At 27.8% G+C, this 57,671-nt stretch carries 57 protein-coding genes and 2 pseudogenes (2 of these 59 running past the window's edge); 31 read left to right on the top strand and 28 right to left on the bottom strand.

The genetic code is table 11. From position 1 onward, the window contains the following. From pglF to pssA, 7 genes are all read left to right on the top strand, one after another. Positions 1–31: the end of a UDP-N-acetylglucosamine 4,6-dehydratase (configuration-retaining) gene (pglF, locus tag ACD570_RS03895; RefSeq protein ID WP_337207372.1), read on the top strand. It extends 1,739 nt beyond the left edge of the window; 31 of the gene's 1,770 nt are visible here — the last part of the coding sequence; its start codon lies off the left edge, out of view; the stop codon is at positions 29–31. 2 nt (positions 32–33) lie between these two features. Further along, positions 34–924, top strand: a complete 891-nt coding sequence (locus tag ACD570_RS03900) for a PDC sensor domain-containing protein (RefSeq protein ID WP_200280349.1) — start codon at positions 34–36, stop codon at positions 922–924. 86 nt (positions 925–1,010) lie between these two features. Next, complete coding sequence (locus ACD570_RS03905) at positions 1,011–1,403, top strand: chemotaxis response regulator CheY (RefSeq protein WP_137623456.1); 393 nt, start codon at positions 1,011–1,013, stop codon at positions 1,401–1,403. A gap of 27 nt (positions 1,404–1,430) precedes the next feature. Further along, positions 1,431–2,276 (top strand): 50S ribosomal protein L11 methyltransferase, encoded by an 846-nt coding sequence (locus ACD570_RS03910; RefSeq protein WP_239819834.1) that lies wholly within the window; start codon positions 1,431–1,433, stop codon positions 2,274–2,276. Next, a complete protein-coding gene (ftsH, locus tag ACD570_RS03915) occupies positions 2,273–4,201 on the top strand; it encodes an ATP-dependent zinc metalloprotease FtsH (RefSeq protein ID WP_337202980.1) in 1,929 nt (642 codons plus the stop codon). Before ACD570_RS03910 ends, ftsH begins: the two co-directional genes overlap by 4 nt. Beyond that, a complete protein-coding gene (locus ACD570_RS03920; RefSeq protein ID WP_337202443.1) occupies positions 4,198–4,812 on the top strand; it encodes a phosphatidylserine decarboxylase in 615 nt (204 codons plus the stop codon). The genes ftsH and ACD570_RS03920 overlap by 4 nt, the downstream gene beginning before the upstream one ends. A 10-nt stretch (positions 4,813–4,822) precedes the next feature. Continuing rightward, positions 4,823–5,545: a CDP-diacylglycerol--serine O-phosphatidyltransferase gene (pssA, locus tag ACD570_RS03925; RefSeq protein ID WP_200280355.1), complete on the top strand. Its 723-nt coding sequence runs from the start codon at positions 4,823–4,825 to the stop codon at positions 5,543–5,545. On the opposite strand, the gene ACD570_RS03930 is transcribed toward pssA, so the two are convergent. Further along, the gene (locus tag ACD570_RS03930) at positions 5,542–6,339 is read right to left on the bottom strand and encodes a ferritin-like domain-containing protein (protein ID WP_200280358.1); all 798 of its coding nucleotides are present in this window, start codon (positions 6,337–6,339) and stop codon (positions 5,542–5,544) included. The two genes, pssA and ACD570_RS03930, sit on opposite strands and share 4 nt — an antisense overlap. An 83-nt stretch (positions 6,340–6,422) precedes the next feature. Here ACD570_RS03930 and ACD570_RS03935 point away from each other — a divergent pair, with 83 nt between their 5' ends. Both ACD570_RS03935 and ACD570_RS03940 read left to right on the top strand, forming a co-directional pair. Then, positions 6,423–6,776, top strand: coding sequence for a methionine-R-sulfoxide reductase (locus ACD570_RS03935; protein ID WP_200280361.1), 354 nt, complete (start codon positions 6,423–6,425; stop codon positions 6,774–6,776). Positions 6,777–6,790: 14 nt separating this feature from the next. After that, entirely contained in the window at positions 6,791–7,417 is a 627-nt protein-coding gene (locus ACD570_RS03940) for a MarC family protein (protein WP_337196443.1), read from the top strand. Here the strand turns inward: ACD570_RS03940 and aat are convergent. Genes aat through ACD570_RS04000 form a run of 12 tightly spaced genes read right to left on the bottom strand, consistent with a single transcriptional unit; the run spans position 7,412 to position 18,391 of the window. After that, positions 7,412–8,068: a leucyl/phenylalanyl-tRNA--protein transferase gene (aat, locus tag ACD570_RS03945; protein WP_239819830.1), complete on the bottom strand. Its 657-nt coding sequence runs from the start codon at positions 8,066–8,068 to the stop codon at positions 7,412–7,414. The genes ACD570_RS03940 and aat overlap by 6 nt on opposite strands. Next, positions 8,043–10,163 (bottom strand): AAA family ATPase, encoded by a 2,121-nt coding sequence (locus ACD570_RS03950; protein ID WP_337207368.1) that lies wholly within the window; start codon positions 10,161–10,163, stop codon positions 8,043–8,045. Before ACD570_RS03950 ends, aat begins: the two co-directional genes overlap by 26 nt. After that, positions 10,160–10,450 (bottom strand): ATP-dependent Clp protease adaptor ClpS, encoded by a 291-nt coding sequence (locus tag ACD570_RS03955; RefSeq protein WP_337198833.1) that lies wholly within the window; start codon positions 10,448–10,450, stop codon positions 10,160–10,162. The genes ACD570_RS03950 and ACD570_RS03955 overlap by 4 nt, the downstream gene beginning before the upstream one ends. Next, on the bottom strand, positions 10,450–11,052 hold the full coding sequence (locus ACD570_RS03960) for a TlpA family protein disulfide reductase (protein WP_239819827.1): 603 nt from the start codon (positions 11,050–11,052) through the stop codon (positions 10,450–10,452). The genes ACD570_RS03955 and ACD570_RS03960 overlap by 1 nt, the downstream gene beginning before the upstream one ends. Position 11,053: 1 nt before the next feature. Beyond that, positions 11,054–11,518, bottom strand: coding sequence for an SsrA-binding protein SmpB (smpB, locus tag ACD570_RS03965; protein WP_417904139.1), 465 nt, complete (start codon positions 11,516–11,518; stop codon positions 11,054–11,056). Next, positions 11,515–12,279 (bottom strand): 4-(cytidine 5'-diphospho)-2-C-methyl-D-erythritol kinase, encoded by a 765-nt coding sequence (locus tag ACD570_RS03970; RefSeq protein WP_200280395.1) that lies wholly within the window; start codon positions 12,277–12,279, stop codon positions 11,515–11,517. The genes smpB and ACD570_RS03970 overlap by 4 nt, the downstream gene beginning before the upstream one ends. Beyond that, positions 12,276–12,503, bottom strand: a complete 228-nt coding sequence (csrA, locus tag ACD570_RS03975; RefSeq protein WP_337208697.1) for a carbon storage regulator CsrA — start codon at positions 12,501–12,503, stop codon at positions 12,276–12,278. The genes ACD570_RS03970 and csrA overlap by 4 nt, the downstream gene beginning before the upstream one ends. Beyond that, a complete protein-coding gene (truB, locus tag ACD570_RS03980) occupies positions 12,497–13,315 on the bottom strand; it encodes a tRNA pseudouridine(55) synthase TruB (RefSeq protein ID WP_417904140.1) in 819 nt (272 codons plus the stop codon). Before truB ends, csrA begins: the two co-directional genes overlap by 7 nt. Beyond that, positions 13,312–15,354, bottom strand: coding sequence for an ATP-dependent helicase (locus tag ACD570_RS03985; protein WP_417904141.1), 2,043 nt, complete (start codon positions 15,352–15,354; stop codon positions 13,312–13,314). Before ACD570_RS03985 ends, truB begins: the two co-directional genes overlap by 4 nt. Next, positions 15,351–15,788 (bottom strand): hypothetical protein, encoded by a 438-nt coding sequence (locus ACD570_RS03990; RefSeq protein WP_200280407.1) that lies wholly within the window; start codon positions 15,786–15,788, stop codon positions 15,351–15,353. Before ACD570_RS03990 ends, ACD570_RS03985 begins: the two co-directional genes overlap by 4 nt. Then, positions 15,788–17,500, bottom strand: coding sequence for a M3 family oligoendopeptidase (locus tag ACD570_RS03995; protein WP_337198829.1), 1,713 nt, complete (start codon positions 17,498–17,500; stop codon positions 15,788–15,790). Before ACD570_RS03995 ends, ACD570_RS03990 begins: the two co-directional genes overlap by 1 nt. Positions 17,501–17,509: 9 nt before the next feature. Further along, the gene (locus tag ACD570_RS04000) at positions 17,510–18,391 is read right to left on the bottom strand and encodes an aspartate carbamoyltransferase catalytic subunit (protein WP_337207362.1); all 882 of its coding nucleotides are present in this window, start codon (positions 18,389–18,391) and stop codon (positions 17,510–17,512) included. A 172-nt stretch (positions 18,392–18,563) separates the two neighbouring features. Between ACD570_RS04000 and metK the strand changes: the two genes are divergently transcribed. After that, entirely contained in the window at positions 18,564–19,763 is a 1,200-nt protein-coding gene (gene metK / locus ACD570_RS04005) for a methionine adenosyltransferase (RefSeq protein WP_337196352.1), read from the top strand. A 94-nt stretch (positions 19,764–19,857) separates the two neighbouring features. Further along, the gene (locus tag ACD570_RS04010) at positions 19,858–21,729 is read left to right on the top strand and encodes a DUF2972 domain-containing protein (protein WP_417904142.1); all 1,872 of its coding nucleotides are present in this window, start codon (positions 19,858–19,860) and stop codon (positions 21,727–21,729) included. Here ACD570_RS04010 and ACD570_RS04015 read toward each other — a convergent pair. After that, on the bottom strand, positions 21,726–23,045 hold the full coding sequence (locus tag ACD570_RS04015; protein ID WP_417904143.1) for an apolipoprotein N-acyltransferase: 1,320 nt from the start codon (positions 23,043–23,045) through the stop codon (positions 21,726–21,728). The two genes, ACD570_RS04010 and ACD570_RS04015, sit on opposite strands and share 4 nt — an antisense overlap. On the opposite strand from ACD570_RS04015, the gene yajC reads away from it, so the two are divergent. The 14 genes and pseudogenes from yajC to ACD570_RS04085 all read left to right on the top strand — a co-directional run bounded on the left by yajC (position 23,018) and on the right by ACD570_RS04085 (position 38,262). Beyond that, entirely contained in the window at positions 23,018–23,290 is a 273-nt protein-coding gene (gene yajC, locus ACD570_RS04020; RefSeq protein ID WP_137623435.1) for a preprotein translocase subunit YajC, read from the top strand. The two genes, ACD570_RS04015 and yajC, sit on opposite strands and share 28 nt — an antisense overlap. Next, a complete protein-coding gene (gene secD, locus ACD570_RS04025) occupies positions 23,283–24,863 on the top strand; it encodes a protein translocase subunit SecD (RefSeq protein WP_417904144.1) in 1,581 nt (526 codons plus the stop codon). The genes yajC and secD overlap by 8 nt, the downstream gene beginning before the upstream one ends. Then, on the top strand, positions 24,864–25,838 hold the full coding sequence (gene secF / locus ACD570_RS04030) for a protein translocase subunit SecF (RefSeq protein WP_337198714.1): 975 nt from the start codon (positions 24,864–24,866) through the stop codon (positions 25,836–25,838). A gap of 14 nt (positions 25,839–25,852) precedes the next feature. Then, entirely contained in the window at positions 25,853–28,282 is a 2,430-nt protein-coding gene (leuS, locus tag ACD570_RS04035) for a leucine--tRNA ligase (protein ID WP_417904438.1), read from the top strand. Beyond that, entirely contained in the window at positions 28,279–28,791 is a 513-nt protein-coding gene (gene lptE, locus ACD570_RS04040; RefSeq protein ID WP_200280422.1) for an LPS assembly lipoprotein LptE, read from the top strand. The genes leuS and lptE overlap by 4 nt, the downstream gene beginning before the upstream one ends. Beyond that, complete coding sequence (locus ACD570_RS04045) at positions 28,775–30,172, top strand: hypothetical protein (protein ID WP_239819817.1); 1,398 nt, start codon at positions 28,775–28,777, stop codon at positions 30,170–30,172. The genes lptE and ACD570_RS04045 overlap by 17 nt, the downstream gene beginning before the upstream one ends. Then, positions 30,159–31,331 carry a Mur ligase family protein gene (locus ACD570_RS04050; RefSeq protein ID WP_415858864.1) on the top strand — a complete coding sequence of 391 codons (1,173 nt, stop codon included), beginning with the start codon at positions 30,159–30,161 and terminating at the stop codon, positions 31,329–31,331. The genes ACD570_RS04045 and ACD570_RS04050 overlap by 14 nt, the downstream gene beginning before the upstream one ends. Then, positions 31,318–32,221 (top strand): annotated as a pseudogene (locus tag ACD570_RS04055) (peptidoglycan DD-metalloendopeptidase family protein). The gene ACD570_RS04050 and the pseudogene ACD570_RS04055 overlap by 14 nt, the downstream one beginning before the upstream one ends. Next, complete coding sequence (locus tag ACD570_RS04060) at positions 32,158–32,556, top strand: bactofilin family protein (RefSeq protein WP_200280430.1); 399 nt, start codon at positions 32,158–32,160, stop codon at positions 32,554–32,556. The pseudogene ACD570_RS04055 and the gene ACD570_RS04060 overlap by 64 nt, the downstream one beginning before the upstream one ends. Further along, positions 32,557–35,526, top strand: a complete 2,970-nt coding sequence (locus tag ACD570_RS04065) for a DEAD/DEAH box helicase (protein ID WP_417904145.1) — start codon at positions 32,557–32,559, stop codon at positions 35,524–35,526. Continuing rightward, positions 35,523–36,209 (top strand): 3-methyladenine DNA glycosylase, encoded by a 687-nt coding sequence (locus ACD570_RS04070; RefSeq protein ID WP_337198716.1) that lies wholly within the window; start codon positions 35,523–35,525, stop codon positions 36,207–36,209. Before ACD570_RS04065 ends, ACD570_RS04070 begins: the two co-directional genes overlap by 4 nt. Further along, positions 36,206–37,018, top strand: a complete 813-nt coding sequence (thiD, locus tag ACD570_RS04075) for a bifunctional hydroxymethylpyrimidine kinase/phosphomethylpyrimidine kinase (protein WP_337207400.1) — start codon at positions 36,206–36,208, stop codon at positions 37,016–37,018. Before ACD570_RS04070 ends, thiD begins: the two co-directional genes overlap by 4 nt. Further along, the gene (thiE, locus tag ACD570_RS04080) at positions 37,008–37,640 is read left to right on the top strand and encodes a thiamine phosphate synthase (protein WP_337207354.1); all 633 of its coding nucleotides are present in this window, start codon (positions 37,008–37,010) and stop codon (positions 37,638–37,640) included. Before thiD ends, thiE begins: the two co-directional genes overlap by 11 nt. Further along, positions 37,618–38,262, top strand: coding sequence for a uroporphyrinogen-III synthase (locus tag ACD570_RS04085; RefSeq protein WP_337204780.1), 645 nt, complete (start codon positions 37,618–37,620; stop codon positions 38,260–38,262). The genes thiE and ACD570_RS04085 overlap by 23 nt, the downstream gene beginning before the upstream one ends. Here the strand turns inward: ACD570_RS04085 and ACD570_RS04090 are convergent. From ACD570_RS04090 to fliW, 5 genes and pseudogenes are all read right to left on the bottom strand, one after another. Continuing rightward, on the bottom strand, positions 38,239–39,540 hold the full coding sequence (locus ACD570_RS04090; RefSeq protein WP_337204779.1) for an MATE family efflux transporter: 1,302 nt from the start codon (positions 39,538–39,540) through the stop codon (positions 38,239–38,241). The two genes, ACD570_RS04085 and ACD570_RS04090, sit on opposite strands and share 24 nt — an antisense overlap. A 178-nt stretch (positions 39,541–39,718) precedes the next feature. Then, positions 39,719–40,168 (bottom strand): hypothetical protein, encoded by a 450-nt coding sequence (locus tag ACD570_RS04095; protein ID WP_337204778.1) that lies wholly within the window; start codon positions 40,166–40,168, stop codon positions 39,719–39,721. After that, positions 40,165–40,837: pseudogene (locus tag ACD570_RS04100) on the bottom strand (prepilin-type N-terminal cleavage/methylation domain-containing protein). Before ACD570_RS04100 ends, ACD570_RS04095 begins: the two are co-directional and overlap by 4 nt. Next, on the bottom strand, positions 40,834–40,980 hold the full coding sequence (locus tag ACD570_RS04105; RefSeq protein WP_417904146.1) for a hypothetical protein: 147 nt from the start codon (positions 40,978–40,980) through the stop codon (positions 40,834–40,836). Before ACD570_RS04105 ends, ACD570_RS04100 begins: the two are co-directional and overlap by 4 nt. Before the next feature lie 254 nt (positions 40,981–41,234). Then, positions 41,235–41,636 (bottom strand): flagellar assembly protein FliW, encoded by a 402-nt coding sequence (fliW, locus tag ACD570_RS04110; protein WP_137623419.1) that lies wholly within the window; start codon positions 41,634–41,636, stop codon positions 41,235–41,237. 155 nt (positions 41,637–41,791) lie between these two features. On the opposite strand from fliW, the gene bamD reads away from it, so the two are divergent. Beyond that, positions 41,792–42,439: an outer membrane protein assembly factor BamD gene (bamD, locus tag ACD570_RS04115; protein ID WP_200280494.1), complete on the top strand. Its 648-nt coding sequence runs from the start codon at positions 41,792–41,794 to the stop codon at positions 42,437–42,439. A gap of 15 nt (positions 42,440–42,454) precedes the next feature. After that, a complete protein-coding gene (gene lon, locus ACD570_RS04120; protein WP_417904147.1) occupies positions 42,455–44,833 on the top strand; it encodes an endopeptidase La in 2,379 nt (792 codons plus the stop codon). 36 nt (positions 44,834–44,869) lie between these two features. Here lon and rpsR read toward each other — a convergent pair whose 3' ends face one another. Genes rpsR through rpsF form a run of 3 tightly spaced genes read right to left on the bottom strand, consistent with a single transcriptional unit; the run spans position 44,870 to position 46,044 of the window. After that, a complete protein-coding gene (rpsR, locus tag ACD570_RS04125) occupies positions 44,870–45,130 on the bottom strand; it encodes a 30S ribosomal protein S18 (RefSeq protein ID WP_059117862.1) in 261 nt (86 codons plus the stop codon). Positions 45,131–45,142: 12 nt separating this feature from the next. Continuing rightward, a complete protein-coding gene (locus tag ACD570_RS04130; protein ID WP_337207344.1) occupies positions 45,143–45,658 on the bottom strand; it encodes a single-stranded DNA-binding protein in 516 nt (171 codons plus the stop codon). 8 nt (positions 45,659–45,666) lie between these two features. Then, positions 45,667–46,044: a 30S ribosomal protein S6 gene (rpsF, locus tag ACD570_RS04135; RefSeq protein ID WP_137623415.1), complete on the bottom strand. Its 378-nt coding sequence runs from the start codon at positions 46,042–46,044 to the stop codon at positions 45,667–45,669. Between the two features lie 241 nt (positions 46,045–46,285). On the opposite strand from rpsF, the gene ACD570_RS04140 reads away from it, so the two are divergent. Both ACD570_RS04140 and ACD570_RS04145 read left to right on the top strand, forming a co-directional pair. Further along, the gene (locus ACD570_RS04140) at positions 46,286–47,545 is read left to right on the top strand and encodes an MFS transporter (RefSeq protein ID WP_337207342.1); all 1,260 of its coding nucleotides are present in this window, start codon (positions 46,286–46,288) and stop codon (positions 47,543–47,545) included. Between the two features lie 10 nt (positions 47,546–47,555). Beyond that, positions 47,556–48,557 carry a sugar phosphate isomerase/epimerase family protein gene (locus ACD570_RS04145; protein WP_337200044.1) on the top strand — a complete coding sequence of 334 codons (1,002 nt, stop codon included), beginning with the start codon at positions 47,556–47,558 and terminating at the stop codon, positions 48,555–48,557. On the opposite strand, the gene ACD570_RS04150 is transcribed toward ACD570_RS04145, so the two are convergent. The 6 genes from ACD570_RS04150 to ACD570_RS04175 form a co-directional block, all read right to left on the bottom strand. Then, positions 48,550–49,419, bottom strand: a complete 870-nt coding sequence (locus tag ACD570_RS04150; protein ID WP_337198723.1) for a VirK family antimicrobial peptide resistance protein — start codon at positions 49,417–49,419, stop codon at positions 48,550–48,552. The genes ACD570_RS04145 and ACD570_RS04150 overlap by 8 nt on opposite strands. Then, positions 49,416–50,519: an RIP metalloprotease RseP gene (rseP, locus tag ACD570_RS04155; protein ID WP_417904148.1), complete on the bottom strand. Its 1,104-nt coding sequence runs from the start codon at positions 50,517–50,519 to the stop codon at positions 49,416–49,418. Before rseP ends, ACD570_RS04150 begins: the two co-directional genes overlap by 4 nt. Further along, positions 50,516–51,052 carry a CDP-diacylglycerol--glycerol-3-phosphate 3-phosphatidyltransferase gene (gene pgsA / locus ACD570_RS04160; RefSeq protein ID WP_239819804.1) on the bottom strand — a complete coding sequence of 179 codons (537 nt, stop codon included), beginning with the start codon at positions 51,050–51,052 and terminating at the stop codon, positions 50,516–50,518. Before pgsA ends, rseP begins: the two co-directional genes overlap by 4 nt. Before the next feature lie 98 nt (positions 51,053–51,150). After that, the gene (locus ACD570_RS04165; RefSeq protein ID WP_337207337.1) at positions 51,151–51,753 is read right to left on the bottom strand and encodes an NAD(P)H-dependent oxidoreductase; all 603 of its coding nucleotides are present in this window, start codon (positions 51,751–51,753) and stop codon (positions 51,151–51,153) included. Between the two features lies 1 nt (position 51,754). Next, positions 51,755–52,375, bottom strand: a complete 621-nt coding sequence (locus ACD570_RS04170; protein WP_337207335.1) for an NAD(P)H-dependent oxidoreductase — start codon at positions 52,373–52,375, stop codon at positions 51,755–51,757. 67 nt (positions 52,376–52,442) lie between these two features. Next, complete coding sequence (locus tag ACD570_RS04175) at positions 52,443–53,531, bottom strand: CinA family protein (protein ID WP_337196335.1); 1,089 nt, start codon at positions 53,529–53,531, stop codon at positions 52,443–52,445. A gap of 87 nt (positions 53,532–53,618) precedes the next feature. Between ACD570_RS04175 and ileS the strand changes: the two genes are divergently transcribed. Next, positions 53,619–56,375, top strand: coding sequence for an isoleucine--tRNA ligase (ileS, locus tag ACD570_RS04180; RefSeq protein ID WP_337196334.1), 2,757 nt, complete (start codon positions 53,619–53,621; stop codon positions 56,373–56,375). A 111-nt stretch (positions 56,376–56,486) separates the two neighbouring features. After that, positions 56,487–57,671: the 5' portion of an Asp-tRNA(Asn)/Glu-tRNA(Gln) amidotransferase subunit GatA gene (gene gatA / locus ACD570_RS04185; RefSeq protein ID WP_337207332.1), read on the top strand. Its footprint extends 183 nt past the window's final position; 1,185 of the gene's 1,368 nt are visible here — the first part of the coding sequence; the start codon lies at positions 56,487–56,489; its stop codon lies beyond the right edge, outside the window.

Below are 57,671 nucleotides of genomic sequence, written 5' to 3' on the forward strand. Positions count from 1 at the left end.
CGAATTTAAACATAATGCTGGAGGTAATTAAACATGTTTATTAAAGACATGCAAAGATTTGAAGATAATCGATATAAGGCTAGAGCCTATATGACTTATATTTTAACAAGAAATTTACCCAATAAGCTTCCAGATATTCGTCTTGAAAGCATACGTGCTGCTTTGGATAAAATTGAGCACGATATTTCAGTTTTCGATGCTTTGTATATACTTGATACTTCAGGAAGGCAAATTGGAAATGCTATCGCATTAAAAAAAGAATATGAAACGGGAGATGGAGAGGATAAAAGTTCAAAAGCTTATTTTTATAGAGCTGTCAATCTTAAACGATGCACTCTTAGCGATCCTTATCCTTCGGTTTTAAATAGCGAATTATGTGTTACAGCTTCAATGCCTATTTATGATAATAAAGATAATTTATTATTTGTTGTTTGCATTGATATCAGTTTAGCAAATATTTTAAAAATGATTGAAACTGGTTATTCTGAAACTATTTTTACATATTTTAGTCGCATAGTTTATTTTTGCTTTGCTGTAGTTTTATTTATCATTACTTGTTTTTTATTTCAAAAAGGCTTATTTAGTTTATTTCATCCCAAGGGGGAGGTTGGAATACAGGTTATTTTTCAAAGCACCATCGCTATAACTTTGGCTTTGGCTATTTTTGATTTAACAAAAACAATTATAGAAGAAGAGGTTTTTGGAAAAACAAAAAAAGAGATTAATGGAATTCAAAAAACTATGGTGAGATTTTTAGGCTCCATTATCATTGCTTTGGCTATAGAAGCTTTAATGCTTGTTTTCAAGCTTGTCTCAAGTGATTTATCACAAATGCTTTATGTATTTTATCTTATTGGAAGTATTAATCTTCTTTTAATAGGACTTAGTATATATTTATTTGCAGTAAAATATAAGAATAATTAAGGAAAAAAATGTTATAATTATTTTTTATAAGTTTAATAAAATTTTGAGAAAAATAATAGCAAAATAAATTTTTGAAAGGACAAATTGTGAAATTGTTAGTTGTTGATGACAGTTCTACCATGAGAAGGATTATTAAAAATACCCTAACAAGACTTGGACATAATGATGTTCTTGAGGCTGAACATGGAGTTGAGGCTTGGGATTTACTTGTTAAGAATGAAGATGTTCAAGTTTTAATTACTGATTGGAATATGCCAGAAATGAATGGTTTAGAGCTTGTCAAAAAAGTTCGCGCTGAAAAAAAATATGAAGATATGCCAATTATTATGGTAACTACAGAAGGTGGTAAAGCAGAGGTAATTACTGCTTTAAAAGCTGGCGTTAATAATTACATCGTTAAGCCTTTTACTCCTCAAGTATTAAAAGAAAAACTTGAAGATGTTTTAGGAACAGGTTCTAATGAGGCTTCAGCTGAATAAAAATAAAGCCTTTTTTATGGCGTTATGATGCAAAAAATTTATTATGAATTATTTTTTAAAGTAGATAAACAATATAAAAATTTATTTCTTGATTTTGTTTTTGATTTAGGCATTGAAGCTATAGAAGAAAAAAATGAAGGTATTTATATACGTTCAAATGAGAGTTTAGAAGAAATCTCATGGGCTCTTGAGATTTTTTCTCAAAAATTGAAAGAAAAATTTAATACAAAAAAAGATATCCTCTACGATAAAACTATTAAAGAAAAAGAAAATAAAAATTGGATAGAAGAATATAAAAAAAATATCAAACCTATTTTAATTGATCAAATTTATATTCATACTACTTGGCAAGAAGAAAAGCAAAATTGCATTAATATAAAAATAAATCCCGCCTTAGCTTTTGGTTCGGGCCATCATGAGAGTACTTATGCTTGTATAAAATTTTTACAAAAATTTGCAAAAAAAGATGATCTAGTTTTGGATTTGGGCTGTGGTAGCGGGATTTTGGGCATTGTAATGTCTAAATTGGGATGCAAGGTTGAAATTTGCGATACTGATGAGTTGGCTATCCATAGTTCTTTAGAGAATGCAAAACTTAATCAAATTTGTTTTGAAAATTCATGGAAGGGCTCTATTGAACAAGCAAAACATAAATATAATTTAATTGTAGCCAATATTATTGCAGATGTTATTTTGATTTTAGAAAAAGATATTAAAAAACATTTAAAAGATAATGCTATACTTATATTGTCTGGAATTTTAGATAAATATCAGACAAGAGTTAAAGAAAAATTTCAAGATTTAGAGCTTATTGATGAAATTAAAATCAATGAATGGTGCTCTTTTGTATTTAAAAATAAAAAGGAAATATAATGAATAATTCTTCTAACAATAAAGGTAATCCGCAAAATAATGGTTTTTTTAATAAAAATCCTATTTTTATTTTTGCGGTTTTTGCTATTGCAATTATAGTAATTTTTAAAGGATTATTTGATGGAAATACTTCATTTAGCGGCATGTTAAATGGTAGGGAAACTCATAAAAATATTCCTTATTCTGAACTTAAGAAATTAATAGAGGGTGGCCAGATTAATCAAGTTAGCATAGGGCAAACTACCATAAAAGCTGTATCAAGTGCACAAAATACTGTCTATAGCGCAAAGAAGGTTAATGATCCAGAACTTGTAAATTTGCTTGATAGTAAAAATATTGCTTATGGAGCTTATTCTGAAACAAATTGGTTTACTGATATATTGTTTTCATGGGTATTGCCTGTGTTTATTTTTTTCGGTATTTGGATGTTTTTGGCTAGTCGTATGCAAAAAAACATGGGAGGATCTATTTTAGGCATAGGAAGTTCTAAAAAATTAGTCAATTCTGAAAAACCAAAAGTAAAGTTTAATGATGTTGCAGGTGTTGAAGAAGCTAAAGAAGAGGTTAAAGAAATCGTTGATTTTCTAAAGTATCCTGAAAGATATATTAAACTCGGGGCTAAAATTCCAAAAGGTTTATTGCTTGTTGGGCCTCCAGGCACAGGTAAAACTTTACTTGCAAAAGCAGTTGCTGGTGAGGCGGATGTTCCATTTTTTAGTGTTTCTGGTTCTTCTTTTATTGAAATGTTTGTAGGTGTTGGTGCATCTCGTGTAAGAGACTTGTTTGAAAATGCAAAGAAAGAAGCTCCTGCTATTGTCTTTATTGATGAAATTGATGCAATAGGAAAAAGCCGTGCAGCTAGCGGTATGATGGGTGGAAATGATGAAAGAGAGCAGACTTTAAATCAGCTTTTAGCTGAAATGGATGGCTTTGGAACAGAAAGCTCTCCTGTTATTGTCTTAGCTGCAACAAATCGTCCAGAAGTTTTAGATGCTGCACTTTTAAGACCAGGTAGATTCGATAGACAAGTTTTGGTAGATAAACCTGATTTTAAAGGTAGATGTGATATTTTAAAAGTACATATGAAAGATGTTAAAATTTCCCCTGAGGTAAAAGTTGAAGATATTGCAAGATTAACTGCAGGGCTTGCTGGTGCAGATTTGGCTAATATTATTAACGAAGCTGCATTATTAGCAGGAAGAGATTCTAAAAAGCATGTAGAACAAAATGATCTTGTAGAGGCAGTTGAGAGAGCTATAGCTGGGCTTGAAAAGAAATCACGTCGTATTAGCGATAAAGAGAAAAAAATTGTAACCTATCATGAATGTGGCCATGCTTTAATAGCAGAAACTACAAAAGGTGCAAAAAAAGTAAGTAAAGTATCTGTTATTCCAAGAGGTTTAGCAGCTTTAGGTTATACGCTTAACACTCCTGAAGAAAATAAATTTTTAATGCAAAAACATGAATTAATCGCAGAAGTTGATGTGCTTTTAGGTGGTAGAGCGGCTGAAGAAGTGTTTATTGGAGAAATTTCAACAGGAGCAAGTAATGATTTAGAAAGAGCCACAGATATTATAAAAGCTATGATTTCGATGTATGGTATGAGCGAAATTGCAGGTTTGATGGTTTTAGAGAAACAAAGAAATACTTTTTTAAGTGGTGGACAAACTATTAAGGATTATTCTGAAAAAACAGCAGAATCTTTAGATGAATATGTTAAAAAAACTTTAGATGAGCGTTATAAGGATGTTAAAAATACACTAAGCGCATATAAAGGTGCTATTGAAACTATGGTTGCAGCTCTTTATGAAGAAGAAACAATAGAAGGTGCAAAGGTGCGAGAAATTATTAAAAACTATGAAAAAGAAAACAATCTTTCAAGTCGTTTACAAGAGATTGAAGAAAATACTAAAGAAGAAAAATAATGAAATATATTACAAAAGAAGGTTATTTTAGTATAAGTTTGATTATATTTTTAATCATATTATTTTGGATTTTAAATAGCTTTTCTTTTGTACTTTTTTTGTTATTATTAATATTTTTATTTATTTTTAGAAATCCAAATCGTATTCTAATTTGTCATGATATAAAAGCAATTTTGTCCCCTATAGATGGACAAATTGTGCAAATAGAAAATACTGTTAGAAAAGATTTTGGAGAGTGTGTAGAAATAAGTATTGTCAATTCTTTTTATAATGCGGGTTCTTTTTATGCTCCTTTTGAAATGAATATTGAAGAAATTAAATACAGATATGGACTTTTTTTAGACAAAGAAAGTCAAAATTTGAATTTTTTAAAAGAAAAAATTACTATAAATGCTGTAAATAATTCATCTAAAATACTTTTGGAAATTTATGCTGGAAATTTAGGAAAAAAAATAAGACTCGATAATATTTCTCATAGTCTAAAAGTTGGAGATAGATTAGGTTTTTTGATTAATGGAAAGATAAAACTTATACTTCCAAAAAATATACGCATACAGGCAGGACTTGGTGATGAAATAAAATCTGGATCTTTATTGGGTTATTTGATTTAAGGAGATTGTTATGAATAGCAATAAACCGCAATTTGTTTATATTTTACCAAACCTTTTTACTGCTGCTTCTATTTTTTTAGGTGTTATCTCTATCATTAGTTCTATACAGGGAAATTATTATAAGGCTTTAATTTATATTATTTTTTCTTTAATTTGTGATGGGCTTGATGGAAGGGTAGCTAGATTAACAAAAACTACTTCAAAATTCGGAATTGAATTTGATTCTTTAGCTGATTTGGTTGCTTTTGGTGTTGCTCCTGCCATACTTTTTTATATGGCAATAGGTTCTGAGTATGGAAGATATGGCTCTTTAATTGCAGCTTTTTTTGTAGTTTTTGGTGCTATACGTTTAGCAAGATTTAATGTAACAACTGGGACTTATGAGCCTTCTGTTTTTATAGGACTCCCTATACCTACGGCAGCTGTTGTTAGCTCTATTTGGACTTATAGTTATTACCATTATGACTTTTTAAAAACTTATGGAGTTGCCTTTTTAATTTTACAAGCAATTTTAGGTTTATTAATGGTGAGCAATATACGTTATCCAAGTTTTAAAAAATTAGATTTTAATCGATCTAGCGTTTTGAAAGTATTAATTATATTAATAATTATATTTTCATTTTTATATCTTTATCCTCTTAGAAGTTTAATTACTTTAGCGAGCTTATATGTTCTTTATGGTATTATACGAGCTTTTTATACGATTATTTATTCTAAATTTAAAAGAAATTAAGTATAAAATTTAGCAATATCTATACATTCTTTATTGCTAAATCCAGCTTTTAGTCTTGCATTTATATTAAGTTTTTTTCCAGCAAGAGAAAATTGATGAAATAAATTACAAATATCTAAAAAATTATATTGTTCTTTATTTGAAAATTTCCACCAATAATCCCCTTTTTTTACATGTTTGATTTCATCATTTAAAATAATAGTTAGAATTTCCTTTAATAAATTTTTTATAGGATGATTTGAACTTTCAAGTTTGGCAACAACAAATGGATTTGCATCGAGTCCTTTTGCTTCTAAACCACGATGAACCACACCCATTCTAAAATTTAAAGAATTTTGAGTTGCTTTTAGTGCAGCTTCTAAATTATCATGTACACTAAAATCTCCGTATTTAAAGCCAAGTTCTTTTAATGTTGAATTTAATAAATTAAAATGTTTAATTTCTTCTTCGGCAACTTCTAGCCAATCTTTATAAAATTGTTCAGGTAAATTTTTAAAACGATAACTTGCATCTAAGGCTAAATTAATTGCACTAAATTCAATATGTGCTATGGAATGAATCATTTTGGCTAAGGAATGAGTAGAATTAAGAAATTTTGGACGTCTGATTTTTGTTGGATGGGTAAGTTTTAAATTGGAATTTATATTTTCTTTGAAAATACTATTTTGGTTGTGATTAAAAACAATTTTTTTGCTTTTAAAATTATCGTAAAAATCAGAGAATTGGTTAAATTTTTCTTCAATATTTTGTTCGTATAAAATTTTTTCTAAATTAAAAAAGAATTCTTGATGCATTTTTATCCTAAAATTTTATTTTTAATTATATTTAAAAAAAATAAATTTTGTTATAATGTTAATTTTTAGATTGGAAAATGAAAATGAAAGTATTAAGCGAAGAAGAAAAAAAAGTTATTTTATTAAAGGCGACTGAAGCTCCTTTTAGCGGAAAGTATAATGATTTTTATGAAAAAGGGATTTATCTTTGCAAACAATGTGGTTCTAAACTTTATAGATCAGAAGATAAATTTAAATCAGGATGTGGTTGGCCAAGTTTTGATGATGAAATTTTAGGAGCTATAAAAAGAATTCCAGATAAAGATGGTATGCGTACAGAAATAGTGTGTTCAAATTGTGATGCACATCTTGGTCATGTCTTTGAAGGGGAAGGTTTTACAAATAAAAATGTTAGACATTGCGTAAATTCGATTTCATTGGAATTTGTAAAAGGTTAATTGTGCTACTAAATTTGAGTTCTGAAATTTATTTAATATTTTTTTCTAGTATAACTTTACTTGCTATTTTAAATCCGTTTGGTAATTTAACTCAATTTTTATCTATGAGTGATGGTTTACCTTTAAACCTTAGAAAAAAATTATTTAGATATATACTTTATACAGCATTTGTTATTATGCTTGTATTTTTATTTTTAGGCCCTTTACTTATGAAATATATTTTTCGTATTTCATTGGACGAATTAAGAGTTTCTGGGGGTTTGGTTTTAATTATTATGTCGATTAAAAATTTACTTTTTTCTGCAAAAATGATTATGAAAGATTTTAGTTTTTATCAAGAAATGGATGATAGAGAAATCTTACGTCAAAGTTTAATTCCTATGGCTTTTCCTATGCTTGTTGGTCCAGGAGCTTTAGCGAGTGTTGTAGTAATTTCTGGAGATTGTGGTATTGACATAGCTCTTGGAGGTATTGTTATAGCTTTTATTTTTATGTTTGTTTTGTTTCATTTTGCAGCGACCATAGAAAAGATAGTTGGAAAACTTATTTTGCATATTTTTTCTCGAATTGCTCAAGTATTTATTGCTGCTATGGGATTTAAAATGATTGTAATTGGACTAAAGGATATTTTTCATTTATAAATTTTGATTTTTTAGATCTTTAAAATTTTTAAAGCCACTCTCTTGGCAACATTTTTCTTCTATAATCTTTAGAAATTCCTTCCTAGGAATATTTTTTGCTCCCATAAAATCTAGATGTTTGTTATAAATTTGACAATCTATTATAAAATTGTAAGGTGATAAAAGATTGCAAAGCTTTATCATTGCGATTTTTGAAACATTTTTTTTTAAACTAACCATACTTTCTCCAAAAAAAATTTTTCCTATAATTAGCCCGTAAATACCTCCTACAAATTCGTCATGATCATATAATTCTAAAGAATGAACGTATCCTAACTGAAAAAGAGTATTATATGCTTGGATAAAATCATCATTAATCCAACTTTGAGATCGTGCATTTTTACAAGAAGTGATTAGTTTTAAAAAATTATGATCAAGTCTTACTTCATAAAGATTTAAAAATTTTTTCATATTTTTTTGTATATGAATAGCTTTGGGTTCTAGTATGCATCTGGGATCAGGACACCACCAAGTAACCGGATTACTAGTCCATGGAAAAAGTCCAAAGCGATAAGCTTTTAAAATAAAATCTGCCTCTAATCTTGCACTTAAAAATACAGGTGCATCCTTAGGGGCTTTTAATAATTCAGAATATAAATTCAAGTTGTCCATTTTTCTTAAGTTTAATCTTAACTACCCCACCTTGTTTGAGTTTTCCAAAAAGAATTTCATCGCTAATTTTTTCTCCAATTTCTTCGCAGATAATACGCTTAAGCAATCTTACACCAAATTCTTTATTGTAAGCTTTTTTAGCTAAATGGATTTTGGTTTTTTCATCAGCGATAATTTTAATATTTTTTAAATTTGTAGAAATTTCATCTAATTCTTTTTGTACAATTTTTGACAATATCTCATCATTTAAATCATTAAAATGTAATATTTTATCAATTCTATTAATAAATTCAGGAGCAAAAAAGTCTTTTATAGCACGATCACTTTTTGATTCATTTTTGCTTAAAAATCCCAATTCATTACTTTCTTTTAGACCTAAATTAGATGTCATTATAATAATAGTATTTTTAAAATCTATTTTGAGTCCACTATTGTCTGTAAGTTCAGCATTATCAAATATTTGCAAAAAAGTATTACTTAAATCAGGGTGGGCTTTTTCTATTTCATCGAAAAGTACTAAGCTAAAAGGATTTTTTCGTATCGCATTGCTTAAAAGTCCTCCATCTTCATAGCCAATATAGCCAGCAGGAGAGCCTATAAGTTTGCTAAGAGAGTGTTTTTCTGCGTATTCACTCATATCAAAACGTTCTAAATTAAGTCCTAAAAATTCTGCTAAAGTTTTGCAAAGTTCTGTTTTTCCAACTCCGCTAGATCCGGTAAATAAAAAAATTCCTCTTGGTGAATTAGAGTTTTTAAATCCAGCAAAACTTTGTTTTAATGTAGATACTAATTGATCAATAATCTCATCTTGTCCAAAAATTTTTGTCTTTAAATTTGTTTTTAAATTAGCTAAAGCTTTATTATGGTCAAATTCAAACATTTTATGATGTCGAGTCATTTTAGCTAATACTAGTTCTAAATCTTTAAGAGTAATATTTTTTTTATTTCTAGAATTTAAGGCAAAAGATGCTCCAAGTTCATCAATAAGATCTATAGCGCTATCTGGTAAATATTTGTCATTGAAAAATTTCTTACCCCATATAACCGCTTGTCTAAGAATTTCATCACTTAATTTTATTTGATGAAATTTTTCATATTTTGTTTTTAGTCCTTGTAAAATTTGAAAAGCTTCTTCTTGATTTGGTTCATCTACATTGATTTTGGCAAAACGACGACTTAAAGGCTTGTTTTTGTCAAAAGTGTTTTTGTATTCCATATAGGTAGTGGCTCCTATACATTTTAGACTACCATTGCTGAGTGATGGTTTTAAAAGATTTGAAAAATCAGCATGCGATTCTCCTGTTGCTCCAGTTCCGACTATAGTGTGAATTTCATCAATAAACAAGATTGCATTAGGGATTTTATCGAGTTCATTTAGAATTTCTTTAATGCGTTTTTCAAAATCTCCACGATATTTTGTTCCAGAAAGTAATCCGGTCATATCTAAGCTGAAAATTTGAGCATTTTGTAATTTTTTAGGAACTTTTTTTTCTATAATAGCAAGAGCAAGTCCTTCAATAATAGCTGTTTTACCAACTCCAGCTTCGCCAACTAAAATAGGATTATTTTTTTTACGACGAGATAAAATTTGCAATATTCTTTCAAGTTCAAATTTTCTACCTATCAGAGGATCTATTTTTCCTTGTTTTGCTAAAAGTGTTAGATTATTTGTATAAGAATTTAAAATTTCTATTTGAGTGTGTTGTCTTAATTCTTGTATTTTTTCTAGACTAATATCATATTTTTTTAATAAATAATTCGATATTGTTCTTTCATCTTGTAAAATTTTTTCTAAAAAGTCAATGATTTTCATTTCGGCAAAATTATCTGCTAAAATTTCATCTAAAATAATGGAATTAGCAGGTGTGACTTCTTGATTTAATACTTCATTATTTTTTGCTATATAGTTTTTTAGTTCTTCTTCAAAAATTTCTAAATCTTTATCTGTACATTCTTTAAAAATTGTTTTAAAATCTGTACTTAATTTGACTAAGGCAAAAAGTAAATGTTCACAAGTTGTAAATTCGTGTCTATTGATAAAACTTAAATGTCTAGCGTGATCGAGATATTTTTGTAAATTTTCTTGATATTTCATTCTTCTTCTACTTTTACTTTTAAAGGAAAATTTGCCATTTGGGCAGCCTCAAAAACTTTTTTTTGTTTCGAAAGTGCTATTTCTTGTGTATAAATACCACATATTCCACTACCATTTAGATGAACTTCTAGCATAATTTTACTTGCATTTTCAAAATTATGATGAAAAATATTCATTAAAATTTCTATAACAAAATCCATAGTAGTTATATCGTCATTTAACAATATAACCTTAAACATTTTAGGTTCTTGGAGTTTGCTCTGTTCTAAAGTTTTAACTTTTGGCATTATTTTTCTTTATAAATTCTATTTAGATCATCTTGGATTAATTGGGTCGGAATCTTTCCAAGATAAAAATTTACAGGAGCATTGTTGTTCCAGTAATCACTAAGATTTTGATAAATTCCATTTTTTATAACAACTTTAAAAGGTAATTGTTCCATGCTTTGATAATTAATATCTTTTAAAATTTGAGCAATAATGCGATCATTTTGAGAACTATTACTTAAAAAATAATAAGCTCCATAATCATTAGCAAATTTTTTTACAACATCATCACTAACATCTTCAAAGTGTGTTAGACCGATAATAATGAGTTTATCTGAATTATTTCTCCAAAGATTACTAAGATTTAAAGCTTCTTCTTTGCAAGGGGTGCAAAAAGTGCCGAAAAAATCAATCATTAAAACCTTATTTTCTTCTCCTTTAACAACAAATCCTTTGTCTGTTCGAATAAGAGTTTTAGTACCTCCATTGATATTTTTTAGGACAATTTTATCTCCTTTTTTATATTCTTCAAACATATAATCATTTTTTATATTTTCTTCGTGAGAGCAAGCATTAAGAAAAAAAATAATACTCGCGCAAATTAGAGTTAAAATTTTTTTCATTTTATACTATCCCTTTATTGATATTTTTTAAAGCCATTTTAGCATCTAAATCAGCTTGTTTCTTTTTTAGGGTTTCGCGCTTGTCATGTAAATTTTTGCCTTTAACTAAAGCTAAAGTTGCTTTGATTTTATTTTTATCATTAAAATAAAGATCTAATATAACAAGTGTATAACCTTCAATACTAACTCGACCAAAAAGTTTATCAATTTGTTTTTTATGCATCAATAGCTTTCTGGCACCTCTTTCTTCATGTTTGTAAAAAGCATGAGTAGTGTTTAATAATGCAATATGAGCATTTAAAAGAAAAAGCTCCCCTTTAATAATGCGAACAAAAGAATCTTTCAAATTGGCTCTTCCAGTACGTAAGGCTACTACTTCGCTACCTTTAAGAACAATACCAGCTTCAAAACGTTCTATAATGTTATAATTAAACAAAGCTTTTTTATTTCTAGCAATAATTTTCACTTGCAAACCTTAAAAACACTACTTCCGCTTCCACTTAAAAAATATTGATTTTCTAAATAATTTAGCATTTTAGGATATAAAGATACACAAGGAGTAAATAAATCATTAAGCTCGAAGTTTTTATAGATTTGAAGAATTTCTTTAGTGCTTAAATTTTCATATATTTTGGCTTGTTTAAGATTAAGTTCAAAATCGTATTTTTTTTTATCAAATTCCTTATAAACTTCGTTTGTGTCGCAAAAAATTTGAGGAAAAGTCCAATTAATATGTGGAATTTCATCCTCAAAAGCATCAATGATTTCTCCACATCCCTTAACATTTGCAGAATGAAATCCGCTTAAAAAAAAGGCAATATCGCTTCCTAGTTTTATGCTTAAATTAATTAGTTCTTGTGTAGATAATTTTAAATTTAAAGTTTCATTGATTAAAATTAAAAAACTAGCACAATTACTACTTCCACCGCCAAGCCCAGCACCTGTTGGTATATTTTTTATAAGTTTTAGGCTTTTATTTTTAAATAATTCTTCAAGTTCTTTTTTATAACCATAGTTGCATAGTAAATGATAGGCTTTTTTGATAATATTATTTTCGCAATAAAAATCACTTATGATTTCAAAGCCTTCTTGGGTCTTCTCATTACTTAAATAAAGCTCATCGTAAAGATCTTTAAGTAAAATAAAACGAGAATTTAAAAGATGATATCCTCGGGTATCTAATCCTACGATTTTTAAAAAAATATTTGCTTTGGCGTATGCTTTCATTTAATTAATTTTTTACTAAGATCATCTAGGCTGATATCATTTTGAACCACAGAATGTAAATTTTCATCTTTAATTTGAGTCATTAGTTCTTTTCTTAAAATCATTAACGATTTTGGAGCATCAATACCTATTTTTGCATAGCCTTTTCCGGTTTGCACTACCTTGATTTCTATGCCATCACCAATAATAATACTTTCATTTTCTTTTCTTGATAATATTAACATTTTTCAACCTTATTTAAAAGATATTTTACCTTATTTTCATTAATATTAATAATGCTAAAATATTTTTCATTTTCTATATAGTAATTTCCACTATCTTGATATTTAAGATCGTTTAAATTCAACTTAGTCCCATTTTCAAGCTTATTTAAATCCCAAATAAAATTAGGTTTTAAATCAAGATATTCTAACACATTAATTTCTTTTTCATTATTATAAACAAATTTTCCTTCTTTTATGCGTTCTAATGAACTTAAGGTAGCATTAATGCCTAATTTTTGAGCAAAAATTTCACAATAAGATCTTATATAAGATCCTTCGCTAACACTAATTTCGATATTTAAAAAAGGATGATTATAATGTAAAATTTTACAAGAAAAAATTTCCATTGTGCAAGACTTTAATTTGACAATTTCTCCTTTTTTTGCAAATTCATAGGCTCTTTTTCCTTCAATTTTTTTAGCGCTAAATTGAGGAGGAAAATAATCAATTAAACCCAAAAGTTCTTTGCTGATTCTTTCAAGAGTTAAGAAATTAAAAGGTTTTAAAGTTTTTATCTCTTGTATGTTTTTATTATCAAGACTTAAAGATTTTACACCAAGCCATAGGGTTGCTCGATAAATTTTTGGAGTTTTTTTTAAAAATTGAAAAAGTTTAGTGTATTGTCCAAAAGCAACAATTAAAATACCTTTAGCAAAAGGATCTAAAGTTCCAGAATAGCCTGCTTTTTTATTATTATATTTTTTCTTTAATTGGTTTAAAAAATGATTGGAACTTATTTCTGCGGGTTTAAATGCAGCAAAAATTCTATTCATATTACACCTTCTACAAAACTTGATAAAATTGTACGCTCTATACCACCAAAATTGATTTTTAATCTTTCTTCTTTACCATTTTTAATAACACTTGTAATTCTTCCTATTCCAAAAATTTTATGTTTTACTAAATCACCTTTTTTATAATTTGATGTATTTTTTTGAGAGGTAAAATAAGAAGATTTGCTTTTGCTAAGTCTACTTTCTTCCAAAAATCTACTAGGAAAAAGTTTAGTTCTTGATCCACGATAAAATCTTGAGCTAGAGACACTTAAATGAAGTTGTTTTTTTGCTCTTGTTATTGCAACATAAGCAAGGCGTCTTTCTTCTTCTATATCTGAATTATCTACTGGAAAAAATCCTTCTTCAAGACCTATAATAAAGACGTGATCAAATTCTAAGCCCTTACTTGCATGAACGCTCATGATATAAATGCAATCACTATCTAGGCCATCTTGATCACTTAAAAGCGAAATTTCATTTAAAAAATCATTTAATTTGAGATTTTCATCTTGTTTAATTTTATCATTAAGATTGGCATAAAATTCGCTGATATTAGCAACTCTATCTTCTGCATCAATTTGTTCTTTGTAAAAATCTTTTAATTTAATTTTTTCTTCAAATTGCTCAATAAGTTGTTTTAAATTTTGACATTCTAATAATTCATGGATAATATTAATAAATTTTTGTATCTCACGATTTGTTTTTTTTGAACTAATAAGATTAGGATTACATAATGCTTCAAAAAGAGAAATTTTTTCTTTTTTAGCATATTCTTCAAATTTTTTTATACTGCTTTCTCCGATACCTCTTTTTGGACGATTAATAATGCGTTTTAATGAAAAATCATCTTCGGTATTAGCAAGAAAACGAAGATAGGCAATTAAATCTTTAATTTCCAATCTTTCATAAAAACGCATACCGCTAAGTAGTTTATAGGCAATTTTTTCACGCATAAAAGCTTCTTCGATGGCTCTAGAGAGTGCATTGACTCGAAATAATACAGCGATTTCATTTGAGGGGGTATTATTGTTAAGTAGTTCTTTAATTTTTTTACAGATAATATCACTTTCTTTTTTTTCATCATCGCTATAGAAAATGTTTATTTCTTCTCCATGATCTTTAGTGCAAACTAAAGTTTTACCTAGTCTTTTTTTATTATGCTCAATTAAAATATTTGCAGCATTTAAAATTGATCCTACAGAACGATAATTTTGTTCTAATTTTACAAGCTTAACATTATCAAATTGGTTTTGAAAATTTAAAATATTTTCTATTTTAGCACCTCTCCAGCCATAAATACTTTGATCATCATCTCCTACAACGCAGATATTTTCATGAGAGGTGCAAAGTTTTTTTAAAATTTTATACTGCAAAGTATTAGTATCTTGATATTCATCAACGGTTATATATTGATAAATATTACTTTGAGTTTTGGCAAATTCTAGATCATTCTCTAAAATTTGATAAGGTAAAAGCAACAAGTCGTCAAAATCAACAAAATTATACTTCAAAAGATAATCTTGATATTTTTGATAATATTTTGCATAAGTTTTATCTGAATTTTCTATAGTTTCTAAATCTTTTAAAATTTCATTAGAGTTTTTGGCAATATTTTTACAAGTAGAGATAAAATGTAAAATAGTAGAGATATTTTCTTTAGAATCATCAGCCATTTCTTTTAAGATTTTTTTTGCATCGTCGCTATCTATGACAATAAAATCATTTTTTCGATTAAGTTTTTCAATATGCATTCTTAAAAACATTAATCCAAATTTATGAAAAGTGCACAAAAGTGGATTAGAATTACTATTGATTAGGGCTAAGGCCCTTGTTCTCATTACACTTGCTGCTTTATTGGTAAAGGCTAGAGTTAAAGTATTTGAAGCTGGAATTCCAACTTCTTTGATAAGATAAGCTAGGCGAGTTGTGATAGTTTTTGTTTTGCCACTACCAGCACCTGCTAAAATAAGCATAGCACCATCAATATGAGAAGCTGCTTCTATTTGACTAGGATTTAAACCTTTAAATAAATTCATTTTTTTAAAAGATTTAAATTGTTTGGGTTTTGTAAAAAAATATTTTTAGAATTTTGTAAATTCTGTTTATTTTTACGCTTATAAAAACTAAAGTTAACAAAGATAACGCTATTTTCTACTTGAATTTGAGTGATAGCTCCAAGATCAACTTTAACAAAGCTATCAAAATCATCTGGGCCAAAACCGGCGTGAAATTGTATATATTCTTTTTCTAATTCTATAGAGCTAAAAGTATAACCACCTAAAACAAAAAGTGCATAAGGATTTTTTTTAACATCTAATTCTGGTGGCAAAATAGGATTAAAGTCTATAAATTGGGTATTGGCAACTATTGAGAATTCTATATTGTTTTGAATTAAATTTTGTATGACATGAAAACAATTTTCTTGCATTAAATTGATAAAATTTTCATTTTTTAAAATTGATTCTAGCATTACAACTCCATAAATTCATCAATAATTTGTTTGATTTCCATGATGCCAATTTCCCAAAAATTTTCATTTTCTATATCAAGGCCAAACATTGAAACAAGTTCTTTTGGACTAACACTTCCTCCTAAAGAAAGCATTTTTATATAAAGTTCTTTAAAATTTTTCTTTTCCTTTCTTTTGTAAAGTCCATAAAATGCTAGCACTAAAAGTTGTGCATAGGCATAAGCATAGCAGTAAAATGGGGTATGGATAAAATGTGGGATATAGCTCCACCAAAGTGCATAATTTTTTGTTAAATCTACACTTTCTTTAAACATTTTTTGAGATTCTTCCATCCAAATTTTAGAAATTTCTTCACTATTTAATTCATGTTTATAGCTATGAATACGTCTTTCAAAACAAGTAAAATTAATTTGTCTATAAAGTGTGGCAAAAATATCTTCAATTTTTGCAGCATAAAGAGCAATGAGCTCTTCTTTTTTTAATTTATTTTTAATATAATCAAAAACTAGCATTTCTGCAAAAACTGAAGCTGTTTCAGCTGTTGTTAGCGGTGTATCTTGATTTAAAAAAGATACATTATAAGATAATTTTTGATGGATAGTGTGTCCTAGCTCATGTGCTAGAGTAAAAAGGTCTCTTCTTTTATTAGTGTAATTAAGCAAAATAAAAGGATGAGAATCTGGTGTAGCAGAATGAGAGAAAGCTCCTCCTTGTTTTCTATCTTTAGGGTAAACATCGATCCATCCTTGTTCAAAGGCTTCTTTTGCAATATCTCCAAAAATAGGTGAAAAATCATAAAAAGCCTCTAGGACAATTTTTTTGCTTTCTTCAAAACTAAAATTCACTTCTTTTCCAATTGGAGCATAACGATCATAGTCTTTTAATGTATCAAATCCTAAAATTTGTTTTTTCTTTTTATAAAAACGCTCTACAAGTGAGAAATTTTTTTGAGTTATTTTTATAAGAGAATCAACGCTTTGTTTAGAAATTTGATTTTTTAAATGTCTTGGAGTTTCTGCGTCTTCATAGCCACGTAAAATGCAAATATTTTTAAGTTCTGTTTTTATCATATTAAGAATAAAGGTAAGTAAATTTATATTTTTATTTAAAACTTTGGTAAATTTTTTTGCCGCCTTTTTTCTAATTTTTCTATCATGATCATATAATTTGCTTAAAATTTCTTCTTCGCTTAATTTTTGATCTTCAAAAGATATTTTTAAAGAACTCATACTCTCATCAAAAAGACGGCTAAAAGCATTTGCTCCGGTATTAGACATATAAAGCATTACACGTTCTTCTTTTTGGCTTAAATTATATCTTTTATTTTTGATTAAATTTGTAAGATAAAAATGATAATCCTCGCAAAATGTTATAAATTCTTTAGCTTTATTCTCATTTATCATGCAAAATTCAAGTTCAAAAAATAATAAATTTTCTTCAGCTTTTTGACATTCTTGTTCATATTGAGCATAAAAAGAGCCTTTAGAAGTATCTTTTGCAAAGCATAAATAAGCATAAGTCATTATTTTATTAAGTTTTAAATTTAAATTTTCATATTCTTTAAGAGTGTTTAAAAATTGTTCTGGAGTAAGAGATTCTAGTTTATTTTCATATTTTTTTTTAAACAACTCTGTTTCATTAATACAACAAGATGTGTAATTTTCTAATTCTTTGTCATTTTGAAAAAGTATGCTAAGATCCCATTGAGTCATCTTTTTTCCTTAGTTTTCTAAAATTAATTTTTTTAAAACAGCCATTCTAATCGCAACACCATTTTTTACTTGTTTTAAAATTAAAGTTTTTTGATCCCTCATAACTTCATCGCTGATATCAATATTTCTATTAACAGGGCCAGGATGAAGTAAAATAAGTTTCTTATTTTTTATAAGTTTGGAATTAATACAAAAATCATTAGCATAATCTTTTAGTGATGCATAAACTATCTTTTCATGTCTTTCAACTTGAGTTCTTAAACTCATTATAATATCGGCCTCTTCAATTAATCCTTCATTTAAATGATAAGATTTAGGCAAGGATGAATTGGGCATAAAATGAGGTGGAGCAACTAAAGTAATTTTTATACCAAAACGACTTAGAAGTTCAATATTAGAAGAAGCAACGCGAGAATTTTTTATATCTCCAACTATTAGAATTTTTTTATTTTCAATGTCTCCTTGAAAATGTTCATAAATGGTAAATAAATCAAGCAAGGCTTGTGTAGGATGTGCATGCTTTCCATCTCCACCATTGATAACTGGGCAATGAACACATGAAGATAAGATATGGGGTGCTCCAGAATTCGCATGTCTTATAATGATAGCATGAGGATGCATTGCATCTAAATTTGCAGCAGTATCATAAAGCGTTTCACCTTTGCTCGAGCTTGATCTTGAAACGTCTAAGCGTAAAACTCTTGCTCCTAGTCTTCGAGCTGCGCTCTCAAAAGATGAAAGAGTTCGAGTTGAGTTTTCAAAAAAAATAGTCGTAATGCTTTTTTCTTTAAGAAAATCTCTAGGTTTTTCATCTAAAAACTCTTTAGCTTCCTTAAAAAGCTTTATAATCTCATTATTGCTAAAATCTCTTGTTGTAATAAGATGTTTCATGATTGCCTCGCCAAAAATCAAAACAAAAATTTTTAAAGCTAATAAAATATTTTTGAATTTTATCGAAATTTTTCTTAATATTTATAAATTTTTATTATATTGATTAATGCAGTGTAAATTTATTTTTAGTTATAATAATTAGGTTTTTATTTTAAAACTAAAAGGATTTTTTATGTATCTATTCACTTCAGAAGTCGTAAGCGCTGGTCATCCTGATAAATGCGCTGATATAATCGCTGATACAATAGTGGATATACTCTTGAAAAATGACAAAAATTCAAGGGTGGCGAGTGAGGTTTTTGTCGCAGGAAATAAGATTGTGATTGGAGGAGAAGTAAAATCAAATCACAAACTCAGTAAATCTGATTACGATAATTTAGTTAGAGATGTTTTAAGAAATATTGGTTATGATGGAGCAGGGCATTTTAGCAAAGAACAATGCTTGCATCCTGATGAAATTGATGTTATGGTATTTTTAAATGAACAAAGTCCTGATATCAATCAAGGTGTTGATCAAGAAGATGGAGAAACGGGAGCTGGAGATCAAGGTATAATGTTTGGTTTTGCAAGTTGTGAAGCTGATGAATATATGCCTGCGGCTATTTCTTATGCAAGAATGCTTTGTGATAAGGTTTATGCTTATGCAAAAGCTCATCCGCATGAACTTGGAGTAGATATTAAAACTCAAGTGACCATTGATTATGGTACAAAAGAGAATTTTGAAAATTGTATGCCGCAAAGCATTCATACTATAGTTGTTTCAGCTCCTTGCGTGGAAAGCATGAAGATTGAAGATTTAAGATCTTTAGTAATGAAACTTATTTTAGATACGAATTTACCAAAAGAACTTTTTAATCCAGAAAAAACTAGAATTCTAATCAATCCTACTGGAAAATATGTTAATCACTCTTCATTACATGATAGTGGTTTAACTGGAAGAAAGCTTATTGTGGATAGTTTTGGCGGATATTCTCCAATCGGTGGAGGTGCGCAATCAAGCAAAGATTATACTAAGGTTGATCGTAGCGGACTTTATGCAGGGAGGTGGCTTGCTAAAAATATTGTAGCAGCTAAACTTGCAAAAAAGTGTATTGTTCAATTAAGTTATGCCATAGGTGTTGCAAGACCAACTTCTGTAAGCGTGGATTGCATGGGAACCAATACTAGTGTGAGCGATGAGGTTTTGAGTGATTTTGTAATGGAAAATTTCTCTTTAACACCTAATTGGATACGTGATAAATTTGGACTTGATAAGCCGAGTAAAGAAACTTTTTTATATGCTGATGTTGCAGCTAGAGGACAAGTTGGTCAGAAAGATTATCCTTGGGAAAAGCTAGATGCATTAGAGCAATTTAAAAGCCTAAAAAAATAAAAGTCCTTAAAAAGGACTTTTGCTTATCTATTTTTAAACCAAATTCTTATACAATATTTCCCTTATAAATAAATTTATTATTTTAGGAACCACCATGCATAATCCCAACTCAGCCGTAGAAAGAATCAAAAATCATTTAGCTTATAAATTAGGTCAAGCTATGATTGAATATAATAAAAATGGGGGGGGGTATTTAACCTTATTTAAAAAGCTTTATAATATTAAAAAACAACACAAAAAAGAAAAACAAATCTATCAAGAAACCATCAAAGTCTTTCCTACTCTTAAATATCCTGAATTAAAACAATGTCCTGACTATAATGAAGCTTTAAAATGTTATTTTCATTTATCTTATATGTTGGGTGAAGTTCTAAACAAAACTTTTAAAACTTGGTATAAAGGAAGTATATTTACATTAGCTAAAAATATAAAAAAAGCCAATAAAGAATTTCAGATATTTAAAAAAGCATTTGATCAATTTAAAATATATAATGTAGAAATTCCTAAAGATCTTTTAAATAATAAATCTTTATTTTTAGAAAAAAATTTACAAATAAAAAACCTATTAAATATTCATAAAGATTATCAACCTATTATAGATAATATCTTTCATAACTTTGATTATGTTGCAAAGAATTTTAACCTTATAGAAGAATGGTTATTATCTAATGATTTTAATGAAAAATATAAAAAAGAAAATCATCCTTATCCATCTTTACTTGATCCTAAAAAACTTAATGATGAAAAAGAAGAAATAAACTATAAAACTATACCTGCTGAACTTGCATGGGAAATGAATTTACCTTTACCAGATAATTATGAGTTTGTTTATCCTTTATTTGGATTATCAGGAGGTGGAGCTTTGTCATCTTTTTTCCAAAAATGTAATTTAAATATGTGTTACGATTTTCATAGGAGTTTTTTTAAAAGCTATTGTTTAAATTATAATCTTTTTAAAAAAAATCATCAAATTAATATTTTATATTATACAGAATGGGGCTTAAATGTACCAAATAGGGAAAAATTTTTATCTTTATTTTTTAAAAAAGTTCCAATTCTTTTATTAGTAAGAGATCCTATATCGCGTTTGAAAACTGCTGTTAATCACCATACAAATAATCCAGAAAAAGATATTCGTTTAATTAATTTAACTTTAAATTTTAACAAAATTTTAAATTGTAAGAAATATGGCACTAATATAGCTGGACAATATTCTAATGCTCCAATGATTGAATATTTAAAATTTTGGTTTTTTTCAGACCGATGGTTTTTGTATAATTCTTTTTTATCTTCGGTTGGAAATTTTGAAGCTTATTATCTTGACATGGAAGAAATAAAACCAGCAAGAGCATTTGATACCATGTGTGATTTAGCGGATAAGTTTAATTTTGAAAAACCCACTGATAAACTTTTTTTTAAGGGAATTATGAATGGGAATTTTCTAGGAATATTACCATTTACTTTGTATGTACATCCTAAGGATATAAATAATATTTATTCTTTAACAAATTCTTATGAAAATTTGTTTTCATTAAAAAATGATGGTGGCATTTACCTTCAAATTACATCTTCAAATTTAATTGAATTTTATAAACAATCCAAAGAATATATTAATTTTACTAAAGAATTTTTTGATCATCCTCTAAAATATGAAAATTTAGGAATATTTTTAAAACAACAAGAATTTGAACGTCTAAAAAAAGATAATAGTTTATTTGACGCTACTAAAAAATATTTAAATAATTTCGTAAAAGCTTTAGAAGAGAGAATAGAATTAGAAAGGGCTAAATTATTTAAAGAAAAAGATGTTTTGAATTATTTTAAAGAGAATAAAGAGTTAAGGCTAAAATTGAAAAATATATTAGACAAAGAATTAGTCCATATTAAAAAGTATCGTCCCGATATAGTAGCTTCTTGGAAATACTATCAAGAATTTGAAAAAATGTGTGAAGAGTTGGATAGTTAAGATTTGTATATTTTTTTGAATAATTCCATCCAACTCTTACTTAACATTTTTTTAGGAGTTATTGTTGCATTTTCTTTGCCATTAACGGCATGATAAACACTTACTCCATATTTACTTGCATAAAATTTAATCAATAATTGTTGAAGTTTGTATTCGCTTGAGTAATTAAACCAAGCATTATTGCTTATAGCGATAATAATTTGAGAATTTTGATAGTTTTTTTCTTTAGTGACTTCATAACAAATTGCATTGGTAATAATTTTATGATCAAGCTTATACTTGCTTTGAATAGGACCTTTGGAAAATTCTTGAATATTCGGTAAAAAGTATTTTTGAACCAGATTTTTAAATATTGGAATTTCTTCTCCAAAAGGAACTAAATAGTGTTTATTAAGTATATAAACATTTCCTTCTTTAAAAATATAGGTGCTATTGTAAATACGATCATCTTCTTTGTTAAAAGCTCCAGTTATGATCGTAATTTGATAAGATAAATTTTTGAGTAAATTTTCATAAGAAGTGTTTTTTAAATCAAAAGGAAAAGCTGTTTCAGGTAAAATAACTAATTTTTTATTTTCCTTAATCGCTTTAATGATTTCTTTTAAAAGAAAATCCACATTAGATTCTATATTTTTTGATAAGAATTTTTGATCTTGAGATATATTTGTATTGATTAGCTTGTAAGATATGTCTAGTTTTTGAGCCTGTTTTTCATCGTATTGTAGTCCTATAAAAAATAAAATCAAAACTATGGCTATTTTATAATATCTTGAAATATAACCTTCATAGATAAAATAAGCAATTAAAAAAATACAAATAATACCTCTATAATTTGTATCAAAAAAACCATAAACGGTAAATATTCCCCAATTTAGCCAATCAAACCCAAAAGGATGGATAAAGCTAAGGCAAAAAATTCCACAAAGCTTTAAAAAATCAAATTTAAACCAATAACAAATTCTAAAAAGTAAGCCATAAAATAATCCTACAAAAAAGATAATAATTGGCACCAAATAGCTAAGATTAAAATAAATAGATGAAAGTCCTATCCACCAAAACCAAAGTATTCCTGTAAAAAAACCAATCCAAAAGTATTCTTTGGCTTTTTTATGTTTTAAAAGTAATATTAAGCCCCAAATTGCCAAAAATGGACTAATAGTTTGAGTAAAAATATTTTCAAAAAAGGATAAATAAATTGGATTTGAAAGTAAAATTGCAACAAAAAAGACTTTTATTATTTTAAAAATGGTAGAATTAGTATTTAATTTTTTTGGAATAAAGGAAAAATATGGAAGAAAAATCAATTTTAACTTCATTGTTACCTCTTGTTGTTTTATTTGCTATTTTTTATTTTTTGGTAATAAGACCGCAACAAAAACAAGCAAAAACACATAAAGATATGCTTAATTCTTTGCAAAAAGGCGATAAAATTATTACCACTGGTGGACTTATTTGTGAAGTTGTAAAACCAGAAGAGGATTTTATCAAAGTTAAGCTTAATGAAGACAATGTTACTGCGAAAATTTCGCGAGAATTTGTAGCAAAGAAAATTGATGCGTAATTCTAAATTAAGTTATAGGCTAATTATTTTTATAGTGGTTTTTATTTTTGGAGTGATTTTTTCACTTCCTTCTTTCTTGCAATCTCAAAAAGGTGCTAAAATCAATCTAGGTCTTGATTTACAAGGCGGACTTTATATGCTTTTAGGGGTGGATAATGAAGAAGCAGTAAAATCTAAAATCAAATCTATTGCCTCTTCTTTAAATTATTCTTTTAATAAAGAGAATATTTTAAATGATGGATTAAGTACTCATGGAGATAAATTAGATTTTACCTTGCTTGATAATGCGGATATATCTAAAGTGGATGAATTGCTCAAAGAAATCAAGGGCTTAAAAATTCAAAATGAAAATATGCATTATCAAATTTCTTTCACTCCTGAAGAAGTTAAAAATATTGAAAATTTTGCACTTTTACAAGCTGTTGAAACTATTAGAAATCGTTTGGATCAATTTGGACTTGCTGAGCCTACAGTTGCTAGACAAGGTGAAGATAAGATTTTAGTTGAGCTTGCTGGAATTAAAACCAAGGAAGATGAGCTAAGAGCTAAAGAGCGTATTACTAAAGCAGCACATTTGCAACTTATGGAAGTGGATGATTCTAAAATGAGAGAAGCTGCAACTATGAGTGATGCAGAAGCAGCTAGTTATGGACTTATTTTAGTGCCAGATTCTAGAAATCCAAATTTAAAATATCCATTAAAAAGTATTCCTATTTTGGATGGATCAATGCTAACAGATGCTAGAGTTGGTTTTAGTGATAAAAGTAATTATCCAGTGATTAATTTTACTTTAAATTCTGAAGGTGCTAAAAAATTTGCTGATTATACAGGAGCTAACATTGGTAAACGCTTAGCTATTGTACTTGATAATAAAGTTTATTCTGCTCCATCTATTAATGAAAGAATAGGTGGTGGAAGTGGACAAATTAGCGGTGCTTTTACTCAAGAGGAGGCACGTGATGTAGCCGTAGCTTTAAGAAGTGGAGCTTTATTAGCACCCGTTAAACTTTTGGAGCAAAGAAGTATAGGTCCTTCTTTGGGTGCAGATAGTATAAAAATGAGCATGATAGCTTTGATAGGTGCTTCTATTTTTATTGTAGTTTTTATGATGATTTATTATCGTATAGCTGGACTTTTTGCTAATATTGCCATGATAGTAAATATTTTAGTTGTTGTTGCTATTATGGCAATGTTTGGAGCCACTTTAACCTTACCAGGTATGGCCGGACTTGTTCTAACTGTAGGTATGGCTGTAGATGCCAATGTTATTATCAATGAGCGTATTCGAGAGCTTTTAAGAGATGGAGTAAAAATAAAAACAAGTATAGAGCAAGGTTATAAAAATGCTATGAGTGCGATTGTGGATTCAAATATTACTTCTTTAGTCACCTCGGTTGTGCTTTATATTTATGGAACAGGATCGGTTAAAGGTTTTGCTGTAACTTTAGGTATAGGTATAGTTGTTTCTATGATTACTGCTATTTTAGGAACTCATGGAATGTTTGATTTGTTTATGCATCGTATTGAAAAAAGCAATGATACAAAATTTTGGTTTGGATACAGGAGAAGATAAATGCAGTTTTTTAGCGAGAAAAAAATTTATGATTTTATGAGAATGCGATTTGCTGCAATTTCTCTTTCTTTTATTCTATTTTTTGGATCAATTTACTTGCTTTGGGATAGAGGATTGCAATATGGTATTGACTTTAGCGGAGGAACTTTAATCCAGCTTAAATATGATAATGAAGTTGCTCCTATACCTCAGATTCGTGAGCTTTTGGAAAAAAAGGGTGGTTTTCAAAGTTTATCTGTAACAGAATTTGGAAATAAAGATGAAGTAACAATACGTTTTTTAGGAAGTAATGATAATTTAAGTAATGATATTGGTGCTTATGTTAGTGAAATTTTAAAAGATACTGGAAAATTTGAGGTGCGTAGAGCTGATGTCGTAGGTCCAAAGGTTGGAGATGAGCTTAGAAATAAAGGAATTACAGCTGTTATTATCTCTTTAATTGCTATCTTGATTTATTTAGCGGTTCGCTTTGAATGGCGATTTGCTATGGCTGCAATTATTAGTGAAATACACGATGTTATTATCACTTTGGGTGCAATTTCTCTTTTTAAAATCGATGTTAATTTGGATACTTTGGCTGCAGTTTTAACGGTTCTTGGATATTCTTTAAATGATACAATTATTATTTTTGATAGAATAAGAGAGGGAATTAAAACAAGTAAAAGAACAGAGCTTTCGCCTATCATTAATGAAAGCGTATCGGCAACTTTATCAAGGACTATATTAACATCAGGCCTTACCTTAGCTACGGTAGTTATTTTATATTTTTTTGGTGGAGAAATGATACAAGGATTTTCCTTGGCTCTTATAGTAGGCATTATAGCAGGAACTTTAAGTTCTATTTTCGTAGCAAGTCCAACCTTACTTTGGTTTAAATTTAATGTGCTTGATTTTAGAAATAGAGAGCTTGAAAAACTCAAAAGAAAACAAGAAAAAGAACGTAATCGTTCAATGTATGAAAAAGGAATAGTTTAAGGAGAGAATAATTGATGGCTTATGAAGCAAGGAGTATAGAAAAAAAATGGCAAGAAATTTGGGATAAAAATAATTATTTTGAACCAAAAGATGATTTTTCTTTGCCTAAAAAATATATTTTATCAATGTTTCCTTATCCAAGTGGACGTATTCACATGGGACATGTAAGAAATTATAGTATAGGTGATGCTATATCAAGATATTATCGAAAAATAGGCTATAATGTTTTACACCCTATTGGTTTTGATAGTTTTGGTATGCCTGCTGAAAATGCTGCAATTAAGCATAAGGTACATCCAAAATCTTGGACTTATGAAAATATAGATTATATGAAAAATGAACTTTTTTCTTTAGGTTTTTCTTTTTCAAAAAAAAGAATTTTAGCAACCTCCGATCCACTTTATACAAAATTTGAACAAGAATTTTTTATCAAAATGTATGAAAAAGGTTTGATTTATACTAAAGAAGCTAATGTTAATTGGTGTGAGCAAGATCAAACAGTTTTAGCAAATGAACAAGTTGAAGATGGAAAGTGTTGGCGCTGTGGACATGAAGTTGTTCAAAAAAAGATGCCAGGGTATTATGTTAAAATTACGGCTTATGCAGATGAGCTTTTAAGAGAACTTAAAAATTTAAAAGATAAGTGGCCTAATCAAGTATTAACAATGCAAGAAAATTGGATAGGTAGAAGCGAAGGTCTTAAATTTAAGCTTATTTTAGATGAAAAAAGCCAAGAAAAAAGCCAAGCAAGTCATATTGATGTTTTTACTACGCGTGCTGATACAATATATGGAGTAAGCTATATTGCTTTATCAGTTGATCATAAAATAGTCCAAAATCTTATTAGTCATTCTCATTTAGAATCTACTGTAGTTGAGAAAATCAAACACATTCAAAATCAAACTCCAAGAGAAAGACAAAGTGCACAAAAAGAAGGTTACTTTTTAGATATCTATGTATTGCATCCTTTAACAAAAGAAAAAATTCCTGTATGGGCTGCTAATTTTGTTTTATCTGATTATGGTAGTGGTGCGGTTATGGCTGTTCCTGCACACGATGAAAGAGATTTTGAATTTGCAAGCAAATATAAACTTGAGATTAAAAAAGTAATCGAATGTGAATCTAAACTTCCATATACTCAAAAATCAGGGAAACTTATAGAGAGTGGACAATTTAATGGAGTTGAATGCAATATTGCAAGGGATGAAATTATTAATTTATTTGAAAAAGAAAATATAGGTAAAAGAACAATTAATTTTAAAATTCGAGATTGGGGGGTTTCTCGTCAAAGATATTGGGGAGCTCCTATCCCTATGATTAAGTGTGAAAAATGTGGTATAGTTCCACAAAAAATAGAAAATCTTCCTATTGTTTTGCCAGAAGATATAGAGATTACAGGAGAAGGAAATCCTTTAGAAAAGCATCCAACATGGAAAGAATGTACATGTCCAAAATGTGGCCTTAAAGCTTGCAAAGAAACAGATACTCTGGATACTTTTTTTGAAAGTTCGTGGTATTTTGCACGTTTTGCAAGTGATGAAAAAACTTGGCAGGAAAAAGCTTTAGATGAATTAAGTATGAAATATTGGATGAATGTTGATCAATATATTGGTGGTATTGAGCATGCTATTTTGCATTTGCTTTATGCAAGATTTTTTCAAAAAGCTTTAAGAGATTTGGGATATTTAAATAATGGTGAACCTTTTGATAGACTTTTAACTCAAGGTATGGTTTTAAAAGATGGAGCTAAGATGTCAAAGTCTAAAGGAAATGTTGTAGATCCTGATGAGATTATTAAAAAATATGGAGCTGATACCGCAAGATTATTTATTTTATTTGCTGCACCACCTGCTAAAGAGTTAGAGTGGAATGATGATGCACTTGAGGGTGCTTATAGATTTATTTGTAAACTTTATGATAAGGCGCAAAATGTTAAAAAAGGAAAATTATCAGAACTTAAACAAGAAAATTTAACCAAAGAAGAAAAATATGCAAGATTAAAAGTTTATGAAGCATTAAAAAAATCCGAAGAGGTATACACTCAAACTTTTGCATTTAATACCTTAATCGCATCTTGCATGGAAGCTTTAAATGCGCTTTCAGTTTGTAAGAATCAAGCTTTAGAGCAAGAAGCTTTTTATATTATTTTAAATATTTTAGAGCCTATTATTCCTCATATATGTTTTGAATTAAGTGAGCAGCTTTTTAAATGTGAAAATTTTAAAATCTTAAAACTTAAGGAAGAAGTTTTTATAAAAGATACATTAAATTTAGCAGTAAGTGTTAATGGAAAAAAACGTGCAGAAATAGAAATTTCAAGCTCTACTAATAAAGATGAAATTTTGAAAATAGCTAAAGAGAGTGTTTTTAAATGGATACAAGATAAAAATATCATTAAAGAAATTTATATTGAAGGAAAATTGGTTAATTTGGTGATTAAATGAAGAAAATTTTTATTAGTTTTATAGTGTTATTTTTTTCAGCTTGTGGTTATATTCCGACTTCAAAAATAGCCGATAATATATTTGATGAGAAAGTTTATGTTAATGTAGAATTAAATCTTCAAGATCCTAAAAATAGTATTTTTGTGGCAGATACTCTTAAAGAAATGGTTATTTCTAAGCTTGGACGAAAGCTTGCTTTAAAGCACGAAGCTGATGATATTATTAATGTTAAAATGAATAATCTTGATTTTATTCCTTTAATTTATGATAAAAATGGTTATGTTGTAAGTTATAAAGCTAGGTTAAATTTGGAATTTTATGTAATTTTTAAAGATGGCTCTAACGAGCATTTTAATACAAGCGGTAGTTATAATTTTGATATTTCGCCAAATAGTATTATAAGTGATTCTGCTCGTTATGATGCTATTCGTTCAGCTTCAAGTGAAGCTTTTGATGAATTTATTTCAGCTATAGCTATTAAAGGGCATAAGCGTGTTACCCAACATTAATGAAATTGCAAAAAAAACTTTAATTGCTTTAAAAGAAAGGAAATTACGTCCAACCCCTGAAAATTATACCGAGGTATTTGAAGAAATTGCACAAAAAGATAAATTGACAACATTAAATAAAGTAAAATTAGAAAAATATAAAGCTTTGCTTTTAACAAATTATCAACAAGAACTTGATTCAAAATCCGTTCGTACTATTGAAGAATTAATAACTTTTTTAATTTCTGCACTTAATAGACAAAGTGGAAAGCAATTTAGTGAATTTTTTGATTTATTATCTACTTTATGCAAGGCTTTACAAGTAAGTAAAGATAAGAAAATTAGAGATTTAGCAAAAATTACCTCTATAAGAATTTCTAAAACTATGGATAGTGAAAGTATTTATTTGCTTTCTAAAAAATGGAAAGAATTAGAAAAAAATTATGAAGAAAATGATTTTGATAGTGAGATAAAAAAGTATGGTGTTAATAAATTTGATGATTTTGATACGGTAATTAAAAAACTTTTAAATAAACTTAGCGAAAGAAATTTAGAATATTTTTGTGAGCTTTTAATATCTTGTTTAAATCCTTCTTTAGTCGAAGATCTTAAAATTCAAGGATTTTCTCAAAATTTATCTAAAAAGACTTTTTTAATTAACGAAAACAATTTCAAAAATGAACTTTTAGAAATTGTTAGTCATCGAGTGATGGTTGATAATATGTATGTGCAAAAAAATTTAAATTTTTTCAACGAAAATTTAAAAAAAATTTATGAGCTTTTTAGTTTATTAAATAAAACTAATCAGCAAAATATGGATTTTGTTAATGCTCTAAATCCAGATGAAAAGGGTGAGATTAAAATTAGTTTTGAGTTTTTAAAGAAAAAGCTTGAGCAACTTAGTGAAAAAATCAATTCTTTAAATACTCAAATTGAATTTACTCAAAGTCTTGAGGAAAGAGAATCTTGGACTGTTGTTAAAGAGCTTGAGAAATTAGATGAAAATTTTCAAAAATATAAAGTAAATTATGCATTAGCTTTATTTTCTATACAAAATTATCGTTTTATTATGGAAAAATATGGAGTTGGTAGTTTAAATGAAATTTTTGTTCGTTTTAAAAAGATTTTGAAAGATAGCTGTAACGAATTTGACGAACTTTGGATGATTGATGAAAAAAGTTATTTAATTATTTCTCCGGGAAAAAGCAAAGAAGAGGTTTCTAAGCTTGTAAATGATAATTTAAAGACAATTGAGAATTTTCGTTTTATCTATAAGCAAGATGTTATTATGCCAAAAATCAATACAGCTTATTTGGACAAGCAAAGCAATCCAAATATAAATATTTTAGAAGAATTAATAAGTCAGATTTCTAATTTAAATCAAAAAAATGATACAGAATAAAGTGAGTGATTTTTTAGCAAAGAAAAATCTTTGCTATGATAGGATTGATCGTTTTTTAATGTTTAGAATGTATGAAAAATATAAAAATCAGCTTCTAGCAAAACCGATAATTCAAATCATTGGAACTAATGGTAAAGGAAGTACAGGACGTTTTTTAGCCCAACTTTTAGAGAATATAGGATATAATGTTGGGCATTATACTAGCCCCCATATATTTGATTTTAAAGAACGCTTTTATAAAAATAAAGGCATTGTTTGTAAAGAAGAGTTAGAGCAAACTCATGAAAAATTAGAAAAAATTTTTAAAGAAGAATTAAATAAACTAAGTTATTTTGAATATGCTACTTTTCTCGCGGCCGTGCTTTTTAGAAAGTGTGATTATGTAATATTTGAGGCTGGTTTAGGTGGAGAGTATGATGCAACTTCGGTTTTTGAAAAAAAAATGAGTATTTTTACAAAAATAGGCTTTGATCATGTGCAAATTTTAGGTGATTCTTTAGAGAAAATTGCAAGAACTAAATTAAAAGTTATGTCAGAAAAAACTTTAATTTCATCAGAGCAAGAAGAAATTGTCTTAGAAATAGCAAAAAAAATTGCCAATTTAAAAAAAGTTGAACTTATTTTTTCTTCTAAATTTGAGGGGAAATATAAATCATTAATTCAAAACTATATTCAAAAATATAATTTACCTCTATATTTAAAACATAATTTAATTTTAGCTTTAAATGCTTTTGAAATTTTAGCTTCTAAAGAAAAGATAGAACCGGCTTTAGCTAAATTAGAAAAATTAAGTCTTAAAGGACGGCTTGAGCAATTAGAACCAAATTTATATATAGATGTTGGGCATAATGTAATGGCAGCAACTGCTTTACGCGATCAATTTATGGGTGAAAAATTAATTTTAGTTTATAATTCTTATCAGGATAAAGATGTTTTTAAAATTTTAAAAACATTAAAGCCTATTATTGATACAATTAAAATTTATAAATATATTAGCATAGAAAGAAAGTTAATGAGTGATGAAATTTATAATATAGCTAATATTTTAGGAATCAAATGTGAAGAATTTAGTTTTTTAGAAAAACAGAAAAAAACTTTAGTATTTGGTTCTTTTGCTTTGGTAGAAAATTTTTTAAAGGAATGGAGTGATAAAAAATAAATTTACAATCACAATTACAGATGTTAATGGTTCTAAACATTTTTATTTAAATCAAATTATTAAGAAAATTTTTATCTATATTATTGCTTTTGTACTTTTATTTTTAATTTTTAGTGGTTTTTATATTAAATATCTTGATAGTAAAGTTACAGATGTTAGTAAAAAAAGAGAAGAACTTTTGAAAAAAAGTAAAGAGTTAGAGTATTCTAATATCCAAATGCAGAAAAAAAATTGAAGAAAAAGCAAAGCAATATGCTGCAATTGAAGATAAAATTGCTTCCTTTGAGGAAGCTTTAGGTTTGGAAGCTGAAAATAATCTTACAATTACAGATAGACTAGAAAATCTCAAATTAACCAATGAGCAACAGATTGAGATTTTAAGACAAATTCCTAATGGATGGCCTATAGAAAATAAAGGTATTACTGGAAATTTTGGTTGGAGAGAGCATCCGCTTTTAAAAAGAAAAGAATTTCATCCAGGTATTGATTTAAGAGCGGAAGTTGGAACTCCTGTGTATGCTACTGCAAATGGAGTTGTAGAATTTGCAGGATATAGCGATAATGGATATGGCTATAATGTTATTTTACTTCACAATTTTGGTTTTAAAACTGTTTTTGCTCATATGACGCGCAGGGATGTTGTTAAAGCAGGACAATTTGTTACCAAAGGACAATTAATAGGATATAGTGGCAATACTGGGCTTTCAACTGGACCACATTTGCATTATGAGGTGAGATTTATTAATAAAACTCTAGAACCATTGTATTTTTTAAATTTAAAAAGAAAAAATATGAATAATTTTTTTAATCAAGAAAGGAGAGTTCCATGGCAATCTTTAGTAAAAGCAGTCACAGCACAGCATCTACCTCAAACTCAGAAACAACAGTAATTTCTTCGGGTGCTAGAATAGAAGGTAAATTTTACTTTGCCTCAATGCTTCATGTGGATGGAGAGCTTAGTGGAGTAATACATTCTGAAAGTATTGTGGTTATTGGTAAAAACGGTAATTTAAAAGGAGAGTTAAAGGCTGACAAAATTGTCGTAAACGGTTATTTTGAGGGTGAATTGGAGGCAAATAGCTTAGAAATTTTAACTGGTGGAATGGTTAATGGGGATATTAATATTAAAGAATTAGCTATAGAAAATGGCGGTCGTTTTAATGGGGTAAGCAAGATCAAGCAAGAAGATCCAGTCAAATTAATAGAAAACTCACCAGAAGAATAAATGCAAGCTAATTTTTTTGAATACTTGCAAGAAAATAAAGTACCGTCGCAGCTTGTACTTTGTGAAAATGATAAAGAAGCTTTTTTGTTAGCTCAAGTTTCTCTTTATCAGGGTTTTAAAACTTTTGTTTTGCCAGATTTTAGAGCTGAATTTGGAGATGATTTAAGGGCGTTTTCTAAAGAACTTTTTGAAATTTGTAAAGTTTTAAATGCTTATCATAAAGAAAATGATGATAAGATTTTAATCTCTCCATTGTCTACTGTATTAAAAAAACTTCCTTCTAAAAATCATTTAAAAAATTATGTTGTATCTAAAAAAGATACATTTAAGATAAGCCAATTTCGTGATGAGCTTGTAAAATTAGGTTATGAATTTGTTGATATGGTACAAGATAAAGGCGAGGTAAGCGTTAGAGGTGAAGTTATTGATATATTTTGTATCAATGAAGATATCCCTATTAGAATTTTATTGTTTAATGAGGAGATAGAAAGTATTAGAAAATTTGATCTTGTAACGCAAAAATCTATTCCAAAAGAATATGAGAGTTTTGAAATTTGTCCATTTTTAAATCATTTTTCAAATTTAGATTATGAAAATTTTCAAATTAATTTAAATAATTTTGAAAGCAATGCTTTGATTAATGATATTAATTCTTCAGGTTTTTGGTGTATAGATGATTTTTATGATTATTTAGAATATGATTTTATAAGTATTAAAAAATTTGATGAACAAGAATGGCAAAGAGATTTAAGCAAGATTAATGCCAAAATTGTACCCCAAGCAAAGCAATATAAAGACTTAAAAAGTTTTTATAATAAAGATTTTTTTTATTTTCATCAAAATAAAAAAATTACAATATTAGCAAAAAATGAAGCCCTATTTAAAGCTTTAGAATTGGATGAATTTTCAAATATTTATTTTAAAAAAAGCGAATTGATTTTAAATTTAATCACTCATAAAGAATTGATTATTTCACTTAATAAAAAAGAAAAGCAAAAATATAAACGTAAAGCAAATTTAATTATAGATGAGCTAAAACAAGGCGATTTTATAGTTCATGAAGATTACGGTATAGGCAAATTTTTAGGTCTTGAGATGATAAGTGTAGCTGGAGCCAGAAAAGAATTTGTTTCTATTGAGTATCAAAATAATGATAAACTTCTTTTGCCAGTTGAAAATTTATATCTTATAGATAAATATTTAGCTACAAGTGGTTCTATCCCGCTTTTAGATCGTTTGGGAAAAACTACTTTTATTAAATTAAAAGAAAAATTAAAAGTTAAGCTTTTAGTTATTGCTTCTGAAATTGTTGCCATGGCAGCTAAAAGATCTTTAATTAAGCCTAAAAATATTCAAGTTGATTATGCTCAACAAGCATATTTTGTTTCGAAGGCTGGATTTTCTTATACTGAAGATCAAGTTAAGGTATGTGAGGAGATTTTACAAGATTTTCAAAGCGGTAAAGTTATGGATAGACTTTTAAGCGGAGATGTAGGCTTTGGAAAAACTGAAGTTGCTATGAATGCTATTTATCCAGTAGTTAAGAGCGGATTTAGTGTTTTTTTCTTTGCGCCAACAACGCTTTTATCGCATCAGCACTTTAAGACTTTAAAAAAACGTTTTGAAAATTTTGAAATTCCTATTTTTAAACTTGATCGTTTTACAAATTCTAAAGATAAAAAAGCACTTTTAGAATTTTTAGATCAAGAAAAACCTTGTGTTGTTGTTGGTACTCATGCGCTTTTAAATTTACAATGTCAAAATTTGGCTCTTGTGGTTATTGATGAGGAACATAAATTTGGAGTAAAGCAAAAAGAAAAATTAAAAGAATTGACTCAAAATTCACATCTTTTATCAATGTCAGCCACTCCTATTCCAAGAAGTTTAAATCAAGCATTAAGCTCTATAAAATCCTATAGTGTGTTGCAAACTCCACCAGGGGATAGAATGGATGTGAGAACTTTTGTTAAAGAAAGTGACGATGCTCTCTTAAAAGAAATTATTTCTAGAGAGCTAAGGCGTGGAGGACAAATTTTTTATATCCACAATCACATAGCGAGTATTGAACAGTGTAAAAAACATCTACTTGAACTTTTTAAAAATTTAAAAATTTTAGTTTTGCATTCTAAAATTGATGCTAAGGTGCAAGAAGAAGAAATGCTTAAATTTGAAAATAAAGAATATGATTTACTTTTGAGCACTTCTATAGTTGAAAATGGTATTGACTTAGCTAATGCCAATACTATGATTGTAGAAAAAAGCGATCGTTTTGGAATGGCTGATTTGCATCAATTGCGTGGAAGAGTGGGAAGAAGTAATAAACAAGGATATTGTTATTTTTTAGTTGAAAATAAAGAAAATATTACAGAAGATGCTTTAAAACGTTTGATTTCTCTAGAAAGTAATTCTTTTTTAGGAGCGGGCTCTGTTTTAGCTTATCATGATCTTGAAATTAGAGGAGGGGGAAATTTATTAGGAATTGACCAAAGTGGACATATGGAACAAATAGGTCTTAGTCTTTATTTAAAAATGCTAGAGGAAGAGCTTAACTCTTTAACAAAAAAGGAAATTTTTGAAGAGAAAAAAATTGACTTAAAGTTAAATATCAATGCCTTTTTAAATTCAGAATTAATTTCTGAAGATCGTCTTAGACTTGAAATTTATCGTCGTTTAAGTAAATGTGAAAAAATCAATGAAATTTATGAAATTGAGGGCGAAATTGAAGATCGCTTTGGAAAACTTGATATTTATACTAAACAATTTTTATCTTTAATGATAATTAAAATTTTAGCCTTAGGTAAATTTAAAGTAATTAGTAATTTTGAACAAAATATCCAATTTGTCAATTTTAATGATGAAAAAGAATTCATTAAAGCAAGAAGCAAAGATGATGATGATATTATAGATGCTATTTTAACATATTTAAGAAAAATAGATGAAAGTCAAAATATCTTAAAGGATGTTAAATGAATGGAGTCGAAATTTTTAAAAGATTGCTGAGCTTAGATTTAAATTTTAAAGAATTTGATTGGTTTGAAGATCAAGGATTAAGTGATATTGAGCTTTTGATTTCTGTTGTTTTAACACAAAATACAAACTGGAATAATGTTTTAAAAGCTTTAAATAATCTTAGAAATTCTCAAATCACTTCTTTAGAAAAAATTAGCCAAATTGAAAATAACGATCTTGCATTGCTTATAAAACCAAGTGGATTTTATAATACTAAGGCAAAGCGTTTAAAAGATTTGATTGAAGCGATTTTAAAAAAATATAATAATTTGGATAATTTTAAAGAAAATGTTTCAAGAGAATGGCTTTTAAAAATTAAAGGTTTAGGTTTTGAAAGTGTTGATAGTATTTTAAATTATCTTTGTAAAAGAGAAATTTTAGTTGTAGATAGTTATACCCATAGACTTGCTTTATTTTTAGGATATGAATTTGAAGACCATGAAGAATTGAGAGAATTTTTTCAAAGTGGTATAGAAAATGAACAGGAAAATTTGTGCAAAGTTTTAAATAAGACCTATGAGCTTTATGAGCTTTATCAGATTTTCCATGCTTTAATTGTTGCTTTTGGAAAACTAGCTTTTAAGGGTAAAAAATTAAGTCTTGAAGGTGAAAAATTAATTAAAAATTTGAAGGAGGGATGGTGAGAGCAAAAGGGAGTAACTTGATTCCTGTTTTAACAATAGCAGGAAGCGATTGTAGTGGTGGAGCTGGAATTCAAGCAGATTTAAAAACTTTTAGTGCTCATGAACTTTTTGGTATGAGTGTGATTTTAAGTGTTGTAGCTGAAAATACAGCAAGAGTTATTTCAGTACATGACATACCAACTTCAAGTGTAGATGAACAAATGCTAGCTGTTTTTGAAGATATAGTGCCAAAAGCAACCAAAATAGGTATGATAGGAAGTTGCGAGCTTATGAGTTGTGTTGCAAAAAATTTAGAACTTTATAAACCTCAAAATTTAGTTATTGATCCTGTGATGTTTGCTAAAAATGGTTATGCTTTAATGCCTGAAGAAAATTGTGATTTTTTTAAAAAAACCATTGTTGCTTTTGCAGATTTGCTTACTCCAAATGTACCAGAGGCAGAATTTCTTTGTGGTTTTAAAATTAAAAATGAAGAAGAAATGATAAAAGCAGCAAAATATTTATGCACTTTAGGTGCTAAGGCCGTTTTGCTTAAAGGCGGACATAGCGAGAATAATGCAAATGATATACTCTTTGATGGTAAAGAAATTCATATTTTAAAGGGTGAGCGCATAGAAACTAAAAATACACATGGAACAGGTTGCACCCTTTCTTCGGCCATTGCAAGTAATTTAGCTAAAGGTTATGATTTATTACAAGCAGTGAGCAAGGCTAAAGAATATGTTAAAAATGCAATTTATTATTCTTTAAATTTGGGCAAAGGTTGTGGTCCAACCAATCATTTTTATAGGTTTTTAAGTGAAAAATAATCTGGATTTAAAATTATATCTTGTCGCAAATAGAGGAAAAAGAAGTAATGAAACATTTTTAAATATACTTGAAGATGCTATTAAAGGTGGTGTTGATATAATTCAATTGCGCGAAAAAGAGCTTAATTCTCGTGAATTTTATGAGTTAGGAAAAAAAGTTCAAAAGCTTTGCAGAATTTATAAAATACCTTTTTTAATTAATGATAGAATTGATATAGCTTTAGCTTTAAATGCTGATGGTGTACACTTAGGACAAGAGGATTTGGATATTAAAATTGCAAGAGATCTTTTAGGGGAAGAAAAAATAATAGGTTTAAGTTTAAAAACTTTAAAACAGCTTGATTTTATAAAAAGTGCTGATTATTTAGGTTGTGGTGCGATTAAGGCAACGCCAACGAAAGAAAGCTCTCTTATAAGTTTAGAAATTTTAAAACAAATTTGTAAAAAAAGTTCTATACCTGTAGTAGCTATAGGCGGTATTGAGCAAGAAATGATATCTGAGCTAAAAGGTATTGATTTAGCTGGAATCGCTGTTGTTAGAGCTATTATGGATGCTAATGATCCTTATTTAAGTGCAAAGAAACTTAAGGAAGCTTTTTGTGCTAATTTATCTTTTAAATAAAACTCCTTTTGAAGGAGTAAAAAATCTTATTTTAAACGAGATTATTTTTTTTGATATTAAACTTAATTTGGATCATTATGATGCTTTAATTTGTACTTCAAAAAATGCTTTAATAGCCTTAGAAAAAAATAAAATTCCTTTAAATTTAGATATGCAAATTTATACTATAGGTGATAGTACGGCCTGTTTTGCTAAACAATTAGGATTTAAAAATATTAAAATTGCGAAAAAGTCTTATGCTAATGAATTTTTTAAAGAATTTAAAGAAGAATTAAAAAATAAAAAATGTCTTTATTTAAGAGCTAAAAATATAGCTTCAAGTTTAAATTTGGATTTGAAAAATAGTGGTATTAATTTGGATGAAATGATCGTCTATGAAAATATTTTTAAATCAAGCAATGAAATTTTAATACATCCATCGGTATTTATTTTTACTTCTGCTTTGAGCGTAGAGAATTTTTTAAAAAATTATAGTTTGCATGAAGATGATATTATCATAAGTATTGGAAACAGCACAGCAAAAAAACTTTTAAATTTCAAAAATCTTTTTGTGTGCAAAAAACAGAGTATTGAAGAATGTGTTGTCTTGGCTAAAAAATTAGCTTTTAAAACACCTTTTTAAAAGAAAATAAGCTAGGAAAATACTTAAAAATTCAGATACAACGCAACTTATAAATATACCATAAAAATTAAATAAGAAAGTAAAAATCAATAAACAAATTATAGGCATAAAAAAACTTTGTATAATAGAAAAAAATAAGGATTCTTTAACTTTATTTGCAGCTGTAAGATAAGTCGCAGTTAAAGAATTTAACCAAGCAAAAAGATAATTAAAGCTATAAAGTATTAAAGCTAAATGTGCAAGTTGTAAAAATTGTTTTTCATGGTTGAATATTTGCATTAATTCTTTAGAAAATAATATATTGACAATAAATATAACACAACTGAAAATGCAGCCATAAAAAGCCATTGTTTTTAATAAAATTTTATTTTTATTTATATTTTTGCTACCTATATTAAAACTTAATAAAGGCATAACACCATCGTACATAGCATTAACTAAGGCCATGATAATGCTATCAAGATATAAAATTGCTGAAAATATAGCTACTGCAATTTCTCCTCCATTAAGCAATAAAACATAATTAGTAATAATTCCAATCAAGCTTAAAGATGCATTCATAAGGCTTTCAGAGCTTCCATTTAGTAAAATATTTTTTAAAAGTTTAAAATTCATTTTTGGTTTAACAAAATAAAGTTGCAATTTTTTATCTAAAAAAGGCAAAATTCCTATGAAGCTTCCTATGCTAAGACTAATACTTGTAGCCATTGCTGCACCTATAATTTCAAGATCAAAATAAACAATGAATAAGTAATCTAAAATAATATTAACAATAACTGAGCCTATACCCATATACATAGAATATTTATTTTTTCCACAAGCTCTTAAGTAATTATCCATTGCAAAAGATAGACATAATAGTGGGACAAAAATCATAAAAATTTTTATATATTGACTTGACAATTTTACCAATTCTAAATCGTTACTAAATAAAGAAAGTATAAAAGTGGATGAAAAATAGCCTAATACTCCTATAATTAGATAAGTTAAAAGTATAAATATAATACAAAAAGAGAAAATTTCTCTAGCTAAATTTTGTTTTTTTGCTCCTATTTTTAAAGAAATTTGAACAGATGAGCCTATCGCTATTAAATCGCTAAGGGTAAAAAGTATAAAAATAAAAGGCATTGATAAACCCATTGCAGCCAAAGATTTTGTACCTAAAAATTGACCAACAAACGCACCATTTATAATAATATAGAGTGAAAAAAATCCTGAGTTTATCATATTTGGCAAAGCATAGTTAAAAAATAATTTTGTAATTTTTGACTTAAACATAAATATCCTTAAAAATTTAAATTAGTTGTGTTAGATAATTTTGAGAGATGATATGTTTTAATCAAATAAGAGCAATTTGCATAAAAGGTATATGCCAAGAAGAAAAATAGTAAAAAAGTTTAAAAGACATTTTTGCCCTTGATTTTATTTATAATTTTATCAAAATAAAAATAAAAATTTATTTTTTTAGCCAAAAATTTTCTTTTGTATATAAAATGAAGGATTTATTAATTAAAATTTCATCATTAACCCCTTTTTGAGAATTTAACGCTACATTAATATGAGCGATTATAATTCCATCTTTGCTTAAATTTGAATCTTGGTTGATAGATATTAGTTTAAAATTTTCACATTGGGCTATAGGATAATGATAAGTGATTTGAATTTTGTCATTTGGATTGGGATAATTTAAAACAATAGAATTAAGACATTCTTTATCTTCTAGTTTAGCTTTATATAATAAATATTTAGCGAGTTTTTCATCGATAAGTATTTGCGCTTGTAAATAATAATATGTATCTCTTATAAATCTCGGAGTGTAGCTTAAAAGTGTAGTATTTAAGCTCAACCAAAATCCTAAAAAAGATATTAAAAATATAAGAGTGATTAAAATGTAAGCTTTTTTCATAAAAACAATCTTTTTTCAAGACAATATTCTTGTTTTTGATTTTTCATGCATATTTTTAATTTTGAATTTTGTATTTTGAAAAAACTTATATTTTTGGCTAAGATGGCACTTTGTTTTAATTCATCATTAAATCTGGGTTTAATTTCATAATAAATTTGATCATCTTTAAAAGTAAAATTTAACTCAGCACTTATTGGTATAAAATTTCCAATAAAAGAACTTGATAGATTATTTTCTGATAAAATAAAAATTTTTTGAATTTTATTGTTATTCAAACCATAAATTATATTTTGTTCATCCTTGTATAGTGCTTTTCTATTTTGCAATTGAGTTTGTAAATCACTTTTTGGAGAATATAAAGTGGTATTATTTTCTAAAATTAAAGTAGAATTAAGTAAATGCGTATTCTTATCTTTAAGAGCTAATAAGTCATCTTTTAAAAAAACAATGGATCAAATTATCATCAATTATATTGATATTAGCGCAAGATTGAAATAATTTTTCTATTTTAAGTAGGGTTAGATGAGTGTTGATAATGAGTTCTTTTGTTTTTAAATTTTTATTATTGAGTTGATAAAATTCCCATAAAGGTTTAGAAAGTATTGTAAGTATTATTCCAGATAAAATAAGTGAAATGACTAATTCAAAAAGAGTGAAGGCTTTTTTCATGGTAAAAAATAGAGAGTGTAATTTTGATCTTGCATATCAAGTCTTTTAAATTTAAATAAATCGTTTTCAATATAATATTCTTTAAATTTTAAATCTTTTAAGTCTTGAGTATGAAGTATAATATCTCTTTGGTTTGGATTCAAATAAAGTTCATCTTGGAGCGTGTATAATTTTTGAAAAATATTTAATTTATTTTCATTATTATGAAAATAAAAAAATAGCTTTGAAAGACTTATAAAGATTATGCTTAAAATAATAATTGATATAATTATTTCTAAAATAGAGAAAGCATTTTTCATATATTTTTTGATTTTTAAAAAAAATTAAATACAAATAGTATTTTCTTGAGGATAAAAAATACTCTTGTATTTAAAGTTATAATTTTAAGATATTTTAATCATTCATTTTCATTTTTTTTAATGTAGTTAGAAATTTGATCAGCTTGAAAAAAGTCAGGATAATTAACTGTGTCAAGAATAACTTGAACCATAGTGTTATTATCAAGATTTATAACCACAGGAGCTAAAAAATTTACTGTAGATTCTTCTATACTTTTAGCAATAGCTACTATATTATAAATTTTCATATTGGAATCAGGTGTTAAAGAAAGCAATTCTTGATAATAAGTTGGTATGTCAAATTCATAATCAGGTCTTATAAGATAAGGATTGATAAGTACAAATGAAAAATTTTTACCATCTAGGCTTTTTAGTCTTACAAATACTTCATCTATAGTTGAAAATTCCATATTTTTAGTTTCTTCAAAACCTAAAATGGGACATTTAACAGCTAAGGTCATTTTTTCTCCTCAAGATTTATAATCATTATTCTATCATAAAATAAGCAATATTAGTTCCAAATTTTAAATTTATTTATCTAAATTTATTATAATTTACAAAAAATAATCGTAAAATAATGATTTATAAGTAAGATAATTCAAAAGGCATAAATTCAATGAAAAAAAATTTTTTTCTTTTTATTTTAATAGGATTTTTTTTAAGTTCATGTAGTGTAAAGACTAATGAGGGCTTATATAATTTAACTGCAAAGGAATGGTATAAACAAATTATTAAAGATTTGCAGGATAAAGATTTGGAAAAAGCTGATGAACATTATAATGGTATGGCTAGCGAACATGTTTCTAATCCGCTTTTGGAAACCACACTTATTATTTTAGCACAGGCGCATATTGACGAAGAAGAGTATCAATTGGCCGAGTTTTATTTGGATGAATATAATAAGAAATTTGGTAGTTCTCGTAATGCTGATTATATACGTTATTTAAAAATAAAGGCTAAATTTGATGCTTTTGGCGTGCCTAATAGAAATCAAGCTTTAATGCTCGAGAGTCAAAAAGAAATCAGTAATTTTTTAAAAGATTATCCAGATACAGAATTTAATCCTTTAGTGCAAACCATGCTGACTAAATTTAATTTAGCAGTTTTTTATCTTAATGATACAATCAAAGATTTATATTATAGAACCGGACGTACTCAAAGTGCTGAAATTTATGAGCAGAAGCTAAGGAAAAGTGAATTTTATAAGCAAAGTATTATAAAACCTGAACTTCCTTGGTATAGAAGTATATTTGAAAAATTTTAATTTTAAAGGAAAATAATGCAAATAGAAGACATACAAAAATATCCAGCTGATTTGCCTGTTTTGGTAGAAGATGAATTATTTTTATATCCTTTTATGATTACACCTATTTTTATCAATGATTCTGAAAATATGAAAGCCTTAGATCTTGCGATTAAAAAAGATTCTATGCTTTTTGTTGCTCCTTCTAAATTTGAAAACGGAAGAACTTTTGATGAAATTTATGATTGTGGAGTTGTTGGCACCATTATGAGAAAAGTGCCTTTACCTGATGGAAGAATTAAGATACTATTTCAAGGTTATGCTAAAGCTAGGATTATAAAGCCAATTTCTAATAAGCCTTTAGAAGCTACTGTAGATTTAATCAAGGAAGAATTGTTAGATGATACCAAAAAAGAGGCTTTGCTTGGGGTTTTGAAAGAAAAAATTAAAGTATTGGCTAATATCAGTCATTATTTTTCCCCTGATTTACTTAGAACTATTGATGAAGGAATGGATGCTTCTAGAATTTGTGATTTGGTTTTGAATATTATACGCATTAAAAAACAAGATGCTTATAATTTTTTCATTTTAACTAATTTAGAAGAAAAAATTTTGAAATTAATTGATTTAATAGCCCAAGAAATTGAGGCAAACAAAATTCAAAAAGAAATTAAAAATAAGGTTCACTCTCGTATCGATAAAGTTAATAAGGAGTATTTTTTAAAAGAGCAACTCAGACAAATTCAAAAAGAGTTAGGAAGTGATTCTCAAAAAGAAGATGAGGTTAGGGATTATTACAAAAGATTAGAAAATAAGAAAAAATTTATGCATGAGGATACTTATAAAGAAATTAAAAAACAAATTGACAAATTTGATCGCATTCATCAAGATAACTCTGAAGCTTCAATGATACAAACTTATATCGAAACAGCTTTGGATGTTCCATTTGAAAAGATATCTAAAAAAAAGCTTGATATTAAAGAAGTGTCTAAACATCTAAATAATGATCATTATGCTTTAAATAAACCAAAAGAACGCATAGAAGAATATTTTGCTGTCAAAGAGCTTTTAGAAAAGCGTTTAATTTCTGATAAAGATGGAGCTAAAGTTATACTTTGTCTTTATGGTCCCCCAGGTGTGGGAAAAACTTCTTTAGCTAATTCTGTTGCAAAAGCATTAAAAAGAGAACTTATTCGTATTGCTCTAGGTGGACTTGAAGATGTAAATGAGTTAAGAGGCCATCGTCGTACTTATATAGGAGCTATGCCAGGACGTATTACTCAAGGACTTATAGAAGCAAAACAAATTAATCCAGTAGTTGTTTTAGATGAAATAGATAAATTAAATCGAAGTTTTAGGGGTGATCCAAGTGCTGTTCTTTTAGAAATTCTTGATCCAGAACAAAATTCAAAATTTAGGGATTATTATTTAAATTTTAATATTGATTTAAGTAAGATTATTTTTATAGCTACTGCTAATGATATAAGCAATATTCCTGCACCTTTGCGAGATAGAATGGAATTTATAGAACTTAGTTCCTATACGCCTAATGAGAAATTTCATATTGCTAAAAAATATCTCATTCCAGATGAGCTTAAAAAACATGGATTAAAAGCTAGTGAATTAAACATAAGTAATGAAGCTATAGAGCTTATTATTAGTGAATATACTAGAGAATCAGGTGTAAGAAATTTACGCAGAAAAGTAGCTGAAATTTGTCGAAAAAGCGCAAAAAAATTACTTTTAGAAAAAATAAAAAAAATCAATATTGGTATTAAAAATTTAGAGGAATTTTTAGATAAAAAAGTTTTTGAAATTGAAAAAAATGATGGGGAAGATCGCATAGGACAAGTTAATGGTTTAGCTTGGACAAGTGTGGGTGGTGATGTACTAAAGGTTGAGGCGATTAAAATAAAAGGTAAGGGAAATTTAACTTTAACTGGAAGTTTAGGTGATGTTATGAAAGAATCAGCTAAAATTGCTTTTAGTGTGATTAAAGTTTTAATTGACCAAGGTAAAATCAAAGTTCCTAAAAAATTTATTTTAGATTCCAAAGGTAATGTTTATGATCATTATGATTTACACATTCATGTTCCAGATGGTGCAACCCCTAAAGATGGGCCAAGTGCAGGTATCACCATAAGCACTGCTATTGCCTCTGTTTTTAGCGATAAAAAAGTATGTGCCAATATAGCGATGACAGGTGAAATTGATTTAGCGGGAAATGTATTGCCCATAGGAGGATTAAAAGAAAAACTCATTGCTGCTTATAAAGCTGATATAAAAATTGCTTTAATTCCGAAAAAAAATTATGAGAGAGATTTAAAAGATATTCCTAGCGAAGTTAAGGATAATATGAAAATCATTGCTGTGAAAAATTTTGATGAAGTTTTAAAATACGCTTTAATAAAATAAATATCAAGCAAAGGTTAAAAAACCTTTGCTTCTTTTTTATAATCCTTCAAAAGGATTGCTGATTACTTCTTTTCTATCTACTATATAAGGAATTAGAGCAACATGTCTGGCACGTTTAATTGCTACTTCAACCATTTCTTGATATTTTTTGCTTGTTCCTGTTAAGCGACGAGGCATAATTTTAAATCTTTCTGATAAAGCATGTTTTAACATAGCTGTATCTTTATAATCTATAAATTCAACTTTTGCTTCAGTATATTTGCAATATTTACGAGAATATTTTCTTTTTTCTGCCATAGTTAATCCTTTTTAAAATGGTAAATCTGTGTCGTCACTATCATAAGCATCGACATCAATCTCTTTGATTTTTTCTTGATTTTGATTGGAATTTTGCATCTTTTGTGGAGTTTTTTCAAAATTATTTTGACCTGCATAAGGATCATAGCTTTGATTTTCGTAATTTGCATATCCGTTGCTAAAATTTTCACTATTTTGAGGAGTATTATTTGCTCCTAGCATTTCCATATTTTCAACTTGAATGCTATGTTTTGAACGATTTTGACCATTTTGATCGCTCCATTGTTCAAATCTTAAGCGTCCTTCAATTAAAATTTTTGATCCTTTTGTGAGATATTGATTTGCAATTTCTGCTGTTCTGCCGTAAAAGCTAATATCAATAAAGCAAGTTTCTTCTCTTTTTTCTCCATTTGCAGTAAAGCGTCTAGTTACAGCAATAGCTGAAGCACCAATCGCATTACCATTTTGCCCATAACGCATTTCTATATTGCGTGTAAGATTACCAACCAAAACAACTTTATTAAACATTATATTCCTTATTGAATTTCAGGGGTATCTAAAGGTTTAATCTCTTTTTTAGATTGCTTGATACCATGACTTAGTTTTTCCCAAGCCGCAATCTCTTTTTTGTTCTCATATTTTACGATTAAAAATCTAATTATTTCTTCTGTGATTCTTAAAACTCTTTCTAATTCAGCAATTAATTTAGGAGGAGCTTTAAAATAAATTACAAAATATGTTCCACGTTCATATTTTTTAATTTTATAAGCGAGTTTTCTAGTGCCCATTGGAACAACAGTTTCAATTTCTGCACCGTTTTTTGTAAGGACTTCTTTTACGAATTCCAACTTGGTATTAACCTCTTCTTCTGTAAGAGTTGGTTTTAAAATGAATAAAACCTCATAATGTTTCATATATTCTCCTTATGGATATTAAGCCCATAAAATGAGCAAGGATTTTGCAAAGTTTTAATTACTTATGCAAACTTTTAATTATATCAAAATATACTTAATTTATACTTGATTTTATAAAACATTACCAAAGGTAACATTATATATTTAAATTTAATTAAAATATATTTTAAAATTATTCGAATAATATTTTTTATGTTATGATAATTAATAATTCATTAATATAAAAATGAGGAGTGGGGCTATGGAGACAAAACCTATTCGATGGTTTACTTTTATTGTTTTGGTTATTGGGGGAGGAACTGTTTTTAAACTCTCTTCTTTAAAAGATGCTTTTTATATTCCTATGCAAGAATTTATGAGTCTTAGTAATACTCAAATTGGTCTTGCACTTTCAGTTTATGGCATAGTCCAAACGATTGGAAATTTCGCTTCAATTTATATAGCGGATAGATTTTCTAAAAGAAATCTTATCCCATTGTCTTTAATATGTGTTGGTTTGGTTGGAATTTATATTTCCACTTTCCCATCATTTTATGGTATTTTAATCGCTTGGGGATTATTGGCTTTATTTGGCGAGGTGATTTATTGGCCTGTTCTTTTAAAGGCGATTCGCTTACTTGGAGATTCTACGCAACAAGGAAGACTTTTTGGTTTTTTAGAGGCTGGAAGAGGTGTAGTAGATACCATTGTTGCTTTTAGCGCTTTGGGAATTTTCTTACTTTTAGGTTCTGGAGCAGATGGGCTTAAGGCTGCTATAATATTTTATAGTGTTTGTATTATCGTTGCAGGTATTTTAGCCTATTTTTTACTTGAGGATGATAAAATTACCACCACTGATGAACAAGGACGTCAAATTAGTAAAAATCAAGTTGCTTTAAACGGAGTAATAAAGGCTATAAAAACTCCTGAAATTTGGGTGGTCTCTTTAACTATTTTTACGATTTATTCTATTTATTGTGGTTTGACTTCATTTATACCATTTTTAAAAGACATTTATGGTATGCCAGTGGCCTTAGTAGGGACTTATGGAATCATCAATCAATATACTTTAAAGTTAGTTGGTGGTCCAATAGGTGGATATTTAGCCGATAAAAAATTTCACTCTTCTACTAGATATTTAAGATTTGCTTTAATTTTAGCAGCTTTTGCGATTTTGATTTTTATTTTAATGCCACATGAAAAACTAAATATTTATTTTGGAATGTGTTTAACTTTAGGTTTTGGAGCGATTGTATTTACTATGCGTGCGACTTTTTTTGCTCCTGTAGATGAGATTAAAATTCCTAGAGAAATTAGTGGAGCAGCTATGAGTATTGCTTGTATTTTTGGATATTCTCCTCAACTTTTTTGTTTTGCATTATATGGTTTTATTATTGATTATTTCGATAAAAGTTTATTGGGTTATAGGATTGTTTTTGCGCTAATGGGATTTTTTGCAATTTGTGGTGTTGTTGTAACAACTATTTTATTAAAAATGATAGCTAAGAAAAAAATAATTTAAAGGAAGAAAAATGAAAATTGGTTTAGAGACTGAAAGTATGCATTTATGGTTTCAAAATGGTAAAATGGATATATTTTCTTATATTGATTTTGCAAAAGAATTAGATTGCGATGGAGTGATTATAAATATTATTAAAGATTTTGGTTTAGATGAGGAATGGGGATGTTTAGGAAGTAATGAGGAGCATCACCTTAAAAAGATTAGAGCGAAGCTTGATGAATATAATATGTATTGTGAAATTGATGCTAAAGGTTTTGATAAAAATAAATTTGAAAAAATTGCCAAAGTGGCACAAATTTTAAACACCAAGATTATTAGATCTTATGTGCCATTAACAGATAAAAGTAAAAAAGTTAAAAATGCAAGCGATGGTAGCTTTGATGACTCTAAAATTACAGCACTTTTCAATAAAGAAGAATTTTTAAACTCATCTAATGAAATTAAGGCTTTAATTGAAATTTTAGAAAATTATGATTTAAAACTTGCCATAGAAAATCATGAATATCAAACTTCAAGTGATTTACTTGAATTATTAGCCTTAATCAATCATCCTAGAGTAGGATTTTTATATGATTTTGGAAATTCAATGATGGCTTATGAAGATCCTATTAAAGCTTGTAAGGATATGGCAAAATATACTTTTAGTACTCATTGTAAAGATCATATTATTTTTAATGAAGATGGGGTAGATTATGTTTGTGGGGTGCCTTTAGGAGAAGGGAATATTGATATTAAAGCTTGTATAGAAATTTTAAAAAATGAAGGTTTAGATCGTATTAATATAGAACAATGTTATCCATATTGTGCAAATTTTAAAAGAGAAAAAGGAACTGGTGGGATTGATAAGTTAGGAGAAGGTGCTTTTAAAATTGAAAAGCCTTTATTTAAAGGTTTAAAGGCTATGCAATATTATTATCCTCAAGAGGTTTCTAATGAGCACTTAGAAAAGCTTTTAAGGTTGCAAAAAGAAGGTTGCAAAAAGAGTGTGAAATATTTAAAAAGTATTATTTAGAAAAGATTTCGTTGATTTTTTTTTCAATTTCATCAAGTATTGCAAAACGCTTTTTATACATAGAGCGTTTTTGACTTGAAATTTCTTCAATTTTTTTTCTTAAATGAGAGAGTTTATAATAATTATGTTTATTAATTTTTATGAGCTCTCCGGCATTTTCAAGCCAAATTTTTTGATAATTTACATAGTAACCCTTATTTTGTTTTTTTTGTGATCGAATTTGATTTTTTTCATAAACACCAAGTGTGACATTGCAATTTAAAATTTTGGTTAAAATTTTAATACATTCTATTATCAAATCCGTTGGTCTTAATCCAAAAAATTTTTTAGTACAAATTTTATTGATTTTTAAAGAGTCTAAATTTTCATGCTTATAGCCTTGTATGCAAGCAATTAAAATATTATTTTCAAGAGTAAAACAAAAACTTGCTTGTAAAATGACTTGAGTATTAAATTTAAGTTTAATAGCCCAAAAACCTTCTTCACAAACGTGATAATTTTGATCAAGATCAATTTCAAAAGTATTTTCTTCGTCTTTAAGGATAAAAATATTTTTTCTTTCTGGAAAAAAAGTAAATGTTTTTAACCCTTTATCAACATCATAAAGTAAGGTTTTAACTCTATCATTGGCACTAAAACTTTTATCGCAAAATCTTCTAATAACATTATAGCAAGCATAAGGTTTTTCTTGAAAAAAATATTTTAAGTGATTATTTTTTTCTTTATTGAGTGTTTTAATGAAAAAATTCACTTGAGAAAAATATAAGATTTTTCTAGCCCAAAAGCGCGAATAACGCCAAAAAATAATACTTTTTTTTGGATCTGAAAAATTGGGTGTAGGATAGGTAAAATTTTGATTCATTGTAAAGCTCTTAAAATATCATTAAAAGTAGCAAAAAGCATCAAGCTTAAAAGTATAGCCATTCCTCCATAACTTAGGTATTCAAAGGTTTTTTGGGACACTTTGCGTCTAAAAATAATTTCATAAATATTAAACAATATATGTCCTCCATCAAGCATAGGAATAGGTAAAAGATTTAAAATTCCTAGATTAATTGAAATTAAAGCAGTTATAAGTAAAAGGATTGTAAAACTTGTTTGTGCTGCTTTTGAAGTGATATTAACCATTGTAATAATGCCACCTAAGTTTTTAGCTTCTACTTCTCCAGTAATAAGTTTTATTATGCCTTTAATAATGAGCGTTGAAGCTTTAATGCTTTCGTCTAAAGCATAATTTAGACTTTGCAATCCTGTGTGAAAAACTAATATATCAGTGCCTTTTGGACTTACTCCAAGTTGTGCCTTTGAAACCAATTGACCAAAATCATTATATCCTTGTCCTATTTTTGGGGTAAGATTGAAATTTATTTTTTCTCCATTTCTATCAACCACAATATTTAAAGGCTGTAAATTTAGATGTTTTGAAATTTCATTAAAGCTTTGAATTTTGATTCCATTGATAGATAAAATTATATCATCAGGTTTCATTCCAGCTATTTGTGCTGCAGAGTTTGGGGCGATAGTACCTATTTGTGCTGATAATTTTTGTATTCCTAAATTTCCTATAACAATATAAAGTATAAAAGCTAAAAAGAGATTAAAAAAAGGTCCAGCAAGTAAAATATAAATTTTCTTCAAAGGATGTAAAATACTATAACTATCAGGATCTAAATTTTCAAAACCTGGACGCATATCATCTTGTCCTTTAAGTTTTACATAACCTCCTAAAGGCAGAGTGCTTAAGCGATAAATGGTATTTTTAAAGTTAAATTCTAAAAGACTTTTTCCAAAACCAATACTAAAAATTTCCACCTTAACACCTAAAGATTTTGCCGCTAAAAAATGACCCAGCTCGTGAAAAAAAATTAAAAAAGAAATGACCAAAATTGTTGCTAAAAATTCAATAGAATAAAATTTAAATCCAAGTATAAGTATTAAAATTAAAAAAAATAAAGATTTCATTGTAATTTTCCTTTGTTTTGTTTCATGTAACTTAAAACATATTCAAAACCAGAGTAAAGTGTTAAAACAAAGGCAATATAAAGCAAAATTTGTCCTCCTGCCCATTGCATTGTTAAAAAACCTATAGCTATCATTTGAAAAGTTGTTTTTAGCTTTCCAGCAAATGAGGCATTAACATTTAAATTTTCACTAACCATAACTACGCGAAAGCCTGTGATAAAAAATTCACGAACGAGTATAAGATAAATAATCCATTCGTTTGCTCTTCCTATCATTAATAAACCTAAAAAAGCTGCTAAAATAAGCATTTTGTCAGCCAAAGGATCTAAGATACCTCCTAGTTTTGTTGTTTGATTCCAAGTTCTTGCAATATAACCATCGAAAAAATCACTTATTGCTGCTAAAGAAAATGTTAAAGCAGCAAAATAATTAATCCAGCTTTGATCAACTTCTTTAAAAGAATGAGTAAGCAAGAAAAAAAATAAAGGAGCTAACATAATTCTTAAAAATGCTAAAATATTTGGCAAATTCATATAAAACCTTAAATTCTGTGAAATTTAAAAAATTATATAAAATTTTGGCAAAGTAACGGTAAAAATAGAATTGTATTCTATTTTTATTTTAGCTTTAATTATAAAAATTGAACTACTTCATCAAAATCAAAGCGATTCTTTTGTGGCAAACTTTTATCATTAGAGTAGCCTATAGCTACGATAAGAGTTGCTATTTCTTTTTGAGTATTGAGATTGAGGTAGGATTCAAGTTTAATTTTATTAAAACCTCCTATTGGGCAAGTAGCTATATTTAAGGCATTAGCACTATAAAGTATGCTCGCTAAAGCAATATGGGCTTGTTCTCTAGCATAAGCAATTTTTTGCTCATGATTTAAAGAATTTAAAAAAGGCATATAGGTATCTAAACGCTTTTGAATTTCTTTTTCACTCATATCTCTTTTTCTTAATTTTTCTTCAAAATAATCTAAAAAATCAAGTCTTGATAAAATAATAATTAAAGCAGAACAATTTTTAACATGAGGTTGATGATTGCAAATCTCTGATAATTCTTCTTTTTTCTTTTCATCTTGCACAACTACAAATTTCCAAGGTTCTAAACCTAAAGAACTAGGGCTTAATCTAGCAATTTCTAATATATTTCTTAGATCTTGTGGATTTAATTTTTCATTTTTAAAATTTCTACAAGAATATCTAAATTTAAAAAGATCTAATTTATCCATTTTATTTTTCCTTATAAAATTCAACAACTTCATCAAATTTTAAACGTTTGGTTGTATGTTTTGGTTCTTGTGCTCTATATCCAAGAGCTAATATAACAGCTGTTTCAAAAGGATATTTTAATTTTAGAAATTGATCTATTTTTTCTTTGTCAAAACCTCCTATCATGCAAGAATCGATCCCTAGACTTATAGCGGCTAAAGACATTTGCATCATTGCAAGATAACATTGAAGTTGAGCGTAATGATAAAGTTGCTTATCATCCATCATATTGGTTTTTTGCGTATAAATTTGTAAAATTTTTTGAAATTTTTCTTCATCAGAATCAGCAAAACGATGTACTTGTTTTTGAGCAAATACATCCTTACTTTGCAAATCTTTTCTTGCTAATATAACTATATTATGACTCGCAGTGGCAACATTTTGTTGATTAAAACATAATTTAGAAAGATTTAAATTATCCTCTTGCTTTTCAAAAACAATAAATTTCCAAGGTTCAAAACCATAAGAGCTAGGAGCTAAAATCCCACTTTCTAAAATAAAATTTAAATCATTTGTATTGATTTTTTTATCGCTAAATAATTTACAAGCGTGACGTTTTGAGATAAGATCTTTAAAATTCATAATTAATTCCTTAATGTAATTTAAGCTAAATTAATTATAGGTCATAAAAGTTTAATCATTTATAAAATTAAAATTCAAAAATTTCTGGTTTGAGTTTTAATAATAAACAAAAAGTTGCCATCATAGCTTGTTTTTGCATCAATTCTCTATCTCCGTCTAAATGAAGAATTTCTTGAACAAAAGTTCCATCTTTAAACATTGCCCCTATATATACAGTACCTGATTTTATTAAGCCTTCATCATTTCTTCCAGTTACTCCGCTAATAGCTAAGGCAAAATCAGGTTTTGCTGTTTTAAAAATTCCTTTTAGCATAAAATATATACAGCGTTCGCTATATTCTCTTCCATCTTGCAAATTTTCTTCAGCAATACCTAGCCACTCATGTTTTAAGCGATTAGAATAGCTTACAATTGATCCTTCAAAAATCTGACTCGCTCCATCGAATTTGGTTAGCGTACTTGCACAAAGTCCACCCGTGCAACTTTCAGCAAAAGAAATTTTTATTTTTTTTTCTAAAAGTTTTGAAATAATAAATTCTAAAGGATTTTTCCCTAAAAACACTTTTTGTCCAAAAAGATTTTTAATACTAGTTAAAAATCCATCTAATTTTCCAAAATTGGGGCAAGTAGCTTTAATCAATGTAAGATTATCAAGTATTTTACTTGTTTTGATTTTAACTTCATAGGATTTTGTTAATGCATCAAGCAATACAACAGCACTTTCATCATCAATTCCAAAAAGACAAAAATAGGTAAAATTAGATTGTATATTTCCAAGCAGTTCTGGAAGTTTATTACCTATTGTAGTTTTGATAACATTGATTTTTGAATGAATAAAATCACATACAAAACTATCTTTGGAGAAATATGCTTTATCAGGAACCAAATTATCTTCTTTTAAAACTAAAGCATCTTCGTTAAGTGTTGCAAGAATTTTAGCTATGGTTGCATAATGATTAGATGTGGTAAAAAGGGTTATAAAATCGTATTCTAAGAGAAGTTTTTCTAGCAAAAAAGGCAATTCTTTATCGGTTTTATTTTGAAAGCGAATTTCGCAAATTTCTTTAAATTTTTTCTCATATGTTCGATAAATATAATCCTTATAATCATCATTCATCGCTAATTCATCGCCAATAAGAAAAAGTAAATGCTTCATAAAATTTCCCTTTTTTGTGTAATTATAGCTAAATTTTAAACTAATTTTAGTAAAATTTGAGATTATAAAAAATTTAGGTGGAAAATAATGGATTACAAAGATACCTTGCTTTTACCAAATACTACTTTTTCGATGCGTGCTAATTTGGCCGAATTTGAACCCAAAAGATTTGAAAAATGGTTTAATCAAAATTATGCCTATGAAAAAATGAAACAAAATCGTAAAGATGCTCATGATACTTTTACTTTACATGATGGCCCTCCTTATGCTAATGGTCATATTCATATTGGTCATGCTTTAAATAAAATTTTAAAAGAAACGATTATTAAATTGCATTATTTTAATGGAAAAAAAATTCGCTTTACTCCAGGCTGGGATTGTCATGGTCTACCTATAGAGCAACAGGTTGAAATTAAACTTGGCGAAAAGAAGAAAAATTTAAGCAAAAAAGAGATACGAGAATTTTGTAGAAAACATGCTGATGAATTTGTTAATATTCAAAGAGAAGAATTTAAAAAACTTGGTATTATAGCCGATTGGGATAAGCCTTATCTTACAATGAAATTTGAATTTGAGGCCGCTATTTATAGAACTTTATGTGAAATTGCCCAAAAAGGATTGCTTTGTGAGCGTTCTAAACCTGTTTTTTGGAGTTGGGCTGCAAAATCAGCTTTAGCTGAAGCTGAGGTAGAATATGAAGATAAGGAAGATTATTCTATATTTGTATCTTTTGATTTAGATGAAAATGCTTGCAAAAAATTAGGAGTTTCAAAAGCTAGTGCAGTTATTTGGACAACTACACCTTGGACTTTGGTGGCTAATCAAGCTATTGCTTTAAATCCTAATGAAAATTATGTTATTACCAAAGAGGGTTTTATTTTTGCAAGTGCTCTTCTTAAAAGTATGATAGAGAAGGGTTTAACAAAAGGAGAGATAGAAAAAGAGCTTAATGCTAAAGAATTTGAAAAATTAGAAGCAATTAATCCTTTAAATTTTAGAAAGTCTACTTTGATTATGGGTGAACATGTTTTAATGGATGGTGGGAGTGGACTTGTCCATACTGCCCCAGGTCATGGTGAGGATGATTATTATGCTTGTTTAAAATATGATATTGAAGTTTTAATGCCTGTGGATGATGGTGGGTGTTATGACGAAACTTTAAGGATTAAAAAACTTTTACCAGAGAATTTATTAAATGAATTTATAGGACTTCATATTTTTAAAGCCAATGAAAGGATTTTAGAGCTTTTAGGTAAATCTTTATTGCATTCTTCTAAATTTATACATTCTTATCCATTTTGTTGGAGAACTCACAAGCCTGTAATTTATAGAGCAACCAAACAATGGTTTATTTTAATGGATGAAGCACTTTTAGAAGGTAAAACTTTAAGAGAATGCGCCAAAGAACAAATTTTAAAAACGAAATTCTATCCACAAAGTGGTATAAAAAGAATTGGTTCTATGGTCGAAAACCGTCCCGATTGGTGTATTTCGCGTCAAAGGGATTGGGGAACTCCTATAGCTTTTTTTAGAGATAAAACAACCAAAGAAGTGATTTTTGATACTGAACTTTTTGATTTTATAGCAAATATTTTCGAAAAACATGGGGCTGATGCATGGTGGGAATTTGAAATCAAAGATTTAATTCCTGAAAATTCAAAATATAATCCAGAAAATTTAGAGAAAGTTTATGATATTTTAGATGTTTGGTTTGATAGTGGAAGCACATGGAATGCGGTTTTAAATAGTGGAATTTACGATGCTGGAGAAAAAAGAGCTAACATGTATTTAGAAGGAAGTGATCAGCATAGAGGTTGGTTTCAAAGCTCTTTACTTATTGGAACTGCTGTTAAACAAATGGCTCCTTATGAAAACATTTTAACTCATGGATTTACTACGGACGAAAAAGGACAAAAAATGTCTAAGTCTAAGGGTAATGTTATAGCACCTGAATATGTAGCTAAAACTTATGGAGTTGAAATTTTAAGACTTTGGATACTTTTAAGTGATTATTCAAGCGATTTAAAAATCTCTGATAATATTTTAAAACAAGTAAGCGAACAATATCGCAAGATAAGAAACACTATAAGATTTTTACTTGCAAATATTAATGATTTGCAAAATTTAGAAATCAATGATTTTAGTTTTATAGATAAGTGGATACTTACACGTGCAACCCATGTTTTTAAAAATGTTAAAGAGAATTTTTTAGCCTATGAGTTTGCCAAAGGTTTTAATTTGCTTTTAAATTTTTTAAGTGCAGACCTAAGTGGAATTTATCTTGATATTAGTAAAGATAGATTGTATTGCGATGCTAAAAATAGCGATCGCAGAAAATCAGCTCAAGTGGCTATGGCTCTAATCACTAAAGAACTTTTAAATTTACTTGCTCCAACTTTAACTTATAGTGTTGATGAGGCTTTAGAGCATGCTAATGATTTGATTAAAGATAATATTACTGATGTTTTTGATCTTAGTTTGAAAGAAAAATTCGAATATGATTTTAATATAGATGATAAATTTTTACTCAACGTGCGTGAGAAATTTTTTGAAAAAATTGATGCACTTAAAAAGGACAAATCGATAAAATCAACTTTAGAACTCAATCTTATCACAGATTCTAAACGTTTTGAATTTATACCTAAAGATGAATTAAATGATTGGTTTATGGTAAGTGATTTGAAAGATAGCTCTGGTGAAATTTTGTGTGAATTTGAAATTGAGGGTGAAAAATTTAAAATCATAAAAGCTATGTTGCATAAATGTCCTAGATGTTGGAAATTAGAAAGTTTAAAAGAAGAAAAACTTTGTGTGCGTTGTGGTGAGGTTTTAAAAAATGTTTGAAAATCCTATTTCAAATAGTGTAGTAATTGCAACTATTTTTATAATTGCTTTTTTCTGTGGCATATCGGTTATTTTGATTAAAAAATATGCAAAAAAATATAAGGAAAGAAAATGATAACTTTAAAAGAAGCTTTGAAATTATCCCAAGAAGAAATTCAAAATTTAAAAAAAGAATTAAATGAAAGAGCTAAAAAAGAAAGCCACTTAGGCGCTTACATAGAACAATTTTTAGGTAAAGATTTGAGTCAAACTTGTGAGGGAATTCCTATCGCCATTAAGGATAATATTAGTGTTAAAGGTTGGGAATTAACTTGTGCAAGTAAAATTTTACAAGGTTATGTGGCACCTTATGATGCAAGTGCTATTGTAAATTTGAAAAAAAATGGTTTTGCTCCTTATGGAAGAACGAATATGGACGAATTTGCTATGGGTAGCTCAACAGCAACTTCTTATTATGGAAAAACCTTAAATCCATTAAATCCAAATAAAGTTCCAGGGGGTTCAAGTGGAGGTAGTGCTGCAGCTGTAGCAAGTGGATTAGCTTTGGCGAGTTTAGGTAGCGATACAGGTGGTTCTGTACGTCAACCTGCTGCTTTTTGTGGTTGTGTCGGATTTAAACCAAGTTATGGTAGGATCAGTCGTTATGGATTGGCTTCTTATTCTTCAAGTCTTGATCAAATAGGTGTTTTAACACAAAATGTTGAAGATGCTGCGATTTTATATGATGCTATTGCAGGATATGATAAAATGGATAGCACAAGTGCAAATATTGAGTTTATTAAAACAGCACCACAATTAAATAAAAATAGAAAATTAAAAATTGCAGTGATTGAAAACTATATTAATGATGCAAGTGAAGAAGTTAAAAAAACTCTTTTAAAAACCATAGATATGTTAAAATCATATGGACATGAAATTGTTTATAAACATATGCTTGATTGTAAGTATGATATAGCAGCATATTATATTATAGCAACTGCTGAAGCGAGTGCAAATTTAAGTCGTTATGATGGTGTGCGCTATGGAAGGCGTTCTGAAAATATAGAAAATCTTAAAGACATGTATATTAAGACTCGTAGTGAAGGTTTTGGAGAAGAAGTAAAGAGGAGAATTTTGCTAGGAACTTTTGTACTTAGTAGCGGATACTATGATGCATATTATATTAAAGCACAAAAGGCTAGAGCCTTTATAAAAGCTAAATATGAAGAAATTTTAAAAGATTGTGATTTAATTTTTATGCCTGTAGCTCCAACAACAGCTTTTGATTTTAATGCTAAAAAAAGCCCTATTGAAGTT

Source organism: Campylobacter sp. LH-2024 (genome assembly GCF_048270605.1).
GTDB classification, from domain to species: Bacteria; Campylobacterota; Campylobacteria; order Campylobacterales; family Campylobacteraceae; genus Campylobacter_D; species Campylobacter_D molothri.

Excerpts from the sequence above, each read along its gene's own strand:
- pssA (WP_200280355.1), top strand. The coding sequence starts at position 4,823 with ATGAATAGCAATAAACCGCAATTTGTTTATATTTTACCAAACCTTTTT.
- ACD570_RS04165 (WP_337207337.1), bottom strand. The coding sequence starts at position 51,753 with ATGGATAAATTAGATCTTTTTAAATTTAGATATTCTTGTAGAAATTTT.
- ACD570_RS04175 (WP_337196335.1), bottom strand. The coding sequence starts at position 53,531 with ATGAAGCATTTACTTTTTCTTATTGGCGATGAATTAGCGATGAATGAT.
- ACD570_RS04065 (WP_417904145.1), top strand. The coding sequence starts at position 32,557 with ATGCAAGCTAATTTTTTTGAATACTTGCAAGAAAATAAAGTACCGTCG.
- ACD570_RS04095 (WP_337204778.1), bottom strand. The coding sequence starts at position 40,168 with ATGAAAAAAGCTTACATTTTAATCACTCTTATATTTTTAATATCTTTT.
- ACD570_RS03995 (WP_337198829.1), bottom strand. The coding sequence starts at position 17,500 with ATGACTCAATGGGATCTTAGCATACTTTTTCAAAATGACAAAGAATTA.
- ACD570_RS04140 (WP_337207342.1), top strand. The coding sequence starts at position 46,286 with ATGGAGACAAAACCTATTCGATGGTTTACTTTTATTGTTTTGGTTATT.
- ACD570_RS03990 (WP_200280407.1), bottom strand. The coding sequence starts at position 15,788 with ATGCTAGAATCAATTTTAAAAAATGAAAATTTTATCAATTTAATGCAA.
- ileS (WP_337196334.1), top strand. The coding sequence starts at position 53,619 with ATGGATTACAAAGATACCTTGCTTTTACCAAATACTACTTTTTCGATG.
- pgsA (WP_239819804.1), bottom strand. The coding sequence starts at position 51,052 with ATGAATTTGCCAAATATTTTAGCATTTTTAAGAATTATGTTAGCTCCT.
- ACD570_RS03985 (WP_417904141.1), bottom strand. The coding sequence starts at position 15,354 with ATGAATTTATTTAAAGGTTTAAATCCTAGTCAAATAGAAGCAGCTTCT.
- secD (WP_417904144.1), top strand. The coding sequence starts at position 23,283 with ATGCGTAATTCTAAATTAAGTTATAGGCTAATTATTTTTATAGTGGTT.
- ACD570_RS04015 (WP_417904143.1), bottom strand. The coding sequence starts at position 23,045 with ATGAAGTTAAAATTGATTTTTCTTCCATATTTTTCCTTTATTCCAAAA.
- ACD570_RS03930 (WP_200280358.1), bottom strand. The coding sequence starts at position 6,339 with ATGCATCAAGAATTCTTTTTTAATTTAGAAAAAATTTTATACGAACAA.
- ACD570_RS03900 (WP_200280349.1), top strand. The coding sequence starts at position 34 with ATGTTTATTAAAGACATGCAAAGATTTGAAGATAATCGATATAAGGCT.
- aat (WP_239819830.1), bottom strand. The coding sequence starts at position 8,068 with ATGGACAACTTGAATTTATATTCTGAATTATTAAAAGCCCCTAAGGAT.
- ACD570_RS04070 (WP_337198716.1), top strand. The coding sequence starts at position 35,523 with ATGAATGGAGTCGAAATTTTTAAAAGATTGCTGAGCTTAGATTTAAAT.
- ACD570_RS03910 (WP_239819834.1), top strand. The coding sequence starts at position 1,431 with ATGCAAAAAATTTATTATGAATTATTTTTTAAAGTAGATAAACAATAT.
- ACD570_RS04145 (WP_337200044.1), top strand. The coding sequence starts at position 47,556 with ATGAAAATTGGTTTAGAGACTGAAAGTATGCATTTATGGTTTCAAAAT.
- rpsF (WP_137623415.1), bottom strand. The coding sequence starts at position 46,044 with ATGAAACATTATGAGGTTTTATTCATTTTAAAACCAACTCTTACAGAA.
- fliW (WP_137623419.1), bottom strand. The coding sequence starts at position 41,636 with ATGACCTTAGCTGTTAAATGTCCCATTTTAGGTTTTGAAGAAACTAAA.
- ACD570_RS03950 (WP_337207368.1), bottom strand. The coding sequence starts at position 10,163 with ATGAAATATCAAGAAAATTTACAAAAATATCTCGATCACGCTAGACAT.
- ACD570_RS03935 (WP_200280361.1), top strand. The coding sequence starts at position 6,423 with ATGAAAGTATTAAGCGAAGAAGAAAAAAAAGTTATTTTATTAAAGGCG.
- truB (WP_417904140.1), bottom strand. The coding sequence starts at position 13,315 with ATGAATAGAATTTTTGCTGCATTTAAACCCGCAGAAATAAGTTCCAAT.
- lon (WP_417904147.1), top strand. The coding sequence starts at position 42,455 with ATGCAAATAGAAGACATACAAAAATATCCAGCTGATTTGCCTGTTTTG.
- metK (WP_337196352.1), top strand. The coding sequence starts at position 18,564 with ATGTATCTATTCACTTCAGAAGTCGTAAGCGCTGGTCATCCTGATAAA.
- rpsR (WP_059117862.1), bottom strand. The coding sequence starts at position 45,130 with ATGGCAGAAAAAAGAAAATATTCTCGTAAATATTGCAAATATACTGAA.
- ACD570_RS03955 (WP_337198833.1), bottom strand. The coding sequence starts at position 10,450 with ATGCCAAAAGTTAAAACTTTAGAACAGAGCAAACTCCAAGAACCTAAA.
- ACD570_RS03960 (WP_239819827.1), bottom strand. The coding sequence starts at position 11,052 with ATGAAAAAAATTTTAACTCTAATTTGCGCGAGTATTATTTTTTTTCTT.
- rseP (WP_417904148.1), bottom strand. The coding sequence starts at position 50,519 with ATGAAATCTTTATTTTTTTTAATTTTAATACTTATACTTGGATTTAAA.
- yajC (WP_137623435.1), top strand. The coding sequence starts at position 23,018 with ATGGAAGAAAAATCAATTTTAACTTCATTGTTACCTCTTGTTGTTTTA.
- ACD570_RS04150 (WP_337198723.1), bottom strand. The coding sequence starts at position 49,419 with ATGAATCAAAATTTTACCTATCCTACACCCAATTTTTCAGATCCAAAA.
- ACD570_RS04170 (WP_337207335.1), bottom strand. The coding sequence starts at position 52,375 with ATGAATTTTAAAGATCTTATCTCAAAACGTCACGCTTGTAAATTATTT.
- lptE (WP_200280422.1), top strand. The coding sequence starts at position 28,279 with ATGAAGAAAATTTTTATTAGTTTTATAGTGTTATTTTTTTCAGCTTGT.
- ACD570_RS04130 (WP_337207344.1), bottom strand. The coding sequence starts at position 45,658 with ATGTTTAATAAAGTTGTTTTGGTTGGTAATCTTACACGCAATATAGAA.
- leuS (WP_417904438.1), top strand. The coding sequence starts at position 25,853 with ATGGCTTATGAAGCAAGGAGTATAGAAAAAAAATGGCAAGAAATTTGG.
- bamD (WP_200280494.1), top strand. The coding sequence starts at position 41,792 with ATGAAAAAAAATTTTTTTCTTTTTATTTTAATAGGATTTTTTTTAAGT.
- ACD570_RS04060 (WP_200280430.1), top strand. The coding sequence starts at position 32,158 with ATGGCAATCTTTAGTAAAAGCAGTCACAGCACAGCATCTACCTCAAAC.
- secF (WP_337198714.1), top strand. The coding sequence starts at position 24,864 with ATGCAGTTTTTTAGCGAGAAAAAAATTTATGATTTTATGAGAATGCGA.
- ACD570_RS04090 (WP_337204779.1), bottom strand. The coding sequence starts at position 39,540 with ATGTTTAAGTCAAAAATTACAAAATTATTTTTTAACTATGCTTTGCCA.
- ACD570_RS04000 (WP_337207362.1), bottom strand. The coding sequence starts at position 18,391 with ATGAAACATCTTATTACAACAAGAGATTTTAGCAATAATGAGATTATA.
- ACD570_RS04010 (WP_417904142.1), top strand. The coding sequence starts at position 19,858 with ATGCATAATCCCAACTCAGCCGTAGAAAGAATCAAAAATCATTTAGCT.
- ACD570_RS04050 (WP_415858864.1), top strand. The coding sequence starts at position 30,159 with ATGATACAGAATAAAGTGAGTGATTTTTTAGCAAAGAAAAATCTTTGC.
- ACD570_RS03970 (WP_200280395.1), bottom strand. The coding sequence starts at position 12,279 with ATGAAAGCATACGCCAAAGCAAATATTTTTTTAAAAATCGTAGGATTA.
- csrA (WP_337208697.1), bottom strand. The coding sequence starts at position 12,503 with ATGTTAATATTATCAAGAAAAGAAAATGAAAGTATTATTATTGGTGAT.